A 55,222-nucleotide genomic window follows, 5' to 3' on the forward strand; every position below is an offset into this window, starting at 1 on the left:
CGGGGCGGCCTCCTTCCCCGCTTGGGGGGGGAGGGGGGAGGCCTCCAAGGGATTGGGGGAGGGGGGGGGGGGGGGGGGGGGGGGTGGGGGGGGGGGGTGGGGGGAAAACCCAAACCCCCCCCCCACGACCCACCCGCGCCGACGACTCGGATAGGTCCGTTCGGCCCGGAATTTCACCGACGAACGGACACTGCCGCCCGTCCCCCGGACGGGTAGTGTGCCGTGGCATGCATGAGGGGCAGATCGACCTCCTTCCGGGCGAACGGGTCATCTGGGCCGGGCAGCCGGTGCGCAGGCCCCTCTTCAATCCCGGTGACCGGTTCAACGTCCCCGTCGGACTGCTCTGGCTCGGTGGCGTCACGGCGTTCTTCGCCGCCAACCACGACACGGCGTTCCACATGGCCGGGTGGGTCGTGCTCACCGCCGCGGGCGTCTTCCATCTCGCCGGCAGGCCCCTGATCCGCTACCTCAGGCTTGCTTCGACGACGTACGCCGTCACGGACGGCAGGGTCATCGCGACCAGTTCGCTCGTCCGCCGCAAGGAGGAGTCCGCGGCGCTGGCCGGACTGGCGGATCCCGTCGTCACGCCCGGGCCGGGCAAGACCGGGACGATCACCTTCGGCAGGCTCGGCGTGCTGGCGTGGGCGTCGGCGAACTTCGGCGCGGGTACCGGGAAGGACCGCGAGCCGCCGGTCATCCTCGTGGGTGTCAGCGACGTGGCGAAAGTGCGCGAGAAGCTCGCGAAAGCCGTCGACGAGGCACGACAGCGCCAGGGATCGATGGCCGGAGAATGACCCGACTGTGTCCGATTCAGCCACCGAGAATGACTCGACTGTGTGCTATACAACCGTGCGGCTGATGTTACCGGCCGGTACACTCGGGCGGTCGTCCAGCGCCGGAGGTGCACCGTGCCCTATCCCACGGACCGTGAACGGGACCGCCCCTGGGTGATGCGGACCTACGCGGGCCACTCGTCCGCGGCCGCGTCCAACGAGCTGTACCGCCGTAACCTCGCGAAGGGGCAGACCGGCCTCTCGGTCGCCTTCGATCTGCCGACGCAGACCGGCTACGACCCGGATCACCAGCTGTCCAAGGGCGAGGTCGGCAAGGTCGGCGTCCCGGTTTCGCATATCGACGACATGCGGCGCCTCTTCGACGGCATCCCGCTCGCCGAGGCCAACACCTCGATGACGATCAACGCGCCCGCCATGTGGCTGCTGGCGCTCTACGTCTCCGTCGCGCGCGAGCAGGCCGAAGCCGAGGGCCGTGACGTGGACGAGGTGCTGGCCAAGCTCACCGGCACCACGCAGAACGACATCATCAAGGAATACCTCTCCCGAGGTACCTACATCTTCCCGCCGGGCCCGAGTCTCCGCCTGATCACCGACATGATCGCGTGGACCGTGCACCACGTGCCGAAGTGGAACCCGATCAACATCTGCAGCTATCACCTGCAGGAGGCCGGCGCGACGCCGACGCAAGAGGTCGCGTACGCGTTGTGCACCGCCATCGCCGTCCTCGACGCGGTCCGCGACTCCGGGCAGGTCGAGCAGGCCGACATGGCCAAGGTGGTCGCGCGGATCTCGTTCTTCGTCAACGCCGGTGTGCGGTTCGTCGAAGAGATGTCGAAGATGCGCGCGTTCACCGCGCTCTGGGACGAGATCACCCGGGATCGTTACGGCGTCACGGATCCCAAGGCGCGACGGCTGCGCTACGGCGTGCAGGTCAACTCGCTGGGCCTGACCGAGGCGCAGCCCGAGAACAACGTCCAGCGCATCGTGCTGGAGATGCTCGCGGTCTCGCTTTCCCGCGGCGCCAGGGCGCGCGCGATCCAGCTGCCCGCGTGGAACGAGGCGCTCGGCCTGCCCCGGCCGTGGGATCAGCAGTGGGCGCTGCGGATGCAGCAGGTGCTCGCGTTCGAGACCGACCTGCTCGAGTACGAGGACATCTTCGACGGCTCGCACGTCATCCAGGCCAAGGTCGACGAGATCATGGCCGGCGCGCGCGAGGAGATCGCGCGCGTGCAGGATCTCGGCGGCGCCGTCGCGGCCGTCGAGAGCGGCTACATGAAGTCCCAGCTCGTCGCCTCGCTCGCGGAGTACCGGCGCGGTATGGAGAACGGCGAGCGGATCCTGGTCGGGGTCAACAAGTTCGAGACCACCGAGCCTTCGCCGCTGCAGGCCGAAGGGGCCAAGGCGATCGAAACGATCGACCCCGCCGTCGAAAAGCAGGCCGTCACCGCGATCGAGGAATGGCGGACGCAGCGCGACAACGCGGCCGCCGAGTCGGCGCTGGAGAAGCTGAAGGCCATCGCGAAGACGTCGGAGAACCTGTTCGAGGCCACGATCGACTGTGCCCGCGCCGGGGTGACCACCGGCGAATGGTCGGGCGCGCTGCGCGAGGTGTTCGGCGAATACCGCGCTCCCACCGGGGTTTCCGCGTCGGCGGCCGCGGGTGAGGGCAACGAGGAGATCCGCCGGGTCCGTGAGCGGGTCAAGGCGACGAACACCGAGATCGGCGAGCGGCTGCGGATCCTGGTCGGCAAACCCGGCCTAGACGGGCACTCGAACGGCGCCGAGCAGGTGGCCGTGCGGGCGCGCGACGTCGGTTTCGAGGTGGTGTACCAGGGCATCCGGCTCACCCCGGAGCAGATCGTCGCGGCCGCCGTCCAGGAGGGCGTGCACGTCGTCGGGCTTTCGGTGCTCTCTGGTTCGCATCTCGAGGTCGTGCCGCAGGTCGTGGACGGTTTGCGGGCCGCGGGCGCGGGCGACATCCCGGTCATCGTCGGCGGCATCATCCCGCCGGACGACGAGAAGCTCCTGCTGGAGCGGGGGATCGCGAAAGTGTTCACGCCGAAGGACTACGAACTCACCGACATCATGAACGGAATTGTCGGATTGGTGCGGGAGCGCCACGGTCTGAGCACATAAGGTCACCGTAAATCTCGGTACCGTAACGGCAGGTGGTTCGTCACCCGCTCACACTGCCCGCGCCAAGGTACCCACCTACGTTTCGATTAAAACCGATTAATCGAAAAGAGGTGCCGCGATGGTGCACGGCGAGTGGTCGAGGCGGGAGTTCTTCCGGCGGTCAGCGGTTCTGGGCGCGGTGACGATCGGTGGTCCGGTGCTGCTGTCCGCGTGCACGTCCACGTCTTCCGGGGACGCGTTGCAGGCGGCCAAGGACGCGAAGAAGATCAGGATCGGTATCGCGAACGAAGCGCCGTACGGTTTCACGGACCAGGGCGGCAGGGTCACCGGTGAGGCACCCGAGGTCGCCCGCGCCGTCTTCAAGGCCATGGGCATCGACAACGTGGACGCCGAAGCGGTCTCCTTCGACCAGCTGATCCCCGCGCTCAACGCCAGGAAGTACGACGTCGTCGCGGCGGGCATGAACATCAAGAAGGAACGCTGCGACGCGGCGGCCTTCTCGATCCCCGACTACTCGGCGCTGACCGCTTTGCTGGTACCCAAGGGGAACCCACAGCAGGTGCTGAAGTTCGAGGACATCGCGGCCAAGAAGGTCAAGGTCGCCGTGCTCTCGGCGGCCGTGGAGAAGGGGTACGCCACCGACTCCGGCGTCGCCGAGGACCAGATCGTCACCCTCGATTCGCAGGACAACATGCTCCGCGCGGTCACCGACGGCCGGGTCTACTGCGCCGCGCTCACCGACATCTCCCTCAAGGACGTCCTGGCGAAGAGCCCCGGCGCGGCCGCCGAAGTCACGCCAGGCTTCGACCCGATCAAGGACGGCAAACCGGTCGTGTCCGCCGGCGCCTTCGTCTTCCGCAAGGACGACGACCCGTTGCGTGAGGCGTTCAACATCGAACTCAAGAAGCTGCAGGACAGCGGCGAATGGACCAGGATCGTGACACCGTTCGGGTTCTCGGCGGACAACCTGCCGAAGCCCGGTGTCACCACCGAGACACTCTGCGCGGTGTGACGGGGCGAACCACATGTCCTCGTCGGTATCGCATATCATCACGTCCGTCCTCAGTGGACTGACCGCGACCGTCACCGCGGCGCTCGGCGGGATCGCGCTCACCGTGGTGCTCTCGCTGGCCGCCGGGCTGGCGCTGAGATCCCCGTCCCGGCCGGTGCGGGGGATTTCCCGGGTCTACGTCGAGATCTTCCGCGGCACCTCGGAAGTCGTCCAGCTGTTCTGGCTCTACTTCGTGCTTCCGGTGCTGGTCGGCCTCCAGCTGGTGCCGATGTTCGCCGGGATCCTGGTGCTGGGGCTCAACCACGGGGCCTACGGCGCGGAGATCGTCCGCGGCGCGGTGAATTCGGTCCCGCGCGCGCAGTTCGAGGGCGCCGTCGCGCTCAACCTGAGCCCGGCCCAGCGGATGCGGCGGGTGATCCTGCCGCAGGCGTTCGCGGAAATGCTGCCACCGTTCAACAATCTCTTCATCCAGTTGCTGAAGAGCACCGCACTGCTGTCGTTCATCGGGGTCCCGGAGATGGCCCGCCAAGGTGAACTGCTGCGGCCGGTGTTCAGTGCCGAGATCGGCTGGATCTACGGCACCGAACTCGTGCTCTACCTCCTGCTCGCGTTGCTGATCACGAGCGGGATGCGGCTGCTGGAACGGCTCGCCGCGCGGCGTCTCGGCCGGGCCCCGGCCAAGATGACGGCCACCGCGGGAGGTGTGTGATGGATTGGAGCTGGGAATCCGCCGCGAAATCGGTTCCCCTTCTGCTGGAAGGGCTTCTCGTCACCGTCGAGATCACCCTGCTGGCCTCGGTGGTCGCGTACGCGCTCGGCCTGGTGTTCGCGCTGATCCGCCGGACGGGGATTCCCGTGTTGTCCCAGGCGGTTCTGCTGTTCATCGAGTTCGTCCGCAGCACGCCCTTGCTGATCCAGGTGTTCGTGCTCTACTACGTGATCCAGCCGGTGGGCGGGATGACGTTGTCCCCGTTCACCACCGGTGTCATCGCGCTCGGCGTGCATTACGCGACGTATGCGGCCGAGGTCTACCGTGCCGGGATCGAGGCTGTCCCGAAAGGACAGTGGGAGGCCGCGACCGCGCTGAACCTCCCGAGGTCGCGGGTGTGGACCGCGGTCGTCCTGCCGCAGGCGGTGCCACGGGTGCTGCCCGCGCTCGGCAACTACACGATCTCGATGTTCAAGGAAACGCCGTTGCTGCTGGCGATCGGCGTCGTCGACGTCCTGGCGAGGGCGAAGGAGGTCGGCGCCGACACGTTCCGCGTCGTCGAGCCGTACACCCTGGCCGGGGTGCTGTTCCTGCTGGTGAGCCTGCCGGCTTCGATTCTGGTGAGAAGGTTGGAGCGACGTGCCGCCCACAGTTGATTCCCCGATGATCCGGTTCTCGCAGGTGGTCAAGTCCTACGGAGACCACGTCGTGCTGCGCGACCTCGATTTCACCGTCGCGCCAGGGGAGTTCGTCTCGCTGATCGGGCCGAGCGGGTCCGGGAAGACGACGATCCTGCGGCTGCTGATGACACTGGAGAAGGTCGACGGCGGCACCATCGAGGTCTGCGGCGACTATCTGAGCCATATGAAGCGCGGCGAGAAACTGGTACCCGCGGACGAGAAGTACCTGCGGGAGGCGCGCAAGCGGATCGGCATGGTGTTCCAGCAGTTCAACCTGTTCCCCAACATGAACGTGCTGCGCAACATCACCGAGGCGCCGATCCATTCGCTCGGCGTCGCCAGGGACGAGGCCGAGGCGCGGGCCGCCGAACTGCTGGAAATGGTGGGGCTCACGGACAAGAAGGACGCGCACCCCACCCGGCTTTCCGGTGGCCAGCAGCAGCGCGTCGCGATCGCCCGCGCGCTCGCGATGCGGCCGGACGTGCTGCTGCTGGACGAGGTGACGTCGGCGCTCGACCCGGAACTGGTCGCCGACGTCCTGCGCGTGCTGCGCGAGATCGCGACGTCCACCGACATCACGATCCTCTGTGTCACGCACGAAATGCAGTTCGCGCGGGACGTCTCGGACCGGGTGATGATGTTCGACCAGGGGCAGGTGCTGGAGGACGCCACGCCGGACAAGCTGTTCAACGACCCGGAGCACGACCGGACGCGGCGGTTCCTCAAGGCGGTCATCGACCGGGCGTGAGGCTCACGACCGCGTCGGTACAACTGGTCGTGAGTGGCGATTCGGGTTAGAACACGAATCGCCACTCACGACCAACTTGACCCAGTCCGGCCCGGCAGTCTCAAAGCCTCCCGAGGATCTCCTTCGTCGAGGTGACCGTGGCGAACCCGCCCCCGTGCAGGTTCGTCGCGGTCGCCTTGGAGAGCTCGTCCGCGGTCAGGACGCTGCCGTCCGGCCCGGCGAGGTCGAAGGTGAAGGTGGCGTCGAGCGCGAAAGTCACGTCGTAGCCGAGGTTCCCGCCGACGCGCGCGGTGGTCTCGCAGCAGAAGTTCGTCTGGATACCGGCGAGCACGAACGACGTGATGCCGCGCGTCTTCAGCCAGCCGTCGAGATCGACGTCGCCGTGGAAGGCCGAGTTGACCTTCTTGCCGAACACCAGGTCCGCGCGCACGCCGTCGAGTTCGGGCTTGAAGTGGTTGCCCTCCTGTCCCGGCTGGAGCGACGAGCCGGGTTTCACGGAGTCGTGGTGCACCAGCACGATCGGCAGCCCGCGCTCCTGGTAGGCGTCGACGAGCGCCTTGATGTTGGCTTCCGCGCCGGGGTTGTTGCGCGGGCCCCAGACGGGCTTGTCGAAGCCGCGCTGGACGTCGATCACGAGCAGGGCCTTGTTTTCAGTGGTCATGGCGTCGAGTTTCACGCGTTCCGCCGTCGTCGGGGAGTGGCAGACGAAGCGCGATGCGGTACTTTCCTGCCATGCGAACCGTGGGTGTGCTCCTCCTGCCGGGCAGCCGGTCTTTCGATCTGGGTGTGATCGGCGAGGTCTGGGGCGTGGACCGGACCGACAGCGGTATCGGTCCCTTCGAGGTCCGGCTCTGCGCGTCCGGCCGCGGCTCGATCGCCGTCCATCCGTTCGGCCGGATCGAGGCCACCCATGGGCTGAGCGGGCTGGCGGGCTGTGATCTCGTCCTCGTGCCCGGCCGGGTTGACCCGCACGCCGGGGTGCCCGCGGCCGCCGTCGCCGCGCTGCGCAAGGCGCACCGGGCGGGGATCACCGTGGCGTCGCTGTGCTCCGGGGCCTTCACGCTGGCCGCGGCCGGGTTGCTCGACGGCCGCTCCGTCACCACGCACTGGCGGCTGCTGGACGATCTCGAAGCCGCCGCTCGCGACGCCGTCGTCCAGCGGGACGTCCTGTTCACCGACGAGGGCGACGTCCTGACCTCCGCCGGGGTGGTCGGCGGGCTGGATCTCTGCCTGCATCTGGTGCGCCGCGAGCACGGCGCCGAGGTCGCCGCCGCCCTCGCCCGGCGGCTGGTGATGCCGCCCGCGAGGGAAGGTGGCCAGCGGCAGTACGTCGACAACCCGTTGCCGCCCAAGCCGTCGAGGCCGAGCGTGTCGTCCACAATGGACTGGGCGCTGGAGCGGATCGCCGACGACATCGGCGTCGACGACCTCGTCGGTCACGCCGGGCTGAGCGAGCGGACCTTCCATCGCGAGTTCGCGGCGGCCACCGGCGTGACACCGGGGCGGTGGCTGCGCGCGCAGCGGGTGCGGCTCGCGCGGCGGCTGCTGGAGACCACCGAGCTCCCGGTCGAGCGGGTCGCGCAGCGTTCCGGCCTCGGCACCGCCGCCAACCTGCGGCGAAGGCTCCGTGCCGACGTCGGTGTCGGGCCCGATTCGTATCGCCGGACGTTCCGGTCGGTTACCGTCGAAGCATGGCCGAGTACGAGCACATCCTCGTGAAGCGGGACGGCGACACCGTCACGATCACCATGAACCGCGCCGCGCGGCGGAACTCGCTGTCGGCGGACCACCTCGCCGAGCTCGTCGCGGCGTTCCGCGAGGCCGGGGACACCGACGCCACCGGGATCGTCCTGGCGGGCGCCGGGCCGGTGTTCTCGGCGGGACACGACTTCGGCGACGTCGCCGCGCGCGACCTGATGGGCGTGCGCGAGCTGCTGCGGCTGTGCACGGATCTGATGGGCACGATGCGGTCCGTCCCGCAGGTCGTCGTCGCGCGGGTGCACGGGCTCGCGACCGCCGCGGGCTGCCAGCTGGTTGCCTCGTGCGACCTCGCCGTCGCCGCGGAGTCCGCCGGGTTCGCCCTTCCCGGTGGCAAGGGCGGCTGGTTCTGTCACACGCCCGCGGTGCCGGTGGCGCGCGCGATCGGGCGGAAACGCCTGATGGAGCTGGCACTCACCGGCGACGTCGTCGACGCCGCGACCGCACTGGACTGGGGCCTGGTGAACCGCGTCGTGCCGGACGACTCGCTGGACGAGGCCGTCGCTTCGCTGCTCGGACGTGCGACGCGGGGGAGCCGGGCCAGCAAGGCGATGGGCAAGCAGACCCTCTACGCGCAGCTGGACCGGCCCGAGGCCGACGCCTACGCGCTGGCGCTGGAGGTGATGGCTTCGGCTTCGCAGCTGCCCGGTGCACGTGAGGGGATGGCGGCCTTCCTGGAGAAGCGTTCCCCGGTGTGGCCCGACTGAGCCACGCTGGGCGTGCCATGAAGGACGCTTTCATAGCAAAATTTGCTATGAAAGGCCCCTTCATGGCACGCGCGGGTGGGGGTCAGAGTCGCTCGCGCATGAGCAGAAGTGTGTAGGCGGCCAGCGTCTGTGAGTCGGTGATGTCGCCCGAAGCGATCATCTTCTCGAACTCCCCGCGCTCGAACCACGCCGTCCGCATGTCCTGCTCCTCGACCTCGCGCTGGGCTTCACCCTGCGTGAGATCGGTGGCGAGGAACACGTGCCCGCGCTGGCTCGAAAACCCGGGCGCGACGTCGGTCTTGCCGAGGTCGGCCATCGAGCCCGCGATCAGCCCGGTCTCCTCCCGCAGTTCGCGGGCGGCGAGTTCGAGCGGCGGGACGTCGGCCAGCTCGGGCGCGGTGCCCATCGGGAACTCCCAGCGCCGCATCCCGACCGGGTAGCGGAACTGTTCGACCAGGTGAAACCGGGCACCGTCGAACGGGATCACCACGGCACAGGTGGGTTTGTCGACGACGGCGTAGATCCCCTCGGAACCGTCGAGCCGCCGGATGGCGTCCTCGCGCAGGGTCATCCAGTTGTTCCGGTACACCTCGCGGGAGCTGACACGCTGAACGGGGTCCATGCGCACAGTATCGCCGTGCTTGTCCTACCCTCGCGGGGTGCGCCTTGTGATCGCTCGCTGCCAGGTCGACTACGCCGGCCGTCTGACCGCCCATCTGCCGATGGCCACCCGGCTGCTGCTCGTGAAGGCCGACGGCTCGGTGTCCGTGCATTCGGACGACCGCGCCTACAAGCCGCTGAACTGGATGAGCCCGCCGTGCTGGCTGATCGAGGACGGCAAGCTGTGGATCGTCGAGAACAAGCAGGGGGAGAAGCTCGTCATCACGATCGACGAGATCTTCCACGACCACCCCCAGGAACTCGGCGCGGAACCGGGACTGCAGAAGGACGGTGTCGAGGCGCACCTTCAGGAACTGCTCGCCGAGCACATCAAGACCCTCGGTGAGGGCTACACCCTGGTGCGGCGGGAGTTCCCGACCGCGATCGGGCCGGTCGACATCATGGCCCGCGACGCCGACGGGGCCAGTGTCGCCGTCGAGATCAAGCGGCGTGGCGAGATCGACGGCGTCGAGCAGCTGACGCGGTACCTGGAACTGCTCAACCGCGACCCGCTGCTGGCGCCGGTGCAGGGCGTCTTCGCGGCGCAGATCATCAAGCCGCAGGCGCGGGTGCTGGCCGAGGACCGGGGGATCCGGTGCCTCACGCTGGACTACGACGCGTTGCGCGGCATCGAATCGGACGAGTTCCGCCTCTTCTGAGTTTCGCGAGTAGTCCTCTGGAGGCGGTAGTTGAACGCGCAACCACCGCATCCAGGGGACTACTCGCGTCGGCTCCTCGCGGCGAACAGCCGATATCGAATCGAGTCCTCGGATTCGTATCTGCATTCTTTCTCGCGACACAGAATGCCCAAAAGGGCGGCGAGAAATTAACGAACTCGCGTTCTCCTGCAAAAGAACCAGCTATTTCTGTGCCATTCGGGTGAACGCCGGATTGCCCGGTCTCGCGCTGTGTCACACTCGATTTCCGCGAGGGTTATCGCCGACATGCGGCGGTCGCGGGTGCAGGGGTGATGTGCCATGGCTGATTCTCGGAAGAACGTCGATCTCGTGCTGGAAGGCGGCGGCGTCAAAGGTATCGGGCTGCTGGGCGCGGTGCTGGAGTTGCACGAAGCCGGTTATTCGTTTCCCCGGATCGCCGGGACGAGCGCGGGCGCGATCGTCGCGACACTGGTCGCCGCGTATCAGAAGGCGGGCAAGGATCTCGGTGGTCTGGAAGCGGTGATGAACGACTTGGACTGCCGCCGTTTTCAGGATCAGTCCCTGCTCGACAAGGTCACCGGCCCGATCGGTGACGGCGTCGATCTGCTCCTGCACGACGGGATGCACTCCGGTGAGTATCTCACCGAATGGCTCACGCCGTTGCTGGAAGAGGTCGGAGTGCGCACCTTCGCCGATCTCGCCATCGAGGATCCCGAGGGTACTTTGCTTCCGTACCAACGGTATTCCCTCGTCGTCCACGTCAGTGACCTGACCCGTCGCGTGCTCGTCCGGTTGCCTTGGGACTATTCCCAGTACGGCCGCGATCCCGGTGCGGAGAAAATCGTCGACGCCGTCCGCGCGTCGATGTCGATCCCGCTCTATTTCCGGCCGGTGCAGTTCGACGTCCACCCCGAGGGGACCGTCACGTGGGTCGACGGCGGCCTGCTGTCGAACTTCCCGATCACCGTCTTCGACCGGACCGACGCGAAGAAGCCGAGGTGGCCGACCTGGGGCGTGAAGCTGTCCGGGGAACCCGCGGGCGGCAACGACAAACCGGTGAAGAGCGCGTTGCGGATCGCCATCGGTTCGCTCGAAACCCTGCTGTCGGACTGGAATCGTTACCGGTTGCACGAGGAAGGTGTGAACCGGCGGACGGTGTACGTCGACACGACCGGGGTTTCCGCCGTCGACTTCGGGCTCGGCGAAGAGGAGAAGAAGCGCCTCTTCGAAAGCGGGCGGGAGGCCGCGCGGCGGTTTCTGGAAAAGATTGTGCCGCAGTGAACTCGCCGGCGGTATTCCGGTGGGATGAGGGATAGGAGGATCCCATGCGTTATCGCCCGATCGGCAGCGACCCGGCGGACGGCCGCCTCGGCCGGTTCGTCCCGGACGACTGGCGCCACGTCGAGCGCTATCCGCTGACCGCGCTGGCCACCGAGGACCGGCCCACCCGGTCGCCGGTCGTCATCGGTGTCAACTGGTACAAGGAATTCGACGTACCGGAGAAGGACGAGAAGTCCGGCGAGTTCTTCGTCGCGAAAGGCGGAGCGAAATCGCTCACGAGGATCCGCGGCGGGCACTGCGTCTGCCTCGAACCCGGTGAATCGACCGACGGTGACACCCAGTACGCCTTCTACGACCAGGGCAAGGAAGGCGCCTGCGTCGGCTTTGGCTGGTCGCGCTGCATGACGATGTTCAACGGCGACCTGTACGCCGCGCGGTGGCTGTGGGACCAGTCGAAGCTCCGTGACGAATGGGGCGAGACCAACCCCGGCGACAACAACGGCACGTCCGTCCGCGCGGCGGCCGAGGTCCTGCTCGAACTGGGCCACGTCCCGTGGTCCGAGACCTACACGGACGACGACCACGTCAAGCGGGCCGCCTACACGCCCGACGTCAAGAACGGCATCCAGGCCTATCGCTGGGCGAAGACGGTCGACGAGGTGCACGAGGTCCTGGGCAACCCGCGTGCCGACGAACTCGGCGCCGTGCCGTTCCTCAACTCGTGGGGCTCGGGCTACCCGCACCGCACGTACCTGCCGGACGACGTCCTCGCCCGGTTGATCGAGGAGGACGGCGAAGTAAGCCTGCCCACGGACCGGTAAACCCCCACCGGTCACGGGAAAGGGCCGTTCCCGGCGGAAGCCCGGAGCGGCCCTTTTCGTGCTGCGTCCTAACGGTCGAAGGTGATCCCGGTCCGCACTCGCACCTCGGTTCCGGGACAGCCCGAGCCGGCGGGACGTTCCGCCGTGAACGTGTACCCCTGGTCGCTCGCCACGGGGAACTCGACGCGCACCAGGCTGTCGCGGGAGACGGCCTCGGCGGCCACCGCGCCGCCGACCGAGACGTGCCACCGCACCTCCGCCTCACAATCGGGCAGTTCGACGGACAGCATGCCGGTACCTCGTTTCGACGGCCGGTGGACTCCCGCGAACCGGGTCTCGACCTTCCCACCGGGAGCCAGTTCGTAGATGTGCATCGGTGCGCATAACGTCGCTTCGCCCGCGTTCGGGCACTCCTGCACCGTCCGGGGTGCGTCGCCACCCGCGACCGTGGTCCGCACGTGATCCGGCAAGGATGCCAGCACGAGCGCGATCACGCCGGCGGCGGCGAGAAACCCCGCTGCCGAGGTTGTCGTGGCCAGTACGGCGCGCACCCGCTGCCTGATGGTCTCGACCCGCTCCCGTGCGGCGGCTTCCACTCGCTCCAGCACCTCGGGTTTGTCCGTGGCCGCGGAGATGAGCAGCGCGAGATCGCGGGTCGTCCCCTTGGTGGCCCGGTATGCCAGCCAGGCCGCGATGACCGCCAGCAAGGCGCTGACGATGCCCGCGATCCAGGACGCGCGCTCGACAAGGGTCCAGTCCATCGAGGCAGCCAACCGGACTCGCCGCGGCGCCGGGACGGCAGTTCTGCCGATAAGCGGACAGGAATTGTCAGGAACTGTCCCGAAACAGACACGTCAGGGCGGTCGCCGCCCACCCGTACTGCCGCTCCTGAATCCATGCAGTATGGTCCGCGATTGACGCGATACCGGCGTTTCTCGTGGACATTTTCACTATGGAGGTGGGTCGGTTGCACGTGCTGGCCGATGCGAACCTGCGGCTCGACGCAAGTCCGATCGACTACGTCCTGCTCGCCTTCTATTTCGCACTGGTGCTCGGCATCGGGTACATGGCGCGAAGGTCGGTCTCGAGCAGCCTCGACTTCTTCCTCTCCGGCCGCTCGCTGCCCGCCTGGGTCACCGGTCTCGCCTTCATCTCGGCGAACCTCGGCGCGGTCGAGATCATGGGCATGTCGGCCAACGGCGTGCTCTACGGCCTGCCGACGGTCCACTACTTCTGGATCGGCGCGATCCCGGCGATGCTGTTCCTCGGCATCGTGATGATGCCGTTCTACTACGGTTCGAAGGTCCGCAGTGTCCCGGAGTTCATGCTCCGCCGGTTCGGCAAACCCGCCCACCTGGTCAACGGCATCAGCTTCGCGAGCGCGCAGATCCTCATCGCGGGCGCGAACCTGTTCCTGCTCGCCAGCGTGGTGAACCTCCTGCTCGGCTGGCCGCTGTGGGTGTCGATCATCGTCGCGGCCGCGGTCGTGCTCTCCTACACCGCGCTCGGCGGCCTCTCCGCCGCGATCTACAACGAGGTGCTGCAGTTCTTCGTGATCGTCGCGGCGCTGCTGCCGCTGACCATCGTCGGCCTGGTGAAGGTCGGCGGGTGGCAGGGCCTTGTCGACAAGGTCACCGCGAGCCCCGGCGGCGAAGCGCAGCTGCACTCGTGGCCGGGTGACAACCTCACCGGCTTCGGCAACAGCTTCCTGTCGGTCCTCGGTCTCGTCTTCGGTCTCGGTTTCGTGCTGTCCTTCGGTTACTGGACCACGAACTTCGTCGAGGTCCAGCGCGCGATGGCGTCGAAGAGCATGTCGGCCGCGCGGCGGACGCCGATCATCGGCGCCTTCCCGAAGATGCTGATCCCGTTCATCGTGATCATCCCCGGCATGATCGCCGCGGTCACCGTTTCCGAGTACGTCCAGGACAAGCAGGTCCTGCTCGACGGCGGCGACGCGCCGAGCGGCGTGACCGCGAACAACGCCATCCTGCTGCTGATGCGCGACCTGCTGCCCAACGGCATGCTCGGGGTCGCGCTCGCCGGTCTGCTCGCCTCGTTCATGGCCGGGATGGCCGCGAACCTGAGCTCGTTCAACACCGTGTTCACCTACGACATCTGGCAGTCGTACGTGAAGAAGAACGAGTCGGACGGCTACTACCTCCGGCTCGGCCGCCTGGTCACCGCCATCGGCACCGTGCTCGCGATCGGCACCGCGTTCATCGCGTCGAACTCCGGGAACATCCTGACCTATCTGCAGGATCTGTTCTCCTTCTTCAACGCGCCGCTGTTCGCCACCTTCATCCTCGGCATGTTCTGGAAGCGGATGACGCCGACGGCGGGCTGGGTGGGCCTGGTGTCCGGTACCGCCTCCGCGATCACCGTGTGGCTGCTGTCGCAGGCCGGAGTCCTCGGGCTCACCGGGCAGGGCATCAGCTTCGTGGCCGCCGGTACCGCGTTCGTCGTCGACATCGCGGTCAGCGTCGGGGTCTCGCTCGCCACCGCGCCGAAGCCGGAGGCCCAGCTGGTCGGCCTCGTCTACTCCCTCACCCCGAAGGAGTCGCTGAAGCACGACGAGACCGGCGACGACGCGGGCTGGTACCGCAAGCCGGGACTGCTCGCGGGCATCGTGCTGATCCTGACCATCGTGCTCAACATCATCTTCTAGGAGGCCGGAGATGGCTGCGTCGCAAGCTCCCAAGAAGGCCGGCGTCTTCGACATCCGGCTGATCATCGCGCTGCTCATCGGCGGCTACGGGCTGGTGCTCACGATCATGGGGCTTTGGTTCACCACCGACGAGGAGCTGACCAAGGCCGCCGACGTCAACATCAACCTGTGGGCGGGCATCGGCATGCTGGTGTTCGCGGCGCTGTTCGTGCTGTGGGCGAAGCTGCGGCCCATCGTGGTGCCGCCCAGCACCGAGGACGGGGAATAGCCGGGTTGTCCGGACACCGGCGAGGGGCTCCGGCTACCGTGCACTTCGTGCTGTTCAACGCTCGACGTCGCCGGATCGCGTCCGTGCTGGCCATGGTGGCCGCGCTCGGCGCGGTGTCGGCCTGCGGTCAGAACCTCGGCAAGTCCAACTTCGCCCGCACCACCGTCGCCGCCGAACCCGGCTCCGGTAACGGCTCGGTGCCCGACGGGGACATCAACGATCCGGCGGTCACCCCCGCGGTGCTGCGCACGATCGACCCGTGCGGGCTGGTGAGCAAGGAAGTCATGGGCGGCCTCGGCACGCCGGAGGACCCGACGGCGAACCTCAGCTCGTTCGGCACCTGCCGGGCGAAGGCCGTGGACGCCGGCGGCAAGGCACTCACGGTCAGGGTCGAGATCGGCGCGTCGATCTACTCCTCGATCAACGGCGTCACCGTTTCGGCGGTCGACGGGCTGCCGCAGATCGAGCGCAAGGACAAGGACGGAAAGACCTGCGACGTCGGCATCATGACCCTGCGCAAGCCCGAGCGCGGGATCAACTTCTCGGTCACCTACGACGGCGGCGACCCGTGCGCGACAGGCCGTGCGGTGGCCGCGAAGGCCGTGAAGAGCCTGCACGCGTCACCGGCGAAGTACCCGGCCGTCGCGGGCACGCTCACCGGTGTCGATCCGTGCACCGCCGCCGACACCGCCGTCCTCAACGAGGTGGTGCCGCACGGCGCCGCCACGCTGAACTCCTTCCACTTCTGTGACTGGACACCGGGCTCCAATCCGCGGATCTCGATCGGCTTCCGCCGCGCCCTGCCGCCGGCGGAACGCGACGGGAACAAGAAGATCGACATCGACGGCGTCGCCGTGTACCAGAAGGTCGGCAGCGGCAGCGACGCCGAGTGCAAGCTCGAGTGGCAGCACAAACCGTGGGCGGACGACGAGGTCGAAATCGTCAGCGTCAACTACAAGAACTACGACGAGAAGAAGGACGAAGCGGCGTCGTGCGGCAAGGCGGCCAAGGTCGCCAAATCGGTGATCTCCAAGCTGCCGAAGCCCTGACGCTGGCGGCATCCGGCCGGGCGAGGTAGGAAGGGGACACCCCACCCGCCGACGGCCGGAGGCCACCCTTGAAGAAGATCATCAACGACCCGAAGACGGTGGTCGCGGAATCCCTGCGCGGCCTCGCCGCGGCGCACGCGGACGTCCTGCGCGTGGAGGACGACCCGGCGCTCGTGGTGCGGGTGGACGCGCCCGTGGCGGGCAAGGTCGCGGTGATCTCCGGCGGCGGCTCCGGGCACGAACCGCTGCACGGTGGCTTCGTCGGGCAGGGCATGCTCGCGGCCGCCGTCCCGGGCGCGGTGTTCACCTCGCCGACGCCGGACGCCGTGGAGGCCGCGGTCAAGGCCACCACCGGGGACGCGGGCGCGTTGCTGATCGTGAAGAACTACACCGGCGATGTGCTCAACTTCGAGACCGCCGCGGAACTCGCCGCCGCCGAAGGGCTGGACGTGCGCAGCGTGGTGATCGACGACGACGTCGCGGTCAAGGACTCCACCTACACCGCCGGCCGTCGCGGGGTCGGCGGCACGGTACTGCTGGAGAAGATCACCGGTGCCGCCGCCGAACGAGGCGACTCGCTCGACGCGGTGGAGGCCTTGGCGCGCAAGGTGATCGGCCAGGTCCGGTCGATCGGGGTCGCGCTCACCGCGCCGACCGTGCCGCACGCGGGCGAGCCGAGTTTCGACCTCGCCGACGACGAAATCGAGTTCGGCATCGGCATCCACGGCGAACCCGGTATCGAACGGACCGCCGTGATGACGGCCGACGAACTCGTCGCGCGCATGGTCGAAGCGGTGGTCACGGATCTGCCCTTCGCCGAGGGCGACAAGGTCCTGCTGTTCACGAACTCGATGGGCGGGACCCCGCTGGTCGAGCTGTACCTGGCCCACGGGATCGCCGAGCGGCTGCTGGCCGAGCGTGGGATCGTGGTCGAACGGCGGCTGGTGGGGCCGTACATCACCAGCCTCGAGATGCAGGGGATGAGCCTGACGTTGCTGAAACTGGACGACGAGCTGACCGAGTTGTGGGACGCGCCGGTGAACACCCCGGCCCTGAGGTGGGGAGTCTGATGGCCTGCACCGCCGAGACGCTCGCCGCCGCCTTGCGGGCGGCGGCCGTGGTGATCGCCGAGCATCGGGTCGAGCTGATCGAACTCGACCGCGCGATCGGCGACGCCGACCACGGCGAGAACATGGACCGGGGGTTCACCGCCATCGTGTCCGCTTTGGACACCGCCGTCCCCGAAACCCCCGCCGCGGTCGCGAAGCTCGCCGCCACGACGCTGATCTCGAAGGTCGGCGGCGCGGCTGGACCGTTGTACGGCACGGCTTTCCTGCGCGCGTCGGTCAAGCTGGGCGACGCGGCCGAAGTGGACGGTCCGCTGCTCGTCGAGGTCCTGCGCGCGGCACTCGAAGGGGTGCAGGCGCGAGGCAAGGCCGTCGGGGGAGACGCGACCATGGTCGACGCCCTGATCCCCGCCGTCTCCGCCGCCGAGGAAGCCTCCGGATCCGGCATCGCGGAGATCCTGTCCGCGGCGGCGGACGCCGCGGACAAGGGCGCCGAGTCCACTGTGGAGCTCGTGCCGCGCAAGGGCAGGGCCTCGTACCTCGGCGAGCGGGCGGTCGGGCATATGGATCCCGGTGCCCGTTCGACGGCGCTACTGCTGCGCGCGTTCGCGGAGGCCGCCAAGTGAGCGTCGGAATCGTGCTCGTCTCCCACAGCGCCAAACTCGCCGAAGGGCTCGCGGAACTCGCCGCGCAGATGGCGCCGGACGTCACCATCGCGGCGGCGGGCGGCCTGGCCGACGGCGGGATCGGCACGGGTTACGACGAGGTCGTCGCCGCGACACAGCGCGCCGAGTCGGGATCGGGCGTCGTCCTGCTGTACGACCTGGGCAGCGCGCAGATGACCGCGGAACTGGCCGTCGAATCGCTCGCCGATCCGTCGGCCGCGGTCGTCGTGGACGCGCCGCTGGTCGAAGGCGCGATCGCCGCCGCCGTCGCGGCGCAGGGCGGGGCGGACCGCAAGGCCGTCGCCGAAGCGGCCGCGGCGGCGGGCGCGCCACCGGACCTGACGTTCGACGAAGGTACGCAGGACGGCGAGAGCAGTGTCGAACTCACGCTGCGGAACGACGTCGGACTGCACGCGCGGCCCGCCGCGGTCCTGGTCCGCAGTATCGCGGGGCTGGACGCGCAGGTCACCGTGCGGCTCGGCGACGAGACCGCGGACGCCAACAGCGTGCTCGCGCTGATGGCGCTCGGCGCTCGTCAGGGTGACCGGATCGAGGTCCGGGCGAAGGGGGCGCAGGCCGAGGAAGCGCTCGCCAAGGTCAAAGATCTCGTGGACCAGAACTTCGGCGAGTGAGCTGACGTCTCATGCCGTGAAGGCCTCCTTGCCTACTCTGAGGGTAGGGAAGGAGGCCTTCACGGCATGTGGGGCCGCAAAATGTCCGCCTCGGCCTTCGTCCGCGAGTGACACTTACTCGATTCGGAGGGTGACAGCCGCTGCTTTCCGCGCCCTGGCATGGCACGATCGGAGAAACTACCAGCGAGTAACCTCCGGAGGCCGGTTGTGGCGCGGGAAATCTCGAGTGTGGGAGTCATCGGTCTCGGCACCATGGGTGCCGGGATCGCCGAGGTGCTCGCGCGGAGCGACGTGTCCGTCGTCGCGGTGGAGATCGACGACGACGGCGTTCAGCGTGGCCGGGGCCATCTGGAGCATTCGACCGAACGGGCGGTGACCGGCGGCAAACTCGACGCCGACGGCCGGAGCGCGCTGCTGGACCGGATCCGATACACCACGTCGCTGACCGAACTGTCCGATGTGGACCTGGTGATCGAGGCGATCCCGGAGAACCTCGAAGCGAAATCCGACGTGTTCGCCCAGCTGGACAAGATCACCGGCCCGGACACGATCTTCGTCTCGAACACCTCCTCCTTGTCGATCACCGAGATCGGCGTGCACACCGCGCGGCCGGGCAAGGTCGTCGGGATGCACTTCTTCAACCCGGCGCCGATCCTCAAGCTGGTCGAGATCGTCCGCACCGTCGTCACCGAACCCGAGGTGGTCACCGACGTCGTCGCGTTCGCCGAACGCCTCGGCAAGACCCCGGTGGTGATCGGCGACCGCGCCGGGTTCATCGCCAACGCCCTGCTCTTCGGGTACCTCAACCACGCCGTGCGGATGTACGAGCAGCGCTACGCCACGCGCGAGGATCTCGACGCGGCGATGCGGTTCGGCTGCGGGTATCCCATGGGGCCCTTGGCTTTGCTCGACCTCATCGGGCTGGACACCGCGTACGAGATCCTCGACACGATGTACCACCAGTCGCGCAACCGGCTGCACGCGCCGGCGCCGCTGCTGAAGCAGATGATCACCGCCGGACTGCTCGGCCGGAAGACCGGCCGGGGTTTCTACACCTACGACGAGCCCGATTCGCCGACGGTGACCGACGCGGTCACGAAGTCCACAGTGGACAGCGTGGCGCCTCGTGAGGTGCGCAAGGTCGGCGTCGTAGGGACCGGGACCATGGCGACGGGCATCGTCGAGGTGTTCGCGAAACGCGGTTACGAGGTCATCCTGCGGGCGCGGAGCGCGGAGAAGGCCGCGGCGTCGGTCGCGCGGGTGAAGAAGTCGCTGGACAAGGCCGTCGTCAAGGGCAAGTTGTCCGAGGAGGACGCCGCCGCCGCGCTGGGCCGGATCTCGCCGGCGGTGGAGTTCGAGGAACTGGCCGACGTCGACCTCGTGGTCGAGGCGGTGGCCGAAGACCTGGCCGTCAAGCAGGCGGTCTTCGCCGCGCTCGACGACGTCGTGAAGCCGGGCGCGGTCCTGGCGACGACCACGTCGTCCCTGCCGGTCATCGAATGCGCGGCCGCCACCTCGCGGCCTTCGGACGTGGTCGGCGTGCACTTCTTCAATCCGGCGCCGGTGATGAAACTCGTCGAGGTCGTCTCGACCATCGCCACCGCGCCCGACGTGATCGCGACGGTCGACGCCGTCTGCGCGGCCGTGGGCAAGCACCCCGTGCACTGCGGCGACCGGGCCGGGTTCATCGTCAACGCGCTGCTGTTCCCGTACCTGAACGACGCGGTGAAGATGCTCGAGGCGCACTACGCGGAAGCCGACGACATCGACACCGCGATGAAGGTGGGTTGCGGCCTGCCGATGGGCCCGTTCGAACTGCTCGACGTCGTCGGGCTGGACGTCTCCCTGGCGATCCAGCGGACTCTGTTCAACGAGTTCCGCGAAGAGGGCTTCGCGCCCGCGCCGCTGCTGGAACACCTCGTGACCGCCGGACGGCTCGGCCGGAAGACCGGAAAGGGGTTCAAGGACTACTCGGCCCGGTAACTTGGTGACATGCCGGTTTCCTCGGGGGTCAGGAAGCGGATCAAGGAGCTCCTCGATCCGGACGACGAGATCCACTACGTGTTCCCGGCCGACATCTTCGGCAGTACCAATCCCAGCGTGTTCTTCGCGGTGACCCGCAAGACGATCACGGTCCTCACCACCGGGTACCTGAGCCGGAAGACCCCGAAACGGGTGGTCGCGACGACACTGCGGAATCACCGGATCGGACCGGTCGACACGTCGACCGTCCCGTGGTTCAAGTTCAACGGCGTCGACTACGAGATCGACGACGAGTACATCTCCGTCGTGCACGCCGCCGATGCCGAGATCATGCAGGCAAAACCTGAAGATCCGCTCCCGGACCTCTAAGCTCCCGGGAGTGCGTCAGCTCACCTACGACGGGGTGCCCATCCCCGGTCTGAACGACCTGGTCCGGACGGCCATCCGGCTGCATCCCGCGCCGGGAGTCCCCGGTACGGACGAAAGCCACTTCGGCGGCCCGCTGCTCTGGCCGTCGGACGAGCCGTGGCCGGAGTGCCCGGTGACCTGGCCGCCCGACCCGGACGCGTCCGACGACGCGTGGACGGGCGGGCATCCGCTCGACGAGCCGGTCCCGGCGATGGTCGTCGCGGCGCAGTTCTTCCGCGACGACTTCCCGGAGCTGCCCTTCCCGGAGGGCACCGACGTCCTGCAGATCCTGTTCTGCCCGATGGACCACGACAGCCCGCACCAGCAGGGGCCCGCGGTCCGGCTGGTCTGGCGTGACGCGGGCGAGGTGCGGGACATCGCGGACCCGCCTCCGGCCCCCGAGAACGCCGAAGCCGCCTACGTGCCGGATCCCTGCGTTTTCGAACCGTGCTCGATCGACGAGCTGCCCCGGCTCTGCGACTTCCCGGCGGAGACCCGCGCCGCGCTCGGCATTCCCGAGGGCGCGGGCGACGACCCGGAGGGCTGGCCGGAGCTGGACCAGTACTCGAAGATCGGCGGCTGGACCGCCTGGGACGCGACCGATCGGCACGAGCTGGGCTGCCGGGAATGCGGCGCCGACCTGCGCCAGACGATCGCGCTGGCCTCGGAGGAGCACGAGGTCGGCTGCGGATGCGAGGTCGCCGAGGGCGAGGCGGCGGGCTGGTCCTTCCACCGCCAGGGGGTGCTGAACGTCTTCACGTGCCCGACCGACGTCACGCATCCCTTCAAGGTCCGGATCGATTAGCCGGGCGGTAGCAAAGGTCCCCCGCTCCAGTGCTGGAAGACCAGGTTCGTGTGCACCCGGGCGACCTCGTCGCGGGCGGTCAGTTCGTCGAGCACCAGCCGTTGCAGCTCGGTCGCCGAAGCGGTGGCGACGTGCGCGAGGAAGTCGTCCGGGCCGGTCAGGTGGTAGACGGCGCGGACCTCGGGCAGGGCGAGCAGATGCTCGACGAACGAATCGACCAGCGCGCGCCGGTGCGGACGGACCTGCACGAACAGGAGCGCTTCGAGCGGGCGGCCGAGCTTGGCCGCGTCCACCTCGGCGCGCTGGCCGATGATCACCCCGAGCTCGCGCAGCCGGTTGACGCGATCGAGACAGGTCGAGGGCGCGACGCCGACTTCGGCCGCCAGATCCTTGTTCGAGATCCGGGCGTCGTTCTGCAAGAGCCGCAGAATTCGAAGATCAACCGTACTCAGTTCGACGGAATCCGACATCGGCGAATGATATCCGAGGATATTGCGGACGATCCGAAGAAAATCGCACTATCTGGGGTATGACTGCAACGCTGCGCACCCGAGCCGTTCACGCCGGCCGTGACGATCTCACGGACCTCGGCGTCCACGCCGCTCCGCTCGACCTGTCCACGACCTACCCGTCGCGGGACAGCGTCGAGGAGGCGGGCCGCATCGACGAATTCGCCGCCTCGGGATCACTGTCCGGGCTCCCGGTCTACGGGCGGCTGAGCAACCCGACCGTCGAACGCTTCGAGAAGGCGCTGGCCGAACTCGAAGGATTCGACGACGCCGTCGCGTTCGCCACCGGCATGGCCGCGGTCTCGGCGTCGCTGCTCGCCGCCGTCGCGCAGGGCAAACGGCATGTCGTCGCCGTCCGGCCTGTCTACGGCTGCACCGATCACATGCTCACGTCCGGTCTGCTCGGCACCGAGGTGACCTGGGCCGATCCGGAAGGCGTCGCGTCGGCGCTGCGGCCCGACACCGGGTTGGTGCTGCTCGAAACCCCCGCGAACCCGACCCTGCGCGAGGTCGACATCGCCGAGATCGTGCGTGCCGCGGGCGAGGTCCCGGTGCTGGTCGACAACACCTTCGCGACTCCCGTGCTCCAGCGGCCGGGGCGGCACGGTGCCCGATTCGTCCTGCACAGCGCGACCAAGTTCCTCGGCGGGCACGGCGACGTCATGGGCGGCGTGGTCGCTTGCAGTGCCGAAGACGCGGGGATGCTGCGGCAGATCCGCTTCGCCACCGGAGGCGTGCTGCACCCGCTCGCCGGGTACATGCTGCTTCGCGGCCTCTCGACTCTTCCGCTGCGCGTCAACGCCGCGTCCGCGACGGCCGCCGAACTCGTCGAGCGGCTTCGCGGCCACGCGAACGTGAGTGCCGTGCACTACCCGGCCGTCGGTGGTCCGTTGATCGCGTTCGAGGTCGAGGGCGATCCGCACGCGCTCATCGGCGCGGTCCGGCTGATCACCCCGGCCGTCAGCCTCGGCAGTGTGGATTCGCTCATCCAGCATCCCGCCTCGATCAGCCACCGGATCGTCGCCGAGGACGACCGGCGCGGCGCGGGGGTCACCGACCGGCTCATCCGCATGTCGGTGGGACTGGAGGACGTCGAGGACCTGTGGCACGACCTGGATCAGGCCCTCAAGTCTTGCTGAATTCTGCGATCGTCATCACCGGGATGTCGACAAATCGTCCGGCCTGGCTAACCTGGTCGGGTGAAAGATCTGGTCTCGTCCTGGGTGGAATCTTCGGCTCGTAGCACGCTTTCCCGGCTGCACCAGCAGATCGGTGTGGCCGGGCTCGCCGCGGCGGCGGCCGTGCCCGGGCTGTCGGCCGTCTTCGATCAGCACTCCGCCGCGGTGCGGGACATCCTCGCGGCGGGGGTCGAAGGTTCGGCGGCGGTCGCCGGGGTCGTCCTTCTCGCCGGCTACACGCGCGGGCTGCTCGACGAGGCGAAGGCCAAGGGGTGGACGTTCCGCATCCCGGCCGATCTGTCCGCCTGGACCACCAGCGACTGGATGACCGCGCGGCTGGTCGGCGTGTGTTCGCTGGCCGCCTCGATGGACGACCGGCGGACCCAGCCGACCGGGAACGGGTAGGGCGGCCGGACGCCCCACCCGCTCCCGTGGAAGGTCAGCGGTACTCCGGCGGAGGGGGCATGTTTCCACCGGGGGGCCGCTGGCCGGGATCCTGGTGCTGGGGCATCTGACCCTGGCTGGGCGGGAACTGCTGGTGCTGAGTCGGCGTGTTCGGGTTCGCGGCGTGATGCCCGGCGGACACCGGCTGGTGGACCGTCGTCCGCTCGGCAGGCACCTCACCCGAGCGGCCGGCGTCCTCGCGACCGCGCTGGTAGGCCTCGGCCTGCGCCTTCGCGGCGGGGATCTCCGCCTCGGCCCGGCCGAGCCAGGTCTCCCAGCGCTGCTGCATCGGCTTGATGAGACCACCACCGACACCGACGACGGCGATCCCGCCGACCGTGGCGAGCACGGTGATCAGCACCGGCATCGTGACCGCGGTGGCCACGCCGATCTGGTTCAGCGCGGCGATCGCGCCGAGGCCCCAGATGAACACCGAGGCGATGGTGGCGAGCACCTTGCCGTAGGAGACACCGCCGAGGGCGTTGCCGATCAGGTCCTTGACCGCCTTGGCGACCGCGCCGGCGATCACCACGATGACGATCGCGACGATGGCGCGCGGCAGCCACGCGACGATGTCGTTGAGCAGCGCGCTCACCGGGTTCGGACCGAACACGCCGAACGCGAACTGCAGGGCGATCAGCAGGATCGCGTAGTAGACGATCTTGCTGATGATGCTCGACGCGTCGAACTGGCTGCGCGCGAGCATCTGCTTGAAGCCCCCGCGTTCGAGGAGCCGGTTGAACCCGACCTTCTCGAGCACCATGCTCACGGCCTTCGAGAGCGCCTTGGCGATCAGCCAGCCGATGAACAGGATGACCAGGAACGCGAGCAGTTTCGGGACGAAGGTGGCGACCGAACTCCAGGCGCTCGACACGCCCTGACCGAAGTCGACGGCCGCCAGTGCTGATGTGGCCACTGGACTTTCTCCCTTCCCACCACTGGAGCTTCCAGACTGGTGGGAAGGGGGTACCCGCCGTTCGGGCGATCACACGTTGCGCCACCCGAACGGGTGGGTCAACTGCAGCAGCCGCCTCCGCAGCAACCGCCTCCACCTGCGGGAACAGGGGCGGGACCGGAGGCCGACCCGGTCAGCGCGACGGTCGTCAGCAGTTTGACGGTGTCCTGGTGGCCCTCCGGGCACGGCGCGGGCGCACCGGACTCGCTCATCGGCCGCAGCAGTTCGAAGGTTCCGGCGCATTCGCGGCAGCGGTAGGCGTAAGTCGGCATGCCGGCATTATCCCATCTCCTTCCGGCCTCCGGGATGGCAAGCTGGCCGGGTGGAACTGCCTGTCGCGGCGCATGTGCCGCACCTCGGCCAAGTCGTCCCGTCCGTGCTCTCCGCCCTCGGCGCCGACGGGTTCGTGAACTCCCTGAGCCTGGCGGAGGCGTCCAGTGCCTGCGTCCTGCTCATCGACGGTCTCGGCTGGGAACTGCTGGCCGAGCACGCCGCCGACGCGCCCGTGCTCACCCAGCTGGCGAAGTCGCCGCTGCGGGTCGGTTTCCCGGCGACGACGGCGGCCGGTCTCGGCGCGATCGGCACCGGGCTGGCGTCGGGGGAGCACGGACTGGTCGGCTACAGCTTCGAGGTGCCGGGCACCGGCGTCCTGAACGCGCTGCGCTGGAGCAGCCATGTGGACGGCGGCGATCTCCGCGGCGCGCTGCCGCCGCGCGAGGTGCAGCCGCTGCCGACGACGTTCGAACGCGCGGCGGCCGCCGGGATCACGACGAGCGTGGTGTCTTCGGCGAAGTTCGCCGACACCGCGCTCACCCGCGCGACGCAGTCCGGTGCGCGTTACGTGGGTGTCCACGCGCTCGGCGACCTCGCCGCCTGTGTCCTGCACTGCCTCGAAATGCGGCCGGCGTTCTGCTGGGGCTACCACAGCGAACTCGACATGCTCGGCCACATCTACGGGCCGGGTTCGGCGCCGTGGCGGATGCAGCTGCGGCAGGTCGACAGGCTGGTGGAGTCCATTGTGGACGGATTGTCACCCGGTGCGCTCCTCGCCGTCGTGGCCGACCACGGCATGGTGACGGTCGAGGGTGCGCTCGACATCGACGAGACCCCCGCGCTGCTCGGCGGCGTCCGGGCGATCGGGGGCGAGGTCCGGGCACGGCACGTCTACAGCGAACCGGGTGCGGAGGCCGACGTCCTGGCCGCCTGGAGCGAGGTCATCGGTGACCGGGCGTGGATCCTCCCGCGCGACGAGGCCATCGAGGCGGGCTGGTTCGGGCCCGTCTCCGACCGGGTGCGCCCGCGTATCGGCGACGTGGTCGTGGCGTCGAAGGGACGGTTCGGGCTCGTGCGGGAACTGGCCGAGGCCGTCGAGTCCTCCTTGGTCGGCCAGCACGGCTCGCTGACCCCGGCCGAACAACTCGTCCCGTTGGTCCTCGCGCGCCGTTGACCCGCATTTAGTCCTCTGAATGCGGTAGTTGCACACGCAAGGACCGCATTCAGAGGACCAAATGCGTCAGGCGGGCTTCCTGGCCGAGAACTTCACGGAGCGCTTGGGCACGTGGTCGACCTTGATGTCGGTGAACCCGGCGTCGGTGAGCCGGGGCCAGAGCGAAACCGGGTCGAGGGCGTTCATCGTGTCGCCGATGTGGAGCAGCCGGAACGGCAGACTCTCCAGGCTGTCGATCGCGCGCAGAACGCCGCCGGGGCGGAGCACGCGGAACGCCTCGGCGAAGATCGCGTCCTGCAACGCCGTCGTCGGCACGTGGTGCAGCATCGTGAAACAGACGACCGCCGAGAACTCGCCGTCCTCGAAGGGCAACGCCGCTCCGTCGCCCTGGACGATCCGCACCCGGCCGTCGAACTCCCGTTTGAGGAGGTCCGCCGACGCTTCGTCGATCTCGACGGCCGTGAGCCGGGGAACGAGCCCGACGAGCGCGCGCGTGGTCGCGCCGAAGCCCGGGCCGATCTCCAGTACGGAGTCGCCGAGGTCGAAGCCGGCGACGTTGCCCGGCATCTCGTGGGCGACGGCCTTCGCCCACAGCGCGGAACTGCAGAGTTTGCGGTGCACCAGGTTCATCGGCATGAACCCGAAGCTAGCCATGACCGGTAGGCGATAGGCTGCCAAGTGATGTCGCAAATCGGACTCCTGCCACCGATGTCGACGGCGATGGTGCTCGGCGAGATGGATCTGCCCGCGGGCACCTGGCTCCCATGGCACGAGCACGACGGCCACCAGCTCGCCTGGGCGGCCCGGGGGATCTTGAGCGTGAACGTCGGTGAGCGGCACTGGGTGCTGCCGCCGACACGGGCGCTCTGGATCCCGGCAGGTGTCGTCCACCGAACCGGCGCCACCGCGCAAACCGTGCTGCGGGGGATCTACGCCGCCCGGGACCGCTGCCCGGTGCGCTGGCCCGAACCGACGCTCGTCGCCGTCCGCCCGCTGCTGCGGGAACTGCTGGAGCACCTCGGCGCCGCCGACCTCGGCGACGACGCGCGCCGCCGGGCCGAGGCCGTCGCCTTCGATCTGCTCGAACCGGTGGACGTCGTGCCGATCACCGTGCCGATGCCGTCGGACGGACGTGCGCTGACCGTCGCGCGAGCGGTGATCGCCGATCCGGCGGACCGCCGCGGCCTCGCGGACTTCGCCCGCGACGCGGGCGCGAGCGAACGCACGCTCGCGCGCCTGTTCCTCACCGAATGCCGTACGACGTTCGGCGCGTGGCGCGTGCAGGCACGGCTGCGCGCGTCCTTGCCGCTGCTGGCCGAGGGCATGCCGCTGACCGCGGTCTCCCGCCGGATCGGCTACTCCTCGCCGAGCGCGTTCGTCGCCGCCTTCCGCCGCGCGGTCGGTGTGACGCCGGGCGCTTACTTCGGCGGCTGACCGTGGCGTGATCCGCCTTCAGACACGCGAGATCCGCCTTCAGTCACGCATGATCCGGTGGACGACACGCGTGATCGGATGGATGGCAACCCGCGGCACAGGGATCTCAGCGTGTTGTCCCGCTGATCACGCGAAACCGCCACGCGCTCCGTATCCAAACGTCGAGCGAGCGGGATCACACGGCACCTCGCCGTATACCGTTTCGGCGTGCCACGACGTAACCGGCCCGAACGCGGTGGACGCCCTGACCTCGGCGCGTCGACCGGCTGGGCGCGCTCCGAATCCGCCGCCGACGGCGACTGGCTGGTAAGCACCGTGCCCGGCGCACACGCCACCAAGGACTATCGCTGCCCCGGTTGCGATCACGAGATCCGGCAGGGAACCCCGCATGTGGTCGCCTGGCCCGCCGACGACACCGGCGGGGTCGCCGACCGCCGCCATTGGCACAAGGCGTGCTGGGGCGCGCGGTCCCGCCGCCGCCCTGGCCGCTGGTGATTCAGCGCCGCAGGTGCAGTGAAGGTTCGCCCGCGAATTCCTCCTCCGTGTGGATCGTGAAACCGAGCCGCTCGGCGACCCGGATCGAAGGTTTGTTGGACACCATGATGTTGGCGATCACCGGCACGTCGGGGATCTCCCGCTCCGCCCATGCGACGACGGCGGCCGCCATCTCCGTGGCGTAGCCCTTGCCCCAGGTGAACGGCCAGAAGCGGTACGCGAGGTTCAGCACGCGCTCGCCGTTCCGTTCGTGATACCGGACGCCGCCGAAGCCGAGGATCGTCTCCGGATCGTCCAAAGCGGACACCGTGAGATAGCCGAACCCGTGCTCGGCCCATTGCTTCATCCAGGCGTCGTAAAGCTCGTTCGCACCGTCGACGGTGTGCGGCTCCGGGTTGAACCTGTTCGTCTCCGGATCGGCCTGCAGCGCGACGATGTTCTCGCGATCCGCCTCGCGCAGCCTCCGCAGCAGCAGCCTCTCCGTCTTGATCTCTGTCAGCACGGATCTGACGGTAGCGCCAGGGTGCGACAGAATTGCCGCCATGAACGCTCTCCCACTGGTCCTGCTGCACGCCTTCCCCGTCGACGCCCGCATGTGGGACGCGGTCCGCGCGCCGCTCTCGGAACGCCTGCGGCTGATCACGCCCGACCAGCGCGGCCTCGGCCGCAGTCCGCTGCCCGAGACCGACCGGGAGCCGGATCTGGCCGACGCCGCGCGCGACGTCGTGGCACTGCTCGACCGGCTCGGCCTCGACAAGGTCGTCCTCGGCGGCTGCTCGATGGGCGGCTACCTGACGATGGCGGTGCTGCGCCTGGCGCCGGAACGGGTGGGCGGCCTCGTGTTCATCGACACGAAGGCGACGGCCGACACTCCCGAGGCCGTGCGGACCCGGCACGATGTCGCGGCCAGGGTGGAAGCGGAAGGCGCCGGCTGGATGCCCGAGGCCGTCACACCCGGATTGCTCGCCGAAAAGGCCCGTCCGGAGGTGGCAGAACGACTTCGCGAACTGATCACGACGCAGCCTCCGTCCGGTGTCGCGTGGGCGGCGCGCGCGATGGCGGCGCGGCCCGATTCGCTCGAAACGCTGCGCTCGGCGGACGTGCCGGCGCTGGTCGTGGTCGGCGAAGAGGACGGCCTGACTCCGCTGGAGGAAGCGAACATCCTGGTGGAAACGCTGCCGGACGCGACCTTGGTCGTGCTTCCCGAGGCCGGGCATCTGACACCGCTGGAGGATCCGGCCGGAGTCGTCGAAGCGATCTTGGGCTGGTACCCCGCTTAAGAAACGTTTCCCTCGCCCCTTCCAAGGTATAGCGGACCCCGGGGCTTGCGGCAAGCCCCCATTCCCGGTCCACAATTCGTGCCTTCACGTTTTGCCGAAGGGGGATTCCCATGCGTGTACTCCTGTCCACTATCGGGACGAGGGGTGAGGTGCAGCCACTGGCGGCCTTGGCGGTGCGATTGCGGGAACTCGGCCAGGAAGTCCGGCTTTGCGCACCGCCCGATTTCCGTGACTGGGCCGAAGGCCTCGGGATCTCTTTCGCTTCGCTGGGGCCGGAACTCCGGTCGACCGCGAAGCCGGATTCCGCCATGACCAAGGCGATGGCCACACCCGAGGGGCGGCGCGCGATGGCCGAGGCCATGGTCGTCGGCCAATTCGAGACGATGCCGGAGGTGGCCGAAGACTGCGACGCCGTCGTCGCGGGAATGGCCTTGAACATCGCCGCCCATTCGGTGGCCGAGCGAAAAGGAATTCCCTATTTCTTCACCGCATACTGCCCGATAACGCTGCCTTCATTACACCATCGTCCGCCCGTTTTCGCGGGATGGGCGCCGGAGAATCCCGACGCCGCCATCCCGGCCTTGTGGGCCGACGACGCACGACGATGGAACGAGCACTGGGGCGGGGTGCTGAACGCGCAGCGGAAAATGCTCGGTCTCCCGCCCGTCGACGACGTCCGCGGGCATGTCTTCACCGAGCGTCCGTGGCTGGCCGCCGATCCGGTGCTGGCGCCGTGGCGGGGACCGTCGGCGCTCGACGTGCACCAGACCGGCGCCTGGATCCTGCCTGACCACAGTCCGTTGTCCCCGGAACTGGAGGCGTTCCTCGACGACGGCGAGCCCCCGGTCTACTTCGGATTCGGGAGTATCCGCGCCCCTGAGGAGATCGCGAAGGCGATGATCGAATCGGCGAGGGCGCACGGGCGGCGGGCGATCGTGTTCCGCGGCTGGACCGAGCTGGCGCCGATCGACGACGAACCCGACTGCCTCGCCATCGGGGACGTCAACCAGCAGGCGCTCTTCCCGCGGGTCGCGGCGGTCGTGCATCACGGCGGTGCCGGTACGACGACGGCGGCGACCCGGGCCGAGGTGCCGCAGGTGCTCGTCCCGCAGATGTTCGATCAGCCGTACTTCGCGCGGCGCGTCGGGGAACTCGGGCTGGGGACGTCGATCACCGGGGAGCCCTCCGCCGAAGCGCTGACCCTCGCTCTGGGCGAGGTGCTGCGCCCCGGCGTCGCCTCGCGGGCGCGTCAGGTCGGCGGTGAGGTGCGGACGGACGGCGTCGACGTGGCGGCGAAACTCCTGATGGACGCCGTCTGACCCCTGCATTTAGTCCTCTGAATGCGGTAGTTCGCATCGCCAACGACCGCATCGAGAGGACTAATTGCGGGAGAAGTAGCGCTCCAGGGCGGCTTCTGCCTCCGGTAGCCGCTCCGGGAACCGCCGCGCGATCACGAACCGCCAGGGGACCTCGAACAACCGCCGCAACGCGATGAACGGCTCCAGCGACGAGGGCGCCACATCGGCCGGGTACGCGTCCAACGTCGCGTGCCCGGCCTCCGCGAAGAGCACGCCGAGGTCCCAGCCGAGCGGCCCGCGCCAGGTGTCCTCGAAGTCGAGCCAGCACGGCCCGGCCGCCGTCGCGACGACGTTCCCCCGATGGGCGTCACCGTGCAACGGACGCGCCGCGGTGTCCGGCAGCGCGGCCGCCACCCGTTCGAGTTCGTCGTACAACCGGGGCGCCGCCCCGCCCATGAGGGCACCATGCCGGTCCAGCAACGTCCGGAGTTCGCGGACGGGCCCGAGTTCGGGCAGTTCACCGGGGTAGTCCGCGAGCGCGTCGTGCACCCGGGCGAGCGAAAGCGCGACCTCGTGCGGCGACAGCGTGTGCCCCGGCTCGTGCGGCGTGTAGTGCCAGAGAGTGACCGGGAGGCCGTCGGCGAAAAGCGGTCCTGCCGGGGGATCCGTGGTGGGTGAGACGACGAGCACACCACGTTCCGTGAGGTACTTCGACAGCTCGACGTCGCGTCTGAGCCAGTCCTCGGGCGAGGACCGCGCGAGGCGCGTCGTGCCGGGCACCCGCGCCACCACCGGACCCAGTCTCACCAGCACGTTCGACTTGAAATGCAGGACATCGGGGGTGCCGGTCGGGAGCCCGTACCGGGCACCGACGGCGACCGCCGCGGCCACTCCCGCGCGGGTGTGTTCGTCGGTCACGGCGCGATCTTGCCAGCCGGTGCGCGCGACTGTCGGTAGTGAGGGCTACGATCCCCACTAGCCGCCGGAGTGGGTCCCGAACCCGCCCGGCGACCGCAAATTGACCACCACAAGGTTTGAGTGTTGGAGGCAGGAGTGACGGCCGTAGCCCCCAAGCCGATCGCCACGCGCCCGTATCCCGCGCGCGAGTCGGTTAAGGGTTCGTACCTGCTGCGGTTGTTCCGCACGACGGACCACAAGCAAATCGGCATCATGTACCTGGTCACGTCGTTCGCCTTCTTCATGGTGGGCGGCGCGATGGCGATGCTGATCCGCTCCGAGCTGGCGCGTCCCGGGCAGCAGTTCCTTTCGCAGGAGCAGTACAACCAGCTGTTCACCATGCACGGCACGATCATGCTGCTGCTGTACGCGACGCCGATCCTCTTCGGTTTCGCGAACTTCATCCTGCCGCTGCAGATCGGTTCGCCCGACGTCGCCTTCCCGCGGCTGAACGCGTTCTCGTACTGGCTGTACCTCTTCGGCGGCCTGATCGTGATGTCCGGCTTCCTGACCCCGGGTGGCGCCGCCGACTTCGGCTGGTTCGCCTACACCCCGCTGTCGGACGCCATCCACTCGCCCGGTGTCGGTGCCGACCTGTGGATCTCCGGTCTGGTCGTGTCCGGTCTCGGCACCATCCTCGGTGGCGTCAACATGATCACCACGGTGGTCTGCCTGCGCGCCCCCGGCATGACGATGTACCGGATGCCGATCTTCACCTGGAACATCCTGGTCACCAGCATCCTGATCCTGCTGGCGTTCCCGATCCTGACCGCGGCCCTGATGGGCCTGCTGGCGGACCGGCATCTCGGGGCGCACGTGTTCGATCCCGCGAACGGCGGCGTGATCCTCTGGCAGCACCTGTTCTGGTTCTTCGGCCATCCAGAGGTCTACATCGTCGCGCTACCGTTCTTCGGGATCGTGTCGGAGATCTTCCCGGTCTTCAGCCGCAAGCCGATCTTCGGGTACAAGGGCCTGGTCTGGGCGACGCTGGCGATCGCCGCGCTGTCGGTGGCCGTGTGGGCGCACCACATGTACGCGACCGGCGCCGTGCTGCTGCCGTTCTTCTCCTTCATGACCTTCCTGATCGCGGTCCCGACCGGCGTGAAGTTCTTCAACTGGATCGGCACGATGTGGAAGGGCCAGCTGTCCTTCGAGACGCCGATGATCTTCTCGATGGGCTTCATCGTCACGTTCCTCTTCGGCGGTCTGACCGGCATCATGCTGGCCGCGCCGGCGATCGACTTCCACGTGTCCGACAGCTACTTCGTCGTCGCGCACTTCCACTACGTGCTCTACGGCACGATCGTGTTCGCCACGTTCGCCGGGATCTACTTCTGGTTCCCGAAGATCACCGGCCGCATGATGGACGAGAAGCTCGGCAAGTGGCACTTCTGGACCACGTTCATCGGCTTCCACGCCACGTTCCTGGTGCAGCACTGGCTCGGCGCCGAAGGCATGCCGCGCCGGTACGCGGACTACCTGCAGTCCGACGGGTTCACCACGCTGAACACGATCTCCACGATCGGCGCGTACATCCTCGGTGCCTCGACGCTGCCGTTCATCTGGAACGTCTTCAAGAGCTACCGGTACGGCGAGATCGTCACGGTGGACGACCCGTGGGGCTACGGCAACTCGCTCGAATGGGCGACGTCCTGCCCGCCGCCGCGGCACAACTTCACCGAGCTGCCGCGGATCCGGTCCGAGCGTCCGGCGTTCGAGCTGCATTACCCGCATATGGTGGAGCGCATCCACAAGGAGGGTGAGATCGGCTTCTTCGGGAAGCAGAAGGTCAACACCCACCGGGCGCCGTCCCAGGTGCTCACCGAGGCGGCCATGCCGGGTGATCACTCCAAGGACAACTCCAGCGAGAAGTGACCCGATAAGCGGAAACGGCGCGTGCCTTGCCTCACACAGGGGCAAGGCACGCGCCTTTTTTTGCTTTGGCTGAGGGAGACTGACCCCCGTGACGCAGACACCAGTTCTCATCACCACCACCGGTCCCGACAAGCCGGGTGTGTCCTCGGTGCTGTTCGCCGTGCTGTCGCGCCACGACGTCGACGTCCTCGACGTCGAGCAGGTCGTCATCCGCGGCCAGCTGGTGCTCGGTGTGCTCGCCGGCGTGTACCGCGACCCCGAGGGCCTGCAGGAGTACGTCGAGCAGGCGATGGCCTCGGTCGGGATGCAGGTCGACGTGAAGATCGGCTCGGCCATCGGCGCCGACCCGTTCGCCATCGGCCAGAAGGACTCGACGCATGTCCTTCTGATGCTCGGCCGCCCGGTGACCGCGCGGGCGTTCTCCGACGTCGCGCGCCGTCTCGCCGCGCTGGACGTCAACATCGACTCGATCCGCAGCGTCGCCGACTATCCGGTCACTGGGCTGGAGCTGTACGCCTCGCTCGCCCAGGACACTCCGGAGGCCGACGCCGCGCTGCGCACCGCGCTGGCGGACGCCGCTGTCGAGGCCGGGATCGACATCTCGGTCGAGCGGGCCGGGCTCGCCCGCCGCGCCAAGCGCCTGGTCGTCTTCGACGTCGATTCCACGCTCATCCAGGGCGAGGTCATCGAGATGCTCGGCGCGCACGCCGGCGTCGAACCGCAGGTCCGCGAGATCACCGAGGCCGCGATGCGCGGCGAGCTGAACTTCGGCGAGTCGCTGGAGCGCCGGGTCGCGCTGCTGGAGGGGCTTCCGGAGACGGTGCTGGACGAGGTCGCCGCGTCCATCGAGCTCACCCCGGGCGCGCGCACGACCATCCGCACGCTGAAGCGGATGGGCTTCCGCTGCGGGGTCGTCTCCGGCGGCTTCACCAAGATCATCAAGTCCCTCGTGGACGACCTCGGCCTCGACTTCGCCGCCGCGAACGAACTCGAAGTGGTCGACGGCAAGCTCACCGGCCGGGTGGTCGGGGACATCGTCGACCGCGCGGGCAAGGCGACGGCGCTGCGCCGGTTCGCCGAGGAGTACGAGATCTCGCTGGAGCAGTGCGTCGCCGTCGGTGACGGGGCGAACGACATCGACATGCTTTCGGTCGCCGGGATGGGGGTCGCCTTCAACGCGAAGCCCGCGCTGCGCGAGGTCGCCGACACCGCGCTTTCCCACCCATATCTCGACGCCGTGCTGTTCCTGCTCGGGGTCACCAGGGCCGAGATCGAGGCGGCCGACGCGGCCGACGGTCTCGAACTTTCCCGGCCATGAGCGTCCTGGAGCCGCTGGCCGCGCGCTACGCGTTCTGGCTGGGGCTGCCCGCCGAGGATACGGTGGACACCTCCGACGAGGATCCCGCCGAGGTCCGGGCCATGCCGGTGATCCTGCGGATGGAACGGGCAGAACCGCCGTCGCGGACCGCCCTGCTGGAGGCCGCCGCGGCGGCCGCGGTCGCGGTCTGTCTCGACGAACGTGCCGAGCCCGAGGGCGAATGGCACGATCCGCTCAAGGCGTGGGTCGACGGCCGGATCCGCAAGGTCGCCCGGCGGGCGCGCGGTGCGCACTGGCGGGCGGTCCAGGAACTGCCGGGGATCACGGTCGAGGTCGACGGCGCCGAGGCGCGGGCCTTGCTTCCCTGCCGCGTCGTCGAGACGCCCAAGGAGGTCTCGCGGTTGCAGATCTCCGGGAGCGAACTCCCGGCCGACGAGCCGGGGCCCGCGCCGGACGGTGTCCCGCGGCTGCTGCTGAACCCCGAGGTCTCGATGACCGTCGGCAAGGGTTCGGCCCAGGTCGGGCACGCGACGATGATCCTCGCGTCACTGCTGGACGAGGCCGAACGGGCGGCCTGGGCCGGGACCGGGTTCCGGTGCTCGGTGCGGACCCCGCCGGTCGCGACCTGGAAGGCGCTTTGCCCGGTCGAGGATCCCGAAGGTTCGTGGCGCCGTGACGGCGTCGTCGCGGTCCGGGACGCCGGGTTCACCGAAGTCGATCCCGGAACAGTCACGGTCATAGCCCAAAGGGCTTAGCCTCCTATACTCCCCGCATGGGTGACCGGCTGATCGCCGGGCGCTATCGCTTGGAGGAGCGGATCGGCGCCGGGGGCATGGGTGTGGTCTGGCGTGCCACCGATCTGGACCTCGGCCGGGTCGTCGCCCTCAAACGCTCACAGGCCGGGGACAGCGGCCAGATCCGGCGCGAGGCACGGATCGGCGCGGGCCTGCATCACCCGAACGTCGTCACCGTCTTCGACGCCGTGATCGACGGTGACGATCGCTGGCTCGTCATGGAGTACCTGCCCTCGCGCAGCCTCGCCGACGTCATCGACGCCGACGGGCCGCTGCCACCCGGCAAGGTGGCCAAGATCGGGGTCCAGCTCGCCGCGGCGCTCGCGGCGATGCACGAGAAGGGCATGGTCCACCGCGACCTCAAACCGGGCAACGTCCTGGTGGCCGACGACGGTACGGCCAAACTCACCGACCTCGGCATCGCGCAGTGGGCGGAGGTGACCCGCACCGGCGGCGGCCTCGACGTCGGGACGCCCGGCTACGTCGCGCCGGAGATGGCCGAGGGACGGCAGGCGGGTGCCGCGGCGGACGTGTTCTCGCTGGGCGCGACACTGTTCGCCGCCGTCGAGGGCACGTCGGTGTGGGGAGACGCGAGCGTCGGTCCGTTCGTCCAGCTCCGGCGGGCGACGTCGTACACGCTGGAACCGATCCGCCGGGCGGGACCGCTGGCGCCCGCGCTGATGGAACTGCTGCGGCGCAAACCCGCCGGGCGGCCGGACGCCGTCCGCGCCGCCGAGCTGCTGTCCGAGGTCGCGGACGTCGCCGTACCCGTGCGGACGCGACGTTTCCGGGTGACCAAGCGCGCCATCGCGATCGCGGCCGTCGCGGCGGTCCTGATGCTGACCGGGGGCCTGCTCTACGCCACGAGAGAACCCGCGTCGATCGCGGCGGGCCCGCCGTCCGAACTGGTCGGAGACCGGCGGACGGCGGATCCTTGTGCGCTCGTGGACCCGTCCGTGCTGAACCATCTCGGGACCCCTGAACTGGACAGCGCCACCGGCAACTTCAACGCCTGCGGCGTCCTCCTGCGCCTGAGCCCCGACAAGGAGGACATCGTCGACATCCGGCTCGAACTGACGACGCCGACGTCGCCGTTGCTGGACAAGCCGATGCCAGGGCGGCTGATCGTGCGCGAGATCCCGAGCGACTCCGAAGACAAGTGCGCACGGGGTATCCCGCTGCCGGACGGCAACCAGGTATGGGTGCACGCCCGGCACATCCGGAATTGGCACGCGCAACTCTGCGACTACGTCGATCCGGTGGCCACGCACGCGGTGAGCGTGCTGAACCGGGAGCCGGTCGAACGGCGTCCCGCTCCCTTTCCCGCCGGTTCGCTCGGGAGTCTCGACGCCTGCGCGCTGGGCGGGGATCTGCCCCAGGCGATCGTCGGCGGTCCGGCCGCGCCTAATCCGGTGTTCGGCAACTGGGAGTGCTCCTGGAACCATCGCGAGACCGAGGTGACGATCCGGTTCGAACGAGAGCGGGCGCCGTTGGAGGACGACGGCAGACGGGTCGCTCTCGGATCGCGGGAAGCCTTCGTCGAGGTCTCGGCCGAGTGGAAGGCTTGTCAGGCCGAGATTCCGCATCGGACCTTCGCCGGCAACGGTCGTGCCATGATCGAGACGGTGGAGATCTACGTCGCGGACAAGGTCAAGCAGCCGCAGGAGATGTGCCCGGCCGCGGAACGGCTGGCCGGCGAGATCGCCCCCAGGCTGCCGCCACTCTGAAAGAGAAAGACCAGGCCGCGTCCTGCCGACGTCGATGGCGGACGCGGGTTCGCCTACGGACACTGAAAGGGAAACCGTGTCTTTGGAAGTCCAGCGCGACGGTGAGCACCGCTTCATCGGCCGCAACGAACGCGGTGCCGAGGTCGTGATCGGCCGCAAGGGCGCCGAGGGCGCCTTCTCGCCCGCCGAACTGCTGCAGATCGCGGCGGCGGGCTGCTCGGCCGTCACCGCCGAGAACCTCATCACGCGCCGGATCGGGGAGGACTCGAAGTTCCGGGTCGGCGTGACGGCGGACCAGCGGGAAGGCGCTTCGGAGCTTGACGCCGTCCACGTGGCTTTCGACGTCAACGTGTCCTCGCTCGCCGCTGAGGAGCGCGAGGCGCTCGCGGGGGCGGTGGACCGCGCCATCGAGAGACTGTGCACGGTGAGCCGGACGTTGAAGAAGGGCATCCCGGTCACGGAGAGCTTCCCGGTCGAGTAAGCCCTCCCTCGCGTGCAATGAAGGGGCCTTTCATAGCAAAATTTGCTATGAAAGGCCCCTTCATTGCACTTGGGCTCAGTGTTTGGCCGGGTGGCCTTCGGCACTCCAGACCACGTACGCCTCGTCGGCGTCGGTGGTCATGGCCTCGATGAACTTCTCGTTGTCGAAGCCGGGCAGCGTCTGCAACCGCTCGATCAGCGCGTCGGCGGCCGGGTCGCCGCTGGGGATCGCGGTGCCCTTCCCGTCGGCGCCGGCGAGCATGAAGAAGACGTCTTCCTTCCACGGGCCTTCAGGGATCACTCTGACCACCACCGCGGACAGCTCGGACCACGTGACGGCTTCCTCGCTTCCGTCCGCGAGCTGGCGCCGCACTCCGGTGTCATCGACGCTGACGGTCCGGGATTGTGCGTTGGGCGACTCGTGGGACAACCGGTTCTCCCTGTCTTCGGCGTTCCGTTAACGGTACTCGGCCGTGTTCCAGGCCACTCAGGCCGGGGCGGCGGCGTCGAGGCGGCGCAGCGCGTCGCGGGCGACCTTCGGATCCATGGTCGGCCAGAACGGCGGCAGCGAGGCGCGCAGGAATCCGCCGTAGCGGGCGGTGGCCAGCCGCGAATCAAGGATCGCCACGACGCCGCGGTCGCTGACCGAGCGGTGCAGCCGTCCGGTGCCCTGTGCGAGCAGCAGCGCCGCGTGCGTGGCCGCGACGGTGAGGAAACCGTTGCCGCCTCTGGCTTCCACGGCTCGCTGCCGGGCCGAGGAGACCGGGTCGTCCGGGCGGGGGAACGGGATCCTGTCGACCACCACGAGCTGGAGCGACGGGCCGGGCACGTCGACGCCCTGCCACAGCGAAAGCGTGCCGAACAGGCAGGTGCGCGCGTCCTCGGAGAACTTCTGCACCAGCAGGCCGGTGGCGTCGTCACCCTGGCAGAGGATCGGCAGGTCGAGCCGCTCCCGCATCTCCTCGGTGGCCTGCTTCGCCGCGCGCATCGAGGAGAACAGGCCGAGTGTGCGCCCGCCCGCGGCCTCGATCAGCTCGGCCAGCTCGTCCATGGTCGAGGGCTGCAAGCCGTCCCTGCCCGGCGGCGGCAGATGCTTGGCCAGGTAGAGGATTCCGTTGCGTTTGTGGTCGAACGGGGAGCCGACGTCGAGGCCCGTCCACTTCGGGCCGTCGACGTCGTCGCTGTCGGCGGGGGCGGCCTTGTCCGTCGCCGCGCCCGGTGCCTTCTCGACCCTGGCGCCGCCGGGCGGGAGACCCCATTGGCGGGCCATGGTGTCGAACGTGCCGCCCAGGGTCAGCGTCGCCGAGGTGAGGACGGTCGTGTGCTGGTTGAAGACCCGCTCCCGCAGCAGACCGGCGACACCCAGCGGAGCGACCTTCAGCGCGGGCGGGCGAGGGTTCGTGGAGAAGCGGTCCCCGGTCAGCCAGACGACGTCGCGCTGATGCGCCTTGTCGTCGTCGAAGGCCTCGAGCAGCCGGACCGCGGTGTCGTGGACCTCTTCGAGCAGCGACCGCGCCAGCTTGCGGGCCGTGGCCTCGTCGACGTCCTCCTTGCGGTCCTTGCCGAGCGCGGTGAGGCAGCGATGCGCGGCGTCGCGGACCGCGGGGATCGCGCCGGTGAGGGCCTGCGGCAGCGAATCCATCCGGCCGGACGGCAGGTCGTCGAGGATCAGGGCCAGCCCGTCGCTCGCCTCCAGCAACTGGTCGGCCACCTCGTCGTCGACCAGTTTCCCGCAGCGCCGGGCGGCGGCGGAGACCATGCCGCTGGTCAGCTCTCCGGTCGCCACGGACGTCACGCGGTCCACGAGGTCGTGCGCCTCGTCGATGATCACCAGGTCGTGCTCGGGGAGCACCTGGTAGCCCTGCAGCGCGTCGATCGCCAGCAGCGCGTGGTTGGTGACGACGACGTCGGCCTTGCCCGCCTCGGCGCGGGACCGCTCGGCGAAACAGTCCGTGCCGATGGGGCAGCGCGAGGCGCCCAGGCATTCCTTGGCGGTGACCGACACCTGGCGCCACGCCTGGTCCGAGACGCCAGGGACCAGCTCGTCGCGGTCACCGGTTTCGGTGTCGGACGACCATTCCCGCAGCCGCGTGACCTCCTTGCCGAGCCGGGAGACGGCGAACGGGTCGAACAACTGCTGATCCTCCGGCTCGTCCGGGGCGCCGGAATCGAGCCGGTGGAGGCAGAGGTAGTTACGGCGGCCCTTGAGGATCGCGAAGGTGGGCTCGCGGCCGAGGGGCTTCTTCAGCGCCTTCGCCAGCCGGGGGAGATCCCTGTCGACGAGCTGGCGCTGCAGGGCGATGGTGGCCGTGGAGACCACGACCGTGGCCTCCTTCTCGACCGCGTGCCGGATCGCGGGAACGAGATAGGCCAACGACTTCCCGGTACCTGTGCCCGCCTGGACGGCCAGGTGCTCGCCGGTGCGGATGGCGCGGCCCACGGCGTCCGCCATCTTGACCTGGCCCTCGCGCTCGGCACCGCCCACGGACTCGACCGCGTGGGTCAGGAGTTCGAGGACACCGGGGAAATCAGCACGGGAGGGCACGGGACAAGACGATAGCCGGGGGCACCGTCAAGATCGTCCGCCCCGTGCAATGAAAGGTCCCTTCCTTGCGAATTTTGCAAGGAAGGGACCTTTCATTGCAGCTCGTGGGGCTATGAAAGGACCGGTCACGACTCCTTGCGGCCGTGCTTGTCTTCAAGGAGAGGCGAGACCAGCGCCCAGGTGCCCGGAAGCAGCGCGGCCGCGACGGCGATCTTCAGCGCGTCACCGATCAGGAACGGCACGACACCCTTTTCGAGCGCGGTCGACAGGCCGAAGCCGGTCGACGCCATCAGCCACGGCACGCCGACCGAGTAGATGGCGAGGTTGCCCAGCACCATCGTCCCCGCCGTGCGCAGCGGCGTGCGGTCCCCGCCGCGGCCGGCGAGCGCGCCGACCAGCGCGCCCGCGAGCACGAAGCCGACGATGTAGCCGGCGCTTGCGCCGAACAGGCCGGAAGAACCGTTCTGGAACCAGCCGAATCCGGCCGCGCCGACGGCGAGGTACAGCGCCATCGACAGCGCGCCGCGCTTCCAGCCGAGCGCGGCGCCGACCAGCAGGGCGGCGAACGTCTGGCCGGTCATCGGCACCGGGGAGCCGGGCACCGGGATCAGGATCTGCGCGGCCGCGCCGGTCAGGGCGGCACCACCGGCGACCAGGACCGCGTCACGGACCAGTGCGCCGGGAACGAGGTCGGCGAGAACCGGACGGGTGCCGGTCACAGACAGCGAAGACACTCAGACCTCCTATGAGTACACGAATGTGAACCGAGGTTAACGTCAGAAGACGGGTCGCGGACCGAATGTCGGCCACCTCACGGTCATCGCGCGTCCACTCGTCCGGGTGGCATGACCCTGCACGGGACCGGTGGTTGGTGGAGGCTGCCGGACATGAGGAAACCCGTTTCGAGGCTGTTGTCGGTGACGATGCTGACCGGGGCGCTGGTGGCGGGAGGTCCGGCGGTCGCGTCGGCCGGGCCCGCCCCCGCGACGGCGGCCGCGTCGGTCGGATCGCTCGACGTGGAGATCGGCGACGAGCACGTGGTCACGGGCGAACTCGCGCCGTGCGACGTCGACGGTCCCTTGACCGCGAAGACCCAGGGCGGCGTCGTCGGCGACTTCGCCCGGTTCAGCGGGGGTGAGTCGCGCTGCGGCCGGAACGGCGAGGTGGCCGTCGGCGAGGCGGCCGGGCGGCGGTTCGAGACCACCCTGCTCAAGCGGTTCGGCGGTCCGGTGATCAAGGTTCGCACGTTCATGGCGAAGTGCAGCACCACCGAGGACGGCAGCCTCGGCTACATCGAGTTCGGCGACGTCACCGGGTTCACTCTGCCGGAGAACATCCCGCAGAACTACCGGCTGACCATCGCGGGCGGCAAGGGCGGGACGGCGCTGGCGTCGCTCACGGTCAACGAGACCGTCACGCCGACGCCGCCCGACGGGAGCCTCGTGACGCACATGCTGCACATCAAGCTGTTCCCGCAGGGCGGCGGTCCGGCGAAGGGCGACATCTACCTCGGGACCGCGCGCTGCGACCCGTACGGCAAGAAGAAGCCCTAAGCCGCATTTCGTCCTCTGGATGCGGTCCTTGCACACGCAAGTACCGCATCCAGAGGACGAAATGCGTCAGGTGCGTGAGACGTACTTCGCGGCCGCCGCGACGAACTCACTCGCGCGGGTCGCCAGATCTGTCAGCGACCCTTTCGAGGTGAGCGCGTCACCGACCAGCGGCGTGGCGGCCGCGACGGCGATCGAGCCCGACTCGAGGTACTTCGCGACGTCGGCCAGGTGCACGCCGCCCGTCGGCACCAGCGGGATGTCCGGCATCGGCGCCCGGACCGCCCGCAGGTAGGCGATCCCGCCGACGGCCGCGATCGGGAAGACCTTCACCGCCGCCGCGCCGAGACGCCACGCCTGGTCGATCTCGGTCGGGGTCAGCGCGCCGCAGATCACCGGCAGCCCGCGTTCGTGCGCGCGCTCCATGACCAGCGGGTTCACCGTCGGCGTGACCAGGAAGGTCGCGCCGGCGTCCGCCGATTTGTCCACATCGGACACCTCGCGCACGCTGCCGGCGCCGATATGCGCGTCGTCGCCGAGCTTCTTGCGGATGGTCGCGATGGCGTCCGTGGCGCCCGGCGTGGTCAACGCCGCTTCGAGCACTCGCACGCCCGCCGCGTGCAGCACCGTGGCGGCGTCGGCGAACCGGCTCGCTTCCGCGGCCCGCAAGATCGCGACGAGCCGGTTTTCGATCAGGGTGTCCTGGAGGTCGTGCTGGATCATGCGGCCGGGACCGGCGCCTTTCCGGTGTAGGTCACGCCCGCCTCGTCGAAGTCCTTGAGCGCGGCGTCAACGGTCGGCTGCGAGCCGCCGACCGTGAGGTCAAGCAGCACCCGGACCTTGAAACCGGCCTTCGCCGCGTCGAGCGCCGTCGCGCGGACGCAGAAGTCGGTCGCTATGCCGACGACGTCGACCTCGGTGACGTCGTGCTCCTTCAGCCACGCGTCGAGCGTCTTGCCGTCGCGCGCGTTGCCTTCGAAGCCGGAGTACGCGGCGGTGTACTCGCCCTTGGAGAAGACCTCGCTGATCGGGACCACGTCGAGCGCGGGGTGGAACGACGCGCCGGAAGTGCCCGCGACGCAGTGACGCGGCCAGCTGTCCTTGAAGTCCGGTGTCTCGCTGAAGTGATCGCCCGGGTCGATGTGGTAGTCGCGAGTGGCGACGACGTGCGCGTAACCGCCTTCCGCGGCCTGCTTGGAGATCGCTTCGGCGGCGGCGGCGCCGCCGGGCAGGCCGAGCGACCCGCCTTCGCAGAAGTCGTTCTGCACATCGACCACGATCAAGGCGGTCCCCATGTGTTGCTCCTGAGTTCTCTTCAGACGAATACGGTCGGGATGGCGGGCTCCCCGTGCGAGAGTTTGAGGCCTTCCCACGGAAGGCTCACCAGCGCCCGCCGAAGCCGCTGGCGCGCGTCGTCCAGCGTGGGCAAATCATCCACCGTCCGGCCGTCCCGGACCAGCGGAATCTGCAATTCGTGGTCGTTCGGTCCCTGTTCCGGGACCTGCGAGGCGGCCGTCCAGATCACCTCTTCGACGGCGGTGCCGGTCTCGCGGTGCCGTCGCAGCGCGGATTTCCGGCCGCCGCGGGATTCCTTGTGCGCGCTGCGCTTGGCGACCGGCCTGCCGTCCACCTCGACGAGCTTGTAGACCATCCCCGCGGTCGGCGCGCCGGAACCGGTGACGACCGAGGTCCCGACGCCGTACGCGTCGACGGGTTCCGCGCGCAACGCCGCGATGGCGTGCTCGTCGAGGTCGCCCGACACCACGATGCGGGTGTCCTTGGCGCCGAGAGCGTCCAGCTGCTCGCGGGCCTTGCGCGCCAGCGGGCCCACGTCGCCGGAGTCGATGCGGATCGCGCCCAGTTCGGTCCCGGCCACCCGGACGGCCGTTTCGATGCCCTTGGTGATGTCGTAGGTGTCCACCAGGAGCGTGGTGTCGGTGCCCATCTTGTCCACCTGCGCGCGGAACGCCTGTTCCTCGCTGTCGTGCAGCAACATGAAGGCGTGCGCGACGGTGCCCCGCGTCGGGATCCCGTAGCGGCGGCCGGCTTCGAGGTTGGAGGTCGTGGCGAAGCCGGCGAGGTACGCGGCCCGCGCGGCGGAGACGGCGGCGTACTCGTGCGTGCGGCGGCCACCCATCTCGATGATCGGCCTGCCGTGCGCGGCACCGGACATCCGCGCCGCGGCGGACGCGATCGCGCTGTCGTGGTTGAGGATCGAGAGGATCAGCGTCTCCAGCACGACGGCCTCGCCGAAGGAGCCGGTGACGGTCAGGATCGGGGAACCGGGGAAGTAGAGCTCGCCCTCGGGGTAACCGTCGATGTTCCCCGAGAAGGAGTAGTCCGCGAGCCACGAAAGGGTGGCGTCGTCGACGACGGCCGTCGCTTCCAGCTGGCTCAGCTCGGCGTCGGTGAACCGGAAGTCGGCGATCGCGTCGAGGACCCGCCCGGTACCCGCGACGACGCCGTAGCGGCGGCCGTCGGGCAGACGACGTGCGAAGACCTCGAAGACGCACGGCCGGTCCGCCGTCCCGTCGGACAGGGCGCTGGCCAGCATGGTCAGCTCGTAGTGGTCGGTGAGCAGCGCGGTGCTGGCGCCAGTGGCCGCCTCGGGGAAACCCATGGCATCAGCCTATTCACCCACATGGCCGGACCTGCCAGCCCATACCGGAACGGGCCCGTGACACCATGGAGTGCATGTCCACGCCTGTCGCATCCGAGCAGACGCAGGTTGATCCACAGGGAGTAGAGGTCGTCTCTGAGGACAAACCCTGGCGGACGGTCGTCTGGAACGATCCGGTGAACCTCATGTCGTACGTGACGTACGTGTTCCAGAAGCTGTTCGGTTACAGCCGGGACCACGCGACGAAGCTGATGCTCGACGTGCACCAGAAGGGCAAGGCGATCGTGTCGTCCGGTTCCAAGGAGAAGGTGGAGACCGACGTCGCGAAACTCCACGCGGCCGGCCTCTGGGCCACCATGGAGCAGCCTTCATGAACGGATGGCGCCGCAAGGGCGACACCATCGTCGCGGGGTTCGAGCAGCAGGAGGCCGCGGTGCTGCGGGGCCTGGTCAGCCAGCTGGAGGACATGCTCACCGCGCGCGCCGAAGAGGCGCCGCAGGACGAGTTGGCCGAACTGACCGGCATCCGGATGGGCCCGACCGAATCGCCGGACGACCCGGTCCTGTCCCGGCTGCTGCCGGACTTCCACAAGCTGGACCCGGACAACCCGACCCGCGAGGACATCGACTCGGCCGCCGCGATGCGGTCGATCCACGAGCCCGAGCTCCTGGACAAGAAGGTCGGCGTCGCCAAGATCGTGCTGGACACCCTGCCGCGTGACGGCGGGAACGTCCGGCTGACCTTCGAGCAGGCCGACGCGTGGCTGGGCGCGCTCAACGACGTCCGGCTGGCGCTGGGCACCGCGCTCGACGTCACCGAGGACATGCCCGACGAGTTGCCCGAGGACGATCCCCGCGCGCCGCATCTCGGCGTCTACCACTGGCTGACCTGGGTGCAGGAGACCCTCATCCAGTCGCTGACGTCATGATCACCGACGTCCCGGGGGTGCTGGTCGGGCATCACGAGCGGGTCGGCGACGGCTGGGCGACCGGGACGACGGTCGTGCTGGTCCCCGGCGGCGCGGTCGGGGCCGTCGACCAGCGCGGCGGCGCGCCCGGAACGCGCGAGACCAACCTGCTGGAGCCGGAGAACCTGGTCCAGCACGTCAACGCGATCTGCCTGTCCGGCGGGAGCGCGTACGGCCTGGCCGCCGCGGACGGCGTCATGCGCTGGCTCGCCGAGCGGAACCTGGGCATCCCGGTGGGAACCGAACCGCACGAGGTGGTGCCGATCGTGCCCGCCGCGGTGCTGTTCGACCTGCCGCGCAGCGAGTGGGGCAACCGTCCGGACGCCTCCTTCGGTTATGCGGCCTGCGAAGCGGCCGTCGGGGGTCCGGTCGCGCTCGGGACCGTCGGTGCGGGCGCAGGGGCGAAGGCGGGATCACTCAAAGGCGGGATCGGGACGGCCTCGGAGAAGGTCGGGGAGTTCACCGTCGGCGTCGTCGCCGCCGTGAACGCCGCCGGCGAGGCCGTGGATCTCTCGACGGGGCGCGCGTACGCGGCGGACCACGAGGTCGACGGCGAGTTCGGCGTCCGCTGGCCCGATCGGCCTGGTGACGTCGAGGCGAAGGCGGCGGGGCTCAACACGACCATCGGCGTGGTCGCGGTCGACGCGGCGCTGTCCAAGGCGGAGGCGCGGCGGCTCGCGGTGGCCGCGCAAGACGGTCTCGCCAGGGCCGTGCGGCCCGCGCACACGATGTTCGACGGCGACACGGTGTTCGCGCTGGCGACCGGCGATCGGGAACTCCCCGGCGGCGCGGGTCCCGTCGCGGCGGCGCGGCGCGCGTTGGTGCTGGACACACTGTGCTCGGCGGCCGCGCGGGTCTTCGGGCGCGCGATGGTGCACGGCGTGCTTTCGGCCACTTCGGCGGGGGACATGCGCGCGTACCGCGACGTCTGGCCCGAAGCGTTCTCCTGACCACGCGTTTCGTCCTCTGGATGCGGTCCTTGCGTGTGCAAGGACCGCATCCAGAGGACCAAACGCGGGTATGAGTGGCGGCGATCTCAGAGTGTGGACCGGCCCCGTCCAGCACCTAAGATGGGCGACGTGCTCCGGATCCGCCGTGAACTCGTCGACGAGATCGTCGCCCATGCCCGTCGTGACCATCCCGACGAGGCGTGCGGGGTGATCGCCGGTCCCGAGGGATCGGACAGCCCCGAGCGGTACATCCCCATGTTGAACGCGGCGCGCTCGCCGACGTTCTACGAATTCGACTCGGGTGATCTGCTCAAGCTCTACCGCGAGATGGACGCCAACGACGAGGTGCCCGTCGTCATCTACCACTCGCACACCGCGACTGACGCCTATCCGTCCCGAACCGATGTCTCGTACGCCTCGGAACCCGACGCGCACTACGTGCTCGTTTCCACCAAGGACCCCGATTCGCACCAGTTCCGGTCGTACCGGATCGTGGACGGGGAGATCACCGAGGAGCCCGTCGAGATCATCGGCTGAACCCGGGCCTGGGAATAACCCGGCCCGAACAGAACGTCTGCGTAGCAGAGAACCCACCGGAGGTAGAAAACCATGGCCGTGACCGTGTCCATCCCGACCATCCTGCGTACGCACACCGACGGCGAGAAGTCCGTCGAGGCGACCGGCAAGACCGTGCTCGAGGTGATCGACGACATCGAGTCCCGCCACGGCGGCCTCAAGGCCCGCCTGGTCAAGGAAGAGAAGCTGCACCGCTTCGTCAACGTCTACGTCAACGACGAGGACGTCCGTTTCTCCGGCGGGCTCGAGGCCGAGGTCAAGGACGGCGACACCCTGACCATCCTGCCCGCCGTGGCCGGTGGCTGATCGATGGCTCGCTTCGAGTCGCTGCTCGACGCGCTCGGCGGCACGCCGCTGGTCGGCCTTCCCCGGCTTTCGCCCACCCATGACGTGCGGTTGTGGGCGAAGCTGGAGGACCGCAACCCGACCGGTTCGATCAAGGACCGCCCCGCGCTGGCGATGATCGAGGCCGCCGAACGCGAAGGCACGCTCCGGCGCGGCTCCACGATCCTGGAGCCGACGTCGGGCAACACCGGGATCGCGCTCGCGATGGCCGCGAAGCTCAAGGGCTACGGCCTGGTGTGCGTGATGCCGGAGAACACCTCGACCGAGCGCAAGCAGTTGCTGCAGGCGTACGGCGCGCGGATCGTCTTCTCCCCGGCCGCCGGCGGGTCCAACGAGGCCGTGCGCCGGGCGAAGGAACTGGCCGAGGCCAACCCGGACTGGGTGATGCTCTACCAGTACGGCAACCCGGCCAACGCCGACGCGCACTACCGCGGCACCGGGCCCGAACTGCTCAAGGACCTGCCGACCCTGACGCATTTCGTCGGCGGTCTCGGCACCACCGGCACCCTGGTCGGTGTCGGGCGCTACCTGCACGAGGTGAAGCCGGACGTGCAGATCATCGCGGCCGAACCACGCTACGGCGAGCTGGTGTACGGCCTGCGGAACCTCGACGAAGGTTTCGTGCCGGAGCTCTACGACGCGAGCGTGCTCAACGGCCGGTACTCCGTCGGCGCGTACGACGCGCTTCGCCGGACCCGCGAGCTGCTGGAGCACGAAGGCATCTTCGCGGGGATCTCGACGGGTGCCGTGCTGCACGCGGCGCTGGCCGTCGCCGAGAAGGCCGCCGCCGCGGGGAAGCCCGCCGATGTGGCCTTCGTGGTCGCTGACGCGGGGTGGAAGTACCTCTCGACGGGCGCGTACTCCGGCTCGCTCGACGAAGCGGCCGAAAGGCTCGACGGGCAGCTCTGGGCCTGATCCGCGTCACCCTGGCCTCGTGAGTGGTAAGGACGGTCAGGGCCAAGGGTGTCTCAGGCACTTATTGAATGTGGCGGCATTGGTCGTGAGTCCGTGAAGGCCTCCTTCCCTACCCTGAAGGTAGGGAAGGAGGCCTTCACGGACACCAGAACGCCGGCAACGGCACGTTAAGGCTGGTCCAGGTCCCCTCGTGAGTGGTAAGGACGGTTAGAACCGTCCTTACCACTCACGAGACCCAGCGCAAGGGCGACGCTGGCACGATGGCGGGTATGAAGGTCATCGGGTTGCTGGGCGGGATGAGCTGGGAATCGTCGGCCGAGTACTACCGGCTGGTCAACGAACGCGTCCGCGAGTTGCGCGGCGGGTATCACTCCGCGCGCACCGTGTTGTACTCCGTGGACTTCGCCGAGATCGAAGCGATGCAGGCCGAAGGCCGCTGGGACGACGCCGGGCGGGAACTGAACCGCGCCGCCCTCGCGCTCGAAGCCGCCGGAGCGGACTTCGTCGTCCTCTGCACCAACACGATGCACAAGGTCGCCGACCAGCTCGTCGACGGCCTGGGCGTGCCGCTCTTGCACCTCGCCGACACCACGGCGACCGCGATCAAGGCCGCGGGCGTCGAGCGTGTCGGGCTCCTGGGCACCGGTTTCACCATGGCCCAGCCGTTCTACCGCGAACGCCTCGCCGCGCACGGCCTCGACGTGCTCGTGCCCGGCGAAGAGGACCGCAAGACGGTGCACGGGGTCATCTACGACGAACTCGTCCACGGCGTCGTCACCGAAGACTCCCGTGAGCGGTACCGCGAGGTCATCGCGAGGCTCGTCGAGGAGGGCGCGGAGGGCGTCATCTACGGCTGCACGGAGATCGAGCTGCTCGTCGGCCCCGAGGACAGCCCGGTGCCCACCTTCCCCCCCCCCCCACCAGGCTGCATGCCGAAGCGGCCGTGGACTACGCGCTGGGCAAGGCCTCACTCCCTCCCGCGGTGTGACGTTCGTGCTGGGCGACGGCCTGCCGCCACAGCCTGTCCTGTTCCTCACCGGTGAAACCGCCGCGCGGCACGCCGAAGACGTCCTCGATCGCCGCCCACCACTCGGCCGGTGATTCCAGCACGGTCTTGCCGCCCGGCAGACCGCTCAAGGTCAGCGCGCGCAGCGAATCCACTCCCTCCGCGTCGCGCCGCTGCACCACCAGCGTGCGGACGAAACCGGAATCCTCGGACGTGGACAGCTCGACGTGCTTCTCGGCGAAGTCGGCCATCACGGCCGCCTCCGGCGCGAAATCCATCCCGACGAAACTGCCCTGCGGATCGTGATCGAGCCGCCAGCCGCCGGGAGTGACCTCCGAGAGCCGTATACGGAACACCAGCGGCCCCTGTTTGTACTCGCCCTCACGCAGCGGGAGCGGCTCGTGGACGCCGTCACCGAGCCCGACGTCGACCAGCCAGCCGGCGTCGGGTTCCTCCGGCAGCCCGGTCACCGTCAGCGCCAGGTGGTTGAGGTGGATCCCGGACCGCGCGCCCGCCATCTGTGCCCCGCTCGGATGCCGGGTGACCTGGTAGCCGAGCGCCCGCAGCAGTGCCGAGAACGCGCCGTTGAGGTGATAGCAGTAGCCGCCGCGGCCGGCGGCGATCCGGCCGAACGACACCGCCGGGTCCAGGGACGTCACCCGGCCCAGCTGGACCTCGAAATCCTCGTATGGCACCCGCTCCACATGGGCCGCGTGCAGCCGGAAGAGCGCGTCGCGGCTCGGCGGCTCGTGCTCGAGGCCGAGTCGCGCGAGGTAGGCGGGCACGTCGACGTGCTCGGAAGAAGGAATCCCCATGTGATCGACCGTAACGGCGCCCACCGACAAATCAGGGTTCTCACGGAGGCGATCTCGCCGTTCGCCGTCGTAGCCTGTGGAGGTGACCACTTTGCCTCCCCTGCCGGCCCCGGCGAGCGAGCCGTCCGGTACGGATCCGGCCAAACGCGTCCTGCCGCCGAACCCGAGGGCCGCGGCGATCGTCGCACTGGCCTTCACCGTGCTGCTCTACCTGGTCGAGCTGGTCGACGTCGTGCTGCCCGCCGACCTCGACCAGGGCGGCATCCTCGCCCGTGACCTCTCCGGGCTCGACGGCGTGCTCTGGGCGCCGTTGCTGCACGCGGGCTGGGGGCATCTGTTCTCCAACACCGTCCCGGTGCTGGTGTTCGCCTTCCTCGCGATGTCCGCGGGCATCGGCCGGTGGGTGCTGGTCACCGCGATCATCTGGGTGCTTTCCGGCGTCGGTGTCTGGCTGATCTCGCCGGGCGGCACGGTGACCGTCGGAGCGTCCGGCGTCGCCTTCGGCTGGCTCGCGTTCCTGCTGGTCCGAGGCATTTTCAACCGCGCTGTCGGGCAGATCCTGGTGGCCGTGGTGCTGCTCGGCATCTGGAGCGGGATGCTCTGGGGACTGCTGCCGGGTGATCCGAACGTCTCGTGGCAAGGCCACCTGTTCGGTGCGCTGTCCGGGGTCTTCGCGGCCTGGTTGATGGCGCGGGTGGACAGGTCCCAAGCCAGGAAAGCGACCGGTCCCGGTAGCCTCGCCGTGTGACCAAGCCGAGCGCCGACGCCCCCATCGGCGTCTTCGATTCCGGAGTGGGCGGGCTCACCGTCGCCAGGGCGATCCTGGAACAGCTGCCCGGTGAGCAGTTGCGCTACGTCGGCGACACCGCCCGCAACCCGTACGGTCCGCTACCCATCGCCACCGCGCGCCAGTACGCGCTGGAAGCGCTGGACGACATCGTCGAAGGCGGGGTGAAGGCACTGGTCATCGCCTGCAACACCGCCTCCGCCGCCTGCCTTCGCGACGCGAGGGAGCGCTACGACGTCCCCGTGATCGAGGTCGTCCTCCCGGCCGCGCGCCGGGCCGTGTCCGCGACGCGCTCCGGCCGCATCGGCGTGATCGGCACCGAGGGCACCGTGCGGTCGCGCGCCTACGACGACGCCTTCACCGCCGCGCAGGATGTCGAGATCACCAGCGTCGCGTGCCCGCGGTTCGTGGACTTCGTCGAACGCGGGATCACCACCGGGCGCCAGGTGCTCGGGCTCGCACAGGGCTATCTCGAACCACTGCTGGACGCGCAGGTCGACACGCTGGTCATGGGCTGCACGCACTACCCGTTGCTGTCCGGGGTGCTGCAGATCGTCATGGGCCAGGACGTCACGCTGGTGTCCAGCGCCGAGGAGACCGCGCGTGACCTCGTGCGCGTCCTCACCGAGGCCGACCTCCTCGCCGAGCGCGACACCCCGCCGCGGCACGAGTTCGTCGCCACCGGATCCGCCGAGCCGTTCACCAGACTCGCTCAGCGGTTCATGGGCTTCGCTCCGGGTGTGCTGGCTCCCACCAGCGCCTAAATCGCCGATTCCGTGCTTAAGGTGTCACAGTGCGTCTCACGATCCTCGGCTGCTCCGGCAGCATCCCCGGGCCCAACGCCGCCGCGTCCGGCTACCTGATCGAGGCGGACGGGTTCGTCCTGGGGCTCGAACTCGGCAACGGGACGCTCGCCAGGCTTCAGGCGCTGCGCGACCCGTTCGACCTGGACGCGCTGATCCTGTCGCACCTGCACCCCGATCACTGCGCCGACGTCAGCGCGCTCACCGTGCTGCGGCGCTACCACCCCGCGCTGCCGTACCCGGCTAGGCCGCGGCGGCTGCCGGTGTACGGGCCGTCGGACGTGCGGGAGCGGCTCACTTACGCGTACGCGGCGAACGAGGACGAGCGGGCGACCACCGATCTCTCGGACGTCTTCGCCTTCGACGTCCTGCGGGCCGAGCCCATGAAGATCGGGCCGTTCGAGGTCACCGCGGTCCCGGTCGACCATCCGACCCCGGCCTTCGGCCTGCGGTTCGCGCACGGCGGCAAGACCCTCGCCTATACCGGGGACACCGGCGTCTGCGACACCCTGGCCGATCTCGCGGGCGGCGTCGACGTCCTGCTGTCCGAAGCGTCGTGGACCGACTCGCCCGACCGGCCCGCCGGCGTCCACCTGTCCGGCAAGGAAGCGGGGGAGCTGGGACGCAAGGCCGGGGTCGGGCGGCTGCTGCTCACCCACGTCGCGCCCTGGACCGACCGCGACGCGGTCCTCGCCGAGGCGGCCGTCGCGTTCCCCGCGGCCGAGCTGGTCGAGCAGGGCGCCGTCTACGACCTCTGACGCGGGGTTCTAGAGTGGCTGCCGTGGCGAGAAAAGACGGCAGGAACGACGACCAGCTTCGCGACATCAAGATCACCCGTGGCTTCCAGCGGTGGCCCGCGGGTTCGGTGTTGATCGAATTCGGCGACACCCGGGTGCTGTGCGCGGCGAGCGTCACCGAAGGCGTCCCCCGCTGGCGGGCCGGTTCCGGCCTCGGCTGGGTCACCGCCGAGTACGCGATGCTGCCGTCGGCGACCAACACCCGCAGCGACCGCGAATCCATCAAGGGCCGCGTCGGCGGCCGCACCCACGAGATCTCCCGGCTGATCGGCCGGTCCCTGCGCGCCTGCATCGACCTGGCGGCGCTGGGGGAGAACACGATCGTCATCGACTGCGACGTCATCCAGGCCGACGGCGGCACCCGCACGGCCGCGGTGACCGGCGGCTACGTCGCGCTCGCCGACGCTGTCACCTGGCTCGGCGCGGCTGGCCGCCTCGCCGACCCGCAGCCCCTTTCGGCTTCGGTCGCCGCGGTGAGCGTGGGGGTCGTCGACGGCCGCGTGCGCCTCGACCTGCCCTACGAAGAGGACTCGCGCGCGGAGGTCGACATGAACGTCGTCGCCACCGACGCCGGGACCATGATCGAGGTGCAGGGCACCGGTGAGGGCGCCACCTTCGCCCGGTCCACTTTGGACACCATGCTGGACATGGCCCTCGCGGGTTGCGAGGAGCTGACCCGTCTCCAGACCGAAGCCCTCGCGTTGCCGTATCCCGGCGAGCTTCCCGAGCCGCGTCCGGACAAGAAGAAGGGCGCGAAGTGACCAAGCTGCTCCTCGCCACCCGCAACGCGAAGAAGCTGGGTGAACTCCGGCGCATCCTGGTCGCCGAAGGGATCGAGGGCGTCGAGGTCATCGGCCTCGCCGACGTCCCCGAGTTCCCCGAAGCGCCCGAAACCGCGCCGGACTTCGAAGGCAACGCGCTCGCGAAGGCCCAGGACGCGGCCGCCGCGACCGGTCTCCCGGCCATCGCCGACGATTCGGGTATCACCGTCGACGCGCTCAACGGCATGCCGGGCGTGCTCTCGGCACGCTGGTCGGGAAAGCACGGCGACGACGAGGCGAACCTGGATCTCGTGCTGGCGCAGCTGTCCGACACCCCCGACGAGCGCATGGGCGCCGCCTTCGTCTGCGCGGCCGCGCTGGTCGTCCCCGGCGGCGACGAAACCGTGGTGCGCGGGGAATGGCGCGGCTCGCTGATCCGGGAACGTCGTGGTGCCAACGGATTCGGGTACGACCCGATCTTCGTGCCCGAGGGTGAGACTCGGACTTCCGCGGAGCTGGAACCGTCCGAAAAGGACGAAGCTTCGCATCGGGGTAAGGCGTTGCGCGCGTTGGTGGGAGAGCTGAGGAAGCTGGCCGGCTGACCGTCAGAGGATCCGCACGTTGGGCCCGAGTTCGTCGAGTCCGGTTATGCGGGCTTTCGGTCGTGCGACGAGAGTGATGTCGAGGTCCGCCAACGGCCTGACGTCCACCGCGCCCCCCTTGTCGTCGGCGTAGATGAGGACGTCCTTCAGCGTGGGGTGCGAGGCGAGTGGGCCGAGGTCGCCCAGAGCGCAGTACGAGAGATGAAGCGACGTCAGTGGAATTCCGGCCAGCGGGGTCAAATCCGTCATGTCGACGGCGGTCACCGACAGGTAGGTCAGGCCGGGGAACGTCTCGGCGATCAACCGTGCGGTGATTCCGGTCTTCACTTCGCTGTGCAGGCTCAACATGTCGATTCCGGGAATCGGCGGTGTGGCGGCGAGTGCGCGACGAGAACACTCCCACAGACTGAGCGTGGTCAGTGAGGTCATCGCGGTGAGGGCTTCGAGACTTGCGACTGACTGCAGGTGATCGAGCGTCAGGCTACGCACCTGCGTCAGGCGGCTGAATGCTTCCAGCCCGCGCCACGGCGTGGACCGGAAGAGGGTCAGCTCTTCGAGTGCCGCCAAGGAACTCAGGGCTTGCAGCCCGGTGTACTTCTTGGCGAAGTGCAAGCTGACCGCCGTCAGCGCCGGGTGGTCGGTCAACGAGGTCACGTCCACAGCGGCGTTTTCGTTGAAGTCCAGGTCGACTACCTGAAGAGCGGGGACGTCCGCGAGCAGGCCGAGATCGGACTGTTTCTCGGAGCCGGGGAGTCTTACGGACAAGGCGTCAAGATGGCGAAGCCTTCCCGTGTACGGCACCAGCCTGCCGGCATTGACTTCGAACTCGCCGTTCCACAAAGGCGAATCGGCCAGCACTTCGTCGGCGAAGCGTTCCGGATCGAAGTATTGCCAAGCCTCACTGAGCTGCTTTTGGACCTTCTCCCGACCGTCTTGGGCGTAGCTGCGCAGAAGCGGCAGGGCGTCGTCGTCCGCGGTGAGCGTGGCCGCCCGGACGGCCGCGGCCGCCGCCGCCTCGCTGAGCCCGTCGGTGTTTTCCGGGAGATAGCGCAAAAGCCGGGGTCCGACAGAGGCGAGAGACTGGGTTTCCCGAAGGTCTCGTGGTGGGACGAGATGCTCTCGGATGACCTGTTCGACTCGTTCGATCACGGCCGGATCGACGTTGCTGACCGTCTCCAGGCAGGCCGCCGCGAGCAGCCGCAAGCGACGGGTGTGCCGCTGTTCCGCGTCGGCACGATCGAGGATTTCGGTGAGCAGCTTGTCGGCCTGATGGTGTTTGGCGTGACCGCAGGCCATGATCACGGTCTCTCGCCAAGTGTCCCGATGCGCGTTCGCGATCAAGGTGTCCAGATAGCGTGCTTCGGTGGCCTCGTTCGCGGCGAGAAACTCCTGGAAGGTCCGGTGCACGAAGTCCACCCGGCCGTTCACCGGCTCCCGCAGCACACCGCTGCGTTCGAGGAGATGGTTCAGTACTTCTTCGGCGTC

General features: G+C 69.0%; 61 protein-coding genes and 1 pseudogene (1 of these 62 cut by a window edge). 45 read left to right on the plus strand and 17 right to left on the minus strand.

What is annotated here, in order from left to right:
• Nucleotides 1-227: 227 nt before the first annotated feature.
• The 6 genes from AC0685_RS30045 (at nt 228) to ehuA (ending at nt 6,079) form a co-directional block, all read left to right on the plus strand.
• Nucleotides 228-794 (plus strand): YdbT family protein, encoded by a 567-nt coding sequence (locus AC0685_RS30045; RefSeq protein WP_478228581.1) that lies wholly within the window; start codon nt 228-230, stop codon nt 792-794.
• A gap of 114 nt (nt 795-908) precedes the next feature.
• Nucleotides 909-2,930: a protein meaA gene (locus tag AC0685_RS30050; RefSeq protein WP_478228582.1), complete on the plus strand. Its 2,022-nt coding sequence runs from the start codon at nt 909-911 to the stop codon at nt 2,928-2,930.
• Nucleotides 2,931-3,048: 118 nt separating this feature from the next.
• Complete coding sequence (ehuB, locus tag AC0685_RS30055; RefSeq protein ID WP_478228583.1) at nt 3,049-3,942, plus strand: ectoine/hydroxyectoine ABC transporter substrate-binding protein EhuB; 894 nt, start codon at nt 3,049-3,051, stop codon at nt 3,940-3,942.
• Nucleotides 3,943-3,955: 13 nt separating this feature from the next.
• Nucleotides 3,956-4,651 (plus strand): ectoine/hydroxyectoine ABC transporter permease subunit EhuC, encoded by a 696-nt coding sequence (gene ehuC, locus AC0685_RS30060; protein ID WP_478228584.1) that lies wholly within the window; start codon nt 3,956-3,958, stop codon nt 4,649-4,651.
• Nucleotides 4,651-5,307: an ectoine/hydroxyectoine ABC transporter permease subunit EhuD gene (gene ehuD / locus AC0685_RS30065; protein WP_478228585.1), complete on the plus strand. Its 657-nt coding sequence runs from the start codon at nt 4,651-4,653 to the stop codon at nt 5,305-5,307. Before ehuC ends, ehuD begins: the two co-directional genes overlap by 1 nt.
• 7 nt (nt 5,308-5,314) lie before the next feature.
• Nucleotides 5,315-6,079, plus strand: coding sequence for an ectoine/hydroxyectoine ABC transporter ATP-binding protein EhuA (gene ehuA, locus AC0685_RS30070; RefSeq protein ID WP_340688750.1), 765 nt, complete (start codon nt 5,315-5,317; stop codon nt 6,077-6,079).
• Nucleotides 6,080-6,179: 100 nt separating this feature from the next.
• Here the strand turns inward: ehuA and AC0685_RS30075 are convergent, their stop codons facing one another.
• Nucleotides 6,180-6,740, minus strand: a complete 561-nt coding sequence (locus AC0685_RS30075) for a cysteine hydrolase family protein (RefSeq protein ID WP_478228586.1) — start codon at nt 6,738-6,740, stop codon at nt 6,180-6,182.
• Nucleotides 6,741-6,811: 71 nt separating this feature from the next.
• On the opposite strand from AC0685_RS30075, the gene AC0685_RS30080 reads away from it, so the two are divergent.
• A complete protein-coding gene (locus AC0685_RS30080) occupies nt 6,812-7,798 on the plus strand; it encodes a GlxA family transcriptional regulator (protein ID WP_478228587.1) in 987 nt (328 codons plus the stop codon).
• On the plus strand, nt 7,771-8,544 hold the full coding sequence (locus tag AC0685_RS30085; protein ID WP_478228588.1) for an enoyl-CoA hydratase-related protein: 774 nt from the start codon (nt 7,771-7,773) through the stop codon (nt 8,542-8,544). Before AC0685_RS30080 ends, AC0685_RS30085 begins: the two co-directional genes overlap by 28 nt.
• An 82-nt stretch (nt 8,545-8,626) precedes the next feature.
• On the opposite strand, the gene AC0685_RS30090 is transcribed toward AC0685_RS30085, so the two are convergent.
• The gene (locus tag AC0685_RS30090; protein WP_478228589.1) at nt 8,627-9,166 is read right to left on the minus strand and encodes an NUDIX domain-containing protein; all 540 of its coding nucleotides are present in this window, start codon (nt 9,164-9,166) and stop codon (nt 8,627-8,629) included.
• 37 nt (nt 9,167-9,203) lie between these two features.
• On the opposite strand from AC0685_RS30090, the gene nucS reads away from it, so the two are divergent.
• The 3 genes from nucS (at nt 9,204) to AC0685_RS30105 (ending at nt 11,965) form a co-directional block, all read left to right on the plus strand.
• On the plus strand, nt 9,204-9,863 hold the full coding sequence (gene nucS, locus AC0685_RS30095) for an endonuclease NucS (protein WP_340683735.1): 660 nt from the start codon (nt 9,204-9,206) through the stop codon (nt 9,861-9,863).
• A gap of 318 nt (nt 9,864-10,181) precedes the next feature.
• Nucleotides 10,182-11,144, plus strand: coding sequence for a patatin-like phospholipase family protein (locus tag AC0685_RS30100; protein WP_478228590.1), 963 nt, complete (start codon nt 10,182-10,184; stop codon nt 11,142-11,144).
• A gap of 44 nt (nt 11,145-11,188) precedes the next feature.
• Nucleotides 11,189-11,965 (plus strand): hypothetical protein, encoded by a 777-nt coding sequence (locus AC0685_RS30105; protein WP_478228591.1) that lies wholly within the window; start codon nt 11,189-11,191, stop codon nt 11,963-11,965.
• A gap of 68 nt (nt 11,966-12,033) precedes the next feature.
• Here AC0685_RS30105 and AC0685_RS30110 read toward each other — a convergent pair whose 3' ends face one another.
• Nucleotides 12,034-12,726, minus strand: coding sequence for a hypothetical protein (locus tag AC0685_RS30110; RefSeq protein WP_478228592.1), 693 nt, complete (start codon nt 12,724-12,726; stop codon nt 12,034-12,036).
• Between the two features lie 206 nt (nt 12,727-12,932).
• On the opposite strand from AC0685_RS30110, the gene AC0685_RS30115 reads away from it, so the two are divergent.
• From AC0685_RS30115 to AC0685_RS30155, 9 genes are all read left to right on the plus strand, one after another.
• On the plus strand, nt 12,933-14,630 hold the full coding sequence (locus AC0685_RS30115) for a sodium:solute symporter family protein (RefSeq protein ID WP_478228682.1): 1,698 nt from the start codon (nt 12,933-12,935) through the stop codon (nt 14,628-14,630).
• 10 nt (nt 14,631-14,640) lie between these two features.
• Entirely contained in the window at nt 14,641-14,898 is a 258-nt protein-coding gene (locus tag AC0685_RS30120; protein ID WP_478228593.1) for a hypothetical protein, read from the plus strand.
• A gap of 47 nt (nt 14,899-14,945) precedes the next feature.
• Nucleotides 14,946-15,947, plus strand: a complete 1,002-nt coding sequence (locus AC0685_RS30125) for a DUF3558 domain-containing protein (RefSeq protein ID WP_478228594.1) — start codon at nt 14,946-14,948, stop codon at nt 15,945-15,947.
• Nucleotides 15,948-16,015: 68 nt separating this feature from the next.
• Complete coding sequence (dhaK, locus tag AC0685_RS30130) at nt 16,016-17,017, plus strand: dihydroxyacetone kinase subunit DhaK (RefSeq protein ID WP_478228595.1); 1,002 nt, start codon at nt 16,016-16,018, stop codon at nt 17,015-17,017.
• The gene (gene dhaL / locus AC0685_RS30135) at nt 17,017-17,640 is read left to right on the plus strand and encodes a dihydroxyacetone kinase subunit DhaL (protein ID WP_478228596.1); all 624 of its coding nucleotides are present in this window, start codon (nt 17,017-17,019) and stop codon (nt 17,638-17,640) included. Before dhaK ends, dhaL begins: the two co-directional genes overlap by 1 nt.
• Nucleotides 17,637-18,311 (plus strand): dihydroxyacetone kinase phosphoryl donor subunit DhaM, encoded by a 675-nt coding sequence (gene dhaM / locus AC0685_RS30140; protein ID WP_478228597.1) that lies wholly within the window; start codon nt 17,637-17,639, stop codon nt 18,309-18,311. The genes dhaL and dhaM overlap by 4 nt, the downstream gene beginning before the upstream one ends.
• Nucleotides 18,312-18,518: 207 nt before the next feature.
• Complete coding sequence (locus AC0685_RS30145) at nt 18,519-20,294, plus strand: 3-hydroxyacyl-CoA dehydrogenase family protein (protein ID WP_478228598.1); 1,776 nt, start codon at nt 18,519-18,521, stop codon at nt 20,292-20,294.
• Nucleotides 20,295-20,303: 9 nt separating this feature from the next.
• Entirely contained in the window at nt 20,304-20,663 is a 360-nt protein-coding gene (locus AC0685_RS30150) for a hypothetical protein (protein WP_478228599.1), read from the plus strand.
• 10 nt (nt 20,664-20,673) lie between these two features.
• Nucleotides 20,674-21,507, plus strand: a complete 834-nt coding sequence (locus AC0685_RS30155; RefSeq protein ID WP_478228600.1) for a YwqG family protein — start codon at nt 20,674-20,676, stop codon at nt 21,505-21,507.
• Here AC0685_RS30155 and AC0685_RS30160 read toward each other — a convergent pair.
• A complete protein-coding gene (locus tag AC0685_RS30160; RefSeq protein WP_016336815.1) occupies nt 21,504-21,977 on the minus strand; it encodes an Lrp/AsnC family transcriptional regulator in 474 nt (157 codons plus the stop codon). The genes AC0685_RS30155 and AC0685_RS30160 overlap by 4 nt on opposite strands.
• 59 nt (nt 21,978-22,036) lie before the next feature.
• On the opposite strand from AC0685_RS30160, the gene AC0685_RS30165 reads away from it, so the two are divergent.
• Together AC0685_RS30165 and AC0685_RS30170 are read left to right on the plus strand one after the other, a co-directional pair.
• A complete protein-coding gene (locus tag AC0685_RS30165) occupies nt 22,037-23,155 on the plus strand; it encodes a trans-sulfuration enzyme family protein (RefSeq protein ID WP_478228601.1) in 1,119 nt (372 codons plus the stop codon).
• A gap of 60 nt (nt 23,156-23,215) precedes the next feature.
• Nucleotides 23,216-23,599, plus strand: coding sequence for a DUF6401 family natural product biosynthesis protein (locus AC0685_RS30170; RefSeq protein ID WP_340683721.1), 384 nt, complete (start codon nt 23,216-23,218; stop codon nt 23,597-23,599).
• A gap of 34 nt (nt 23,600-23,633) precedes the next feature.
• On the opposite strand, the gene AC0685_RS30175 is transcribed toward AC0685_RS30170, so the two are convergent.
• Both AC0685_RS30175 and AC0685_RS30180 read right to left on the minus strand, forming a co-directional pair.
• The gene (locus tag AC0685_RS30175) at nt 23,634-24,554 is read right to left on the minus strand and encodes a membrane protein (protein WP_478228602.1); all 921 of its coding nucleotides are present in this window, start codon (nt 24,552-24,554) and stop codon (nt 23,634-23,636) included.
• 98 nt (nt 24,555-24,652) lie between these two features.
• Nucleotides 24,653-24,865: an FmdB family zinc ribbon protein gene (locus AC0685_RS30180; RefSeq protein ID WP_038508997.1), complete on the minus strand. Its 213-nt coding sequence runs from the start codon at nt 24,863-24,865 to the stop codon at nt 24,653-24,655.
• Between the two features lie 50 nt (nt 24,866-24,915).
• On the opposite strand from AC0685_RS30180, the gene AC0685_RS30185 reads away from it, so the two are divergent.
• Entirely contained in the window at nt 24,916-26,040 is a 1,125-nt protein-coding gene (locus tag AC0685_RS30185) for an alkaline phosphatase family protein (RefSeq protein WP_478228603.1), read from the plus strand.
• A gap of 66 nt (nt 26,041-26,106) precedes the next feature.
• Here AC0685_RS30185 and AC0685_RS30190 read toward each other — a convergent pair whose 3' ends face one another.
• Complete coding sequence (locus tag AC0685_RS30190) at nt 26,107-26,670, minus strand: class I SAM-dependent methyltransferase (protein ID WP_478228683.1); 564 nt, start codon at nt 26,668-26,670, stop codon at nt 26,107-26,109.
• 51 nt (nt 26,671-26,721) lie between these two features.
• Here AC0685_RS30190 and AC0685_RS30195 point away from each other — a divergent pair, with 51 nt between their 5' ends.
• Nucleotides 26,722-27,474: an AraC family transcriptional regulator gene (locus tag AC0685_RS30195; protein ID WP_478228604.1), complete on the plus strand. Its 753-nt coding sequence runs from the start codon at nt 26,722-26,724 to the stop codon at nt 27,472-27,474.
• Between the two features lie 207 nt (nt 27,475-27,681).
• Nucleotides 27,682-27,969 (plus strand): hypothetical protein, encoded by a 288-nt coding sequence (locus AC0685_RS30200; protein WP_478228605.1) that lies wholly within the window; start codon nt 27,682-27,684, stop codon nt 27,967-27,969.
• A 1-nt stretch (nt 27,970) separates the two neighbouring features.
• Here AC0685_RS30200 and AC0685_RS30205 read toward each other — a convergent pair whose 3' ends face one another.
• Nucleotides 27,971-28,513, minus strand: coding sequence for a GNAT family N-acetyltransferase (locus AC0685_RS30205; RefSeq protein ID WP_478228606.1), 543 nt, complete (start codon nt 28,511-28,513; stop codon nt 27,971-27,973).
• Here AC0685_RS30205 and AC0685_RS30210 point away from each other — a divergent pair.
• Together AC0685_RS30210 and AC0685_RS30215 are read left to right on the plus strand one after the other, a co-directional pair.
• Nucleotides 28,512-29,249, plus strand: a complete 738-nt coding sequence (locus AC0685_RS30210) for an alpha/beta fold hydrolase (RefSeq protein ID WP_478228607.1) — start codon at nt 28,512-28,514, stop codon at nt 29,247-29,249. The two genes, AC0685_RS30205 and AC0685_RS30210, sit on opposite strands and share 2 nt — an antisense overlap.
• Before the next feature lie 110 nt (nt 29,250-29,359).
• The gene (locus tag AC0685_RS30215) at nt 29,360-30,568 is read left to right on the plus strand and encodes a glycosyltransferase (RefSeq protein WP_478228608.1); all 1,209 of its coding nucleotides are present in this window, start codon (nt 29,360-29,362) and stop codon (nt 30,566-30,568) included.
• Nucleotides 30,569-30,628: 60 nt separating this feature from the next.
• Here the strand turns inward: AC0685_RS30215 and AC0685_RS30220 are convergent, their stop codons facing one another.
• Complete coding sequence (locus AC0685_RS30220) at nt 30,629-31,465, minus strand: phosphotransferase (protein WP_478228609.1); 837 nt, start codon at nt 31,463-31,465, stop codon at nt 30,629-30,631.
• A 135-nt stretch (nt 31,466-31,600) separates the two neighbouring features.
• Between AC0685_RS30220 and ctaD the strand changes: the two genes are divergently transcribed.
• The 5 genes from ctaD to AC0685_RS30245 all read left to right on the plus strand — a co-directional run bounded on the left by ctaD (nt 31,601) and on the right by AC0685_RS30245 (nt 37,699).
• Nucleotides 31,601-33,379, plus strand: a complete 1,779-nt coding sequence (gene ctaD, locus AC0685_RS30225; protein WP_034308844.1) for an aa3-type cytochrome oxidase subunit I — start codon at nt 31,601-31,603, stop codon at nt 33,377-33,379.
• 88 nt (nt 33,380-33,467) lie between these two features.
• Nucleotides 33,468-34,697 (plus strand): phosphoserine phosphatase SerB, encoded by a 1,230-nt coding sequence (gene serB / locus AC0685_RS30230; RefSeq protein WP_125689643.1) that lies wholly within the window; start codon nt 33,468-33,470, stop codon nt 34,695-34,697.
• Entirely contained in the window at nt 34,694-35,452 is a 759-nt protein-coding gene (locus AC0685_RS30235; RefSeq protein ID WP_478228610.1) for a peptidyl-tRNA hydrolase, read from the plus strand. The genes serB and AC0685_RS30235 overlap by 4 nt, the downstream gene beginning before the upstream one ends.
• Nucleotides 35,453-35,469: 17 nt before the next feature.
• Nucleotides 35,470-37,218: a serine/threonine-protein kinase gene (locus tag AC0685_RS30240; RefSeq protein ID WP_478228611.1), complete on the plus strand. Its 1,749-nt coding sequence runs from the start codon at nt 35,470-35,472 to the stop codon at nt 37,216-37,218.
• Between the two features lie 76 nt (nt 37,219-37,294).
• Entirely contained in the window at nt 37,295-37,699 is a 405-nt protein-coding gene (locus AC0685_RS30245; RefSeq protein ID WP_478228612.1) for an OsmC family protein, read from the plus strand.
• 75 nt (nt 37,700-37,774) lie between these two features.
• On the opposite strand, the gene AC0685_RS30250 is transcribed toward AC0685_RS30245, so the two are convergent.
• From AC0685_RS30250 to AC0685_RS30260, 3 genes are all read right to left on the minus strand, one after another.
• The gene (locus AC0685_RS30250; RefSeq protein WP_126732697.1) at nt 37,775-38,128 is read right to left on the minus strand and encodes a hypothetical protein; all 354 of its coding nucleotides are present in this window, start codon (nt 38,126-38,128) and stop codon (nt 37,775-37,777) included.
• 57 nt (nt 38,129-38,185) lie between these two features.
• Nucleotides 38,186-40,243: an ATP-dependent DNA helicase gene (locus tag AC0685_RS30255; RefSeq protein WP_478228613.1), complete on the minus strand. Its 2,058-nt coding sequence runs from the start codon at nt 40,241-40,243 to the stop codon at nt 38,186-38,188.
• A gap of 125 nt (nt 40,244-40,368) precedes the next feature.
• A complete protein-coding gene (locus tag AC0685_RS30260) occupies nt 40,369-40,977 on the minus strand; it encodes a biotin transporter BioY (RefSeq protein WP_478228614.1) in 609 nt (202 codons plus the stop codon).
• Between the two features lie 153 nt (nt 40,978-41,130).
• On the opposite strand from AC0685_RS30260, the gene AC0685_RS30265 reads away from it, so the two are divergent.
• Nucleotides 41,131-41,796: a choice-of-anchor P family protein gene (locus tag AC0685_RS30265; RefSeq protein ID WP_478228615.1), complete on the plus strand. Its 666-nt coding sequence runs from the start codon at nt 41,131-41,133 to the stop codon at nt 41,794-41,796.
• Nucleotides 41,797-41,862: 66 nt separating this feature from the next.
• Here AC0685_RS30265 and AC0685_RS30270 read toward each other — a convergent pair whose 3' ends face one another.
• From AC0685_RS30270 to AC0685_RS30280, 3 genes are read right to left on the minus strand one after another with little or no spacing between them, the layout of a single operon-like run.
• Nucleotides 41,863-42,516 (minus strand): bifunctional 4-hydroxy-2-oxoglutarate aldolase/2-dehydro-3-deoxy-phosphogluconate aldolase, encoded by a 654-nt coding sequence (locus AC0685_RS30270; RefSeq protein ID WP_478228616.1) that lies wholly within the window; start codon nt 42,514-42,516, stop codon nt 41,863-41,865.
• A complete protein-coding gene (locus AC0685_RS30275; RefSeq protein ID WP_007028267.1) occupies nt 42,513-43,088 on the minus strand; it encodes a nicotinamidase in 576 nt (191 codons plus the stop codon). The genes AC0685_RS30270 and AC0685_RS30275 overlap by 4 nt, the downstream gene beginning before the upstream one ends.
• 20 nt (nt 43,089-43,108) lie before the next feature.
• Nucleotides 43,109-44,413 (minus strand): nicotinate phosphoribosyltransferase, encoded by a 1,305-nt coding sequence (locus tag AC0685_RS30280; protein WP_340683703.1) that lies wholly within the window; start codon nt 44,411-44,413, stop codon nt 43,109-43,111.
• Nucleotides 44,414-44,487: 74 nt separating this feature from the next.
• On the opposite strand from AC0685_RS30280, the gene clpS reads away from it, so the two are divergent.
• From clpS to AC0685_RS30315, 7 genes and pseudogenes are all read left to right on the plus strand, one after another.
• Nucleotides 44,488-44,787 (plus strand): ATP-dependent Clp protease adapter ClpS, encoded by a 300-nt coding sequence (clpS, locus tag AC0685_RS30285; protein WP_005165655.1) that lies wholly within the window; start codon nt 44,488-44,490, stop codon nt 44,785-44,787.
• The gene (locus tag AC0685_RS30290) at nt 44,784-45,341 is read left to right on the plus strand and encodes a DUF2017 domain-containing protein (protein ID WP_034308812.1); all 558 of its coding nucleotides are present in this window, start codon (nt 44,784-44,786) and stop codon (nt 45,339-45,341) included. Before clpS ends, AC0685_RS30290 begins: the two co-directional genes overlap by 4 nt.
• Complete coding sequence (locus tag AC0685_RS30295; protein ID WP_478228617.1) at nt 45,338-46,330, plus strand: P1 family peptidase; 993 nt, start codon at nt 45,338-45,340, stop codon at nt 46,328-46,330. The genes AC0685_RS30290 and AC0685_RS30295 overlap by 4 nt, the downstream gene beginning before the upstream one ends.
• A 120-nt stretch (nt 46,331-46,450) precedes the next feature.
• Nucleotides 46,451-46,867 carry a M67 family metallopeptidase gene (locus AC0685_RS30300; protein WP_016336788.1) on the plus strand — a complete coding sequence of 139 codons (417 nt, stop codon included), beginning with the start codon at nt 46,451-46,453 and terminating at the stop codon, nt 46,865-46,867.
• Nucleotides 46,868-46,939: 72 nt separating this feature from the next.
• Nucleotides 46,940-47,212 (plus strand): MoaD/ThiS family protein, encoded by a 273-nt coding sequence (locus tag AC0685_RS30305; RefSeq protein WP_340683701.1) that lies wholly within the window; start codon nt 46,940-46,942, stop codon nt 47,210-47,212.
• Between the two features lie 3 nt (nt 47,213-47,215).
• Nucleotides 47,216-48,166: a PLP-dependent cysteine synthase family protein gene (locus AC0685_RS30310; RefSeq protein WP_340683700.1), complete on the plus strand. Its 951-nt coding sequence runs from the start codon at nt 47,216-47,218 to the stop codon at nt 48,164-48,166.
• A gap of 269 nt (nt 48,167-48,435) precedes the next feature.
• A pseudogene (locus tag AC0685_RS30315) lies at nt 48,436-49,154 on the plus strand (aspartate/glutamate racemase family protein).
• Here AC0685_RS30315 and AC0685_RS30320 read toward each other — a convergent pair.
• Nucleotides 49,115-49,987 carry an arylamine N-acetyltransferase family protein gene (locus AC0685_RS30320; protein WP_478228618.1) on the minus strand — a complete coding sequence of 291 codons (873 nt, stop codon included), beginning with the start codon at nt 49,985-49,987 and terminating at the stop codon, nt 49,115-49,117. The pseudogene AC0685_RS30315 and the gene AC0685_RS30320 overlap by 40 nt on opposite strands.
• An 82-nt stretch (nt 49,988-50,069) precedes the next feature.
• On the opposite strand from AC0685_RS30320, the gene AC0685_RS30325 reads away from it, so the two are divergent.
• Genes AC0685_RS30325 through rdgB form a run of 5 tightly spaced genes read left to right on the plus strand, consistent with a single transcriptional unit; the run spans nt 50,070 to nt 53,737 of the window.
• Nucleotides 50,070-50,735 carry a rhomboid family intramembrane serine protease gene (locus AC0685_RS30325; RefSeq protein ID WP_478228619.1) on the plus strand — a complete coding sequence of 222 codons (666 nt, stop codon included), beginning with the start codon at nt 50,070-50,072 and terminating at the stop codon, nt 50,733-50,735.
• Nucleotides 50,732-51,538: a glutamate racemase gene (gene murI, locus AC0685_RS30330; protein WP_340683698.1), complete on the plus strand. Its 807-nt coding sequence runs from the start codon at nt 50,732-50,734 to the stop codon at nt 51,536-51,538. Before AC0685_RS30325 ends, murI begins: the two co-directional genes overlap by 4 nt.
• A 29-nt stretch (nt 51,539-51,567) precedes the next feature.
• Nucleotides 51,568-52,335 carry an MBL fold metallo-hydrolase gene (locus AC0685_RS30335; protein ID WP_478228620.1) on the plus strand — a complete coding sequence of 256 codons (768 nt, stop codon included), beginning with the start codon at nt 51,568-51,570 and terminating at the stop codon, nt 52,333-52,335.
• Nucleotides 52,336-52,358: 23 nt separating this feature from the next.
• Nucleotides 52,359-53,135 carry a ribonuclease PH gene (gene rph / locus AC0685_RS30340; RefSeq protein ID WP_478228621.1) on the plus strand — a complete coding sequence of 259 codons (777 nt, stop codon included), beginning with the start codon at nt 52,359-52,361 and terminating at the stop codon, nt 53,133-53,135.
• The gene (rdgB, locus tag AC0685_RS30345; protein ID WP_125734467.1) at nt 53,132-53,737 is read left to right on the plus strand and encodes an RdgB/HAM1 family non-canonical purine NTP pyrophosphatase; all 606 of its coding nucleotides are present in this window, start codon (nt 53,132-53,134) and stop codon (nt 53,735-53,737) included. Before rph ends, rdgB begins: the two co-directional genes overlap by 4 nt.
• Before the next feature lie 3 nt (nt 53,738-53,740).
• On the opposite strand, the gene AC0685_RS30350 is transcribed toward rdgB, so the two are convergent.
• Nucleotides 53,741-55,222, minus strand: the end of a protein-coding gene (locus AC0685_RS30350; protein ID WP_478228622.1) for an NACHT domain-containing protein. The gene runs 1,695 nt beyond the window's last position; the window shows 1,482 of its 3,177 coding nt (coding positions 1,696-3,177); the start codon falls outside the window, past its right edge; it ends in the stop codon at nt 53,741-53,743.

Source organism: Amycolatopsis sp. NPDC043889 (genome assembly GCF_056435645.1).

Excerpts from the sequence above, each read along its gene's own strand:
- AC0685_RS30045 (WP_478228581.1), top strand. The coding sequence starts at position 228 with ATGCATGAGGGGCAGATCGACCTCCTTCCGGGCGAACGGGTCATCTGG.
- ehuB (WP_478228583.1), top strand. The coding sequence starts at position 3,049 with ATGGTGCACGGCGAGTGGTCGAGGCGGGAGTTCTTCCGGCGGTCAGCG.
- ehuC (WP_478228584.1), top strand. The coding sequence starts at position 3,956 with ATGTCCTCGTCGGTATCGCATATCATCACGTCCGTCCTCAGTGGACTG.
- ehuD (WP_478228585.1), top strand. The coding sequence starts at position 4,651 with ATGGATTGGAGCTGGGAATCCGCCGCGAAATCGGTTCCCCTTCTGCTG.
- ehuA (WP_340688750.1), top strand. The coding sequence starts at position 5,315 with ATGATCCGGTTCTCGCAGGTGGTCAAGTCCTACGGAGACCACGTCGTG.
- AC0685_RS30075 (WP_478228586.1), bottom strand. The coding sequence starts at position 6,740 with ATGACCACTGAAAACAAGGCCCTGCTCGTGATCGACGTCCAGCGCGGC.
- AC0685_RS30080 (WP_478228587.1), top strand. The coding sequence starts at position 6,812 with ATGCGAACCGTGGGTGTGCTCCTCCTGCCGGGCAGCCGGTCTTTCGAT.
- AC0685_RS30085 (WP_478228588.1), top strand. The coding sequence starts at position 7,771 with ATGGCCGAGTACGAGCACATCCTCGTGAAGCGGGACGGCGACACCGTC.
- AC0685_RS30090 (WP_478228589.1), bottom strand. The coding sequence starts at position 9,166 with ATGGACCCCGTTCAGCGTGTCAGCTCCCGCGAGGTGTACCGGAACAAC.
- AC0685_RS30100 (WP_478228590.1), top strand. The coding sequence starts at position 10,182 with ATGGCTGATTCTCGGAAGAACGTCGATCTCGTGCTGGAAGGCGGCGGC.
- AC0685_RS30105 (WP_478228591.1), top strand. The coding sequence starts at position 11,189 with ATGCGTTATCGCCCGATCGGCAGCGACCCGGCGGACGGCCGCCTCGGC.
- AC0685_RS30110 (WP_478228592.1), bottom strand. The coding sequence starts at position 12,726 with ATGGACTGGACCCTTGTCGAGCGCGCGTCCTGGATCGCGGGCATCGTC.
- AC0685_RS30120 (WP_478228593.1), top strand. The coding sequence starts at position 14,641 with ATGGCTGCGTCGCAAGCTCCCAAGAAGGCCGGCGTCTTCGACATCCGG.
- dhaL (WP_478228596.1), top strand. The coding sequence starts at position 17,017 with ATGGCCTGCACCGCCGAGACGCTCGCCGCCGCCTTGCGGGCGGCGGCC.
- AC0685_RS30150 (WP_478228599.1), top strand. The coding sequence starts at position 20,304 with ATGCCGGTTTCCTCGGGGGTCAGGAAGCGGATCAAGGAGCTCCTCGAT.
- AC0685_RS30160 (WP_016336815.1), bottom strand. The coding sequence starts at position 21,977 with ATGTCGGATTCCGTCGAACTGAGTACGGTTGATCTTCGAATTCTGCGG.
- AC0685_RS30165 (WP_478228601.1), top strand. The coding sequence starts at position 22,037 with ATGACTGCAACGCTGCGCACCCGAGCCGTTCACGCCGGCCGTGACGAT.
- AC0685_RS30180 (WP_038508997.1), bottom strand. The coding sequence starts at position 24,865 with ATGCCGACTTACGCCTACCGCTGCCGCGAATGCGCCGGAACCTTCGAA.
- AC0685_RS30190 (WP_478228683.1), bottom strand. The coding sequence starts at position 26,670 with ATGAACCTGGTGCACCGCAAACTCTGCAGTTCCGCGCTGTGGGCGAAG.
- AC0685_RS30195 (WP_478228604.1), top strand. The coding sequence starts at position 26,722 with ATGTCGCAAATCGGACTCCTGCCACCGATGTCGACGGCGATGGTGCTC.
- AC0685_RS30210 (WP_478228607.1), top strand. The coding sequence starts at position 28,512 with ATGAACGCTCTCCCACTGGTCCTGCTGCACGCCTTCCCCGTCGACGCC.
- AC0685_RS30205 (WP_478228606.1), bottom strand. The coding sequence starts at position 28,513 with ATGGCGGCAATTCTGTCGCACCCTGGCGCTACCGTCAGATCCGTGCTG.
- AC0685_RS30215 (WP_478228608.1), top strand. The coding sequence starts at position 29,360 with ATGCGTGTACTCCTGTCCACTATCGGGACGAGGGGTGAGGTGCAGCCA.
- AC0685_RS30235 (WP_478228610.1), top strand. The coding sequence starts at position 34,694 with ATGAGCGTCCTGGAGCCGCTGGCCGCGCGCTACGCGTTCTGGCTGGGG.
- AC0685_RS30240 (WP_478228611.1), top strand. The coding sequence starts at position 35,470 with ATGGGTGACCGGCTGATCGCCGGGCGCTATCGCTTGGAGGAGCGGATC.
- AC0685_RS30265 (WP_478228615.1), top strand. The coding sequence starts at position 41,131 with ATGAGGAAACCCGTTTCGAGGCTGTTGTCGGTGACGATGCTGACCGGG.
- AC0685_RS30270 (WP_478228616.1), bottom strand. The coding sequence starts at position 42,516 with ATGATCCAGCACGACCTCCAGGACACCCTGATCGAAAACCGGCTCGTC.
- AC0685_RS30275 (WP_007028267.1), bottom strand. The coding sequence starts at position 43,088 with ATGGGGACCGCCTTGATCGTGGTCGATGTGCAGAACGACTTCTGCGAA.
- AC0685_RS30280 (WP_340683703.1), bottom strand. The coding sequence starts at position 44,413 with ATGGGTTTCCCCGAGGCGGCCACTGGCGCCAGCACCGCGCTGCTCACC.
- clpS (WP_005165655.1), top strand. The coding sequence starts at position 44,488 with ATGTCCACGCCTGTCGCATCCGAGCAGACGCAGGTTGATCCACAGGGA.
- AC0685_RS30290 (WP_034308812.1), top strand. The coding sequence starts at position 44,784 with ATGAACGGATGGCGCCGCAAGGGCGACACCATCGTCGCGGGGTTCGAG.
- AC0685_RS30295 (WP_478228617.1), top strand. The coding sequence starts at position 45,338 with ATGATCACCGACGTCCCGGGGGTGCTGGTCGGGCATCACGAGCGGGTC.
- AC0685_RS30300 (WP_016336788.1), top strand. The coding sequence starts at position 46,451 with ATGGGCGACGTGCTCCGGATCCGCCGTGAACTCGTCGACGAGATCGTC.
- AC0685_RS30305 (WP_340683701.1), top strand. The coding sequence starts at position 46,940 with ATGGCCGTGACCGTGTCCATCCCGACCATCCTGCGTACGCACACCGAC.
- AC0685_RS30310 (WP_340683700.1), top strand. The coding sequence starts at position 47,216 with ATGGCTCGCTTCGAGTCGCTGCTCGACGCGCTCGGCGGCACGCCGCTG.
- AC0685_RS30320 (WP_478228618.1), bottom strand. The coding sequence starts at position 49,987 with ATGGGGATTCCTTCTTCCGAGCACGTCGACGTGCCCGCCTACCTCGCG.